This window comes from Roseibium sp. FZY0029, assembly GCF_036350355.1.
In the GTDB taxonomy this organism is placed as follows: domain Bacteria; phylum Pseudomonadota; class Alphaproteobacteria; order Rhizobiales; family Stappiaceae; genus Roseibium.
The window spans coordinates 229,389-287,059 of sequence record NZ_JAZDVZ010000008.1 but is presented as its reverse complement, the minus strand read 5'-3'; the positions used below and the strand labels follow the sequence as shown (position 1 = coordinate 287,059).

52 protein-coding genes and 1 pseudogene (2 of these 53 cut by a window edge) are annotated in these 57,671 nt (G+C 58.0%); 27 read left to right on the top strand and 26 right to left on the bottom strand.

Annotated features, from left to right (window positions below):
• Positions 1–1,181, bottom strand: the 5' portion of a protein-coding gene (locus V1T76_RS22520) for a ferredoxin:protochlorophyllide reductase (ATP-dependent) subunit N (RefSeq protein WP_330562930.1). 127 nt of this gene lie to the left of the window's left edge; only the first 1,181 of its 1,308 coding nucleotides appear in the window; the start codon lies at positions 1,179–1,181; its stop codon lies beyond the left edge, outside the window.
• On the bottom strand, positions 1,178–1,705 hold the full coding sequence (gene bchF, locus V1T76_RS22515; RefSeq protein ID WP_330562929.1) for a 2-vinyl bacteriochlorophyllide hydratase: 528 nt from the start codon (positions 1,703–1,705) through the stop codon (positions 1,178–1,180). Before bchF ends, V1T76_RS22520 begins: the two co-directional genes overlap by 4 nt.
• 218 nt (positions 1,706–1,923) lie before the next feature.
• On the opposite strand from bchF, the gene V1T76_RS22510 reads away from it, so the two are divergent.
• From V1T76_RS22510 to V1T76_RS22490, 5 genes are all read left to right on the top strand, one after another.
• Positions 1,924–2,904, top strand: coding sequence for a cobalamin-binding protein (locus tag V1T76_RS22510; protein WP_330562928.1), 981 nt, complete (start codon positions 1,924–1,926; stop codon positions 2,902–2,904).
• Complete coding sequence (ppsR, locus tag V1T76_RS22505) at positions 2,901–4,340, top strand: transcriptional regulator PpsR (RefSeq protein ID WP_330562927.1); 1,440 nt, start codon at positions 2,901–2,903, stop codon at positions 4,338–4,340. The genes V1T76_RS22510 and ppsR overlap by 4 nt, the downstream gene beginning before the upstream one ends.
• A gap of 109 nt (positions 4,341–4,449) precedes the next feature.
• Positions 4,450–5,361, top strand: a complete 912-nt coding sequence (chlG, locus tag V1T76_RS22500) for a chlorophyll synthase ChlG (RefSeq protein WP_330562926.1) — start codon at positions 4,450–4,452, stop codon at positions 5,359–5,361.
• Between the two features lie 22 nt (positions 5,362–5,383).
• Positions 5,384–6,754, top strand: coding sequence for a BCD family MFS transporter (locus V1T76_RS22495; protein ID WP_330562925.1), 1,371 nt, complete (start codon positions 5,384–5,386; stop codon positions 6,752–6,754).
• A 31-nt stretch (positions 6,755–6,785) separates the two neighbouring features.
• A complete protein-coding gene (locus V1T76_RS22490; RefSeq protein ID WP_330562924.1) occupies positions 6,786–7,991 on the top strand; it encodes a geranylgeranyl diphosphate reductase in 1,206 nt (401 codons plus the stop codon).
• Between the two features lie 14 nt (positions 7,992–8,005).
• Here the strand turns inward: V1T76_RS22490 and V1T76_RS22485 are convergent, their stop codons facing one another.
• Together V1T76_RS22485 and V1T76_RS22480 are read right to left on the bottom strand one after the other, a co-directional pair.
• Positions 8,006–8,221, bottom strand: a complete 216-nt coding sequence (locus V1T76_RS22485; RefSeq protein WP_330562923.1) for a hypothetical protein — start codon at positions 8,219–8,221, stop codon at positions 8,006–8,008.
• A gap of 29 nt (positions 8,222–8,250) precedes the next feature.
• Complete coding sequence (locus tag V1T76_RS22480) at positions 8,251–8,697, bottom strand: TspO/MBR family protein (protein ID WP_330562922.1); 447 nt, start codon at positions 8,695–8,697, stop codon at positions 8,251–8,253.
• 123 nt (positions 8,698–8,820) lie between these two features.
• On the opposite strand from V1T76_RS22480, the gene V1T76_RS22475 reads away from it, so the two are divergent.
• From V1T76_RS22475 to V1T76_RS22465, 3 genes are all read left to right on the top strand, one after another.
• Positions 8,821–9,210 (top strand): cytochrome c family protein, encoded by a 390-nt coding sequence (locus V1T76_RS22475; RefSeq protein ID WP_330562921.1) that lies wholly within the window; start codon positions 8,821–8,823, stop codon positions 9,208–9,210.
• Positions 9,211–9,432: 222 nt separating this feature from the next.
• Positions 9,433–11,322 (top strand): 1-deoxy-D-xylulose-5-phosphate synthase, encoded by a 1,890-nt coding sequence (locus tag V1T76_RS22470; RefSeq protein ID WP_330562920.1) that lies wholly within the window; start codon positions 9,433–9,435, stop codon positions 11,320–11,322.
• Positions 11,323–11,585: 263 nt separating this feature from the next.
• The gene (locus V1T76_RS22465) at positions 11,586–12,377 is read left to right on the top strand and encodes a cobalamin B12-binding domain-containing protein (protein ID WP_330562919.1); all 792 of its coding nucleotides are present in this window, start codon (positions 11,586–11,588) and stop codon (positions 12,375–12,377) included.
• A gap of 184 nt (positions 12,378–12,561) precedes the next feature.
• On the opposite strand, the gene V1T76_RS22460 is transcribed toward V1T76_RS22465, so the two are convergent.
• Entirely contained in the window at positions 12,562–13,296 is a 735-nt protein-coding gene (locus V1T76_RS22460) for a Stf0 family sulfotransferase (protein ID WP_330562918.1), read from the bottom strand.
• Between the two features lie 723 nt (positions 13,297–14,019).
• Here V1T76_RS22460 and V1T76_RS22455 point away from each other — a divergent pair.
• The gene (locus V1T76_RS22455) at positions 14,020–16,665 is read left to right on the top strand and encodes an EAL domain-containing protein (protein ID WP_330562917.1); all 2,646 of its coding nucleotides are present in this window, start codon (positions 14,020–14,022) and stop codon (positions 16,663–16,665) included.
• A 182-nt stretch (positions 16,666–16,847) separates the two neighbouring features.
• Here the strand turns inward: V1T76_RS22455 and V1T76_RS22450 are convergent, their stop codons facing one another.
• Positions 16,848–17,627 carry an IclR family transcriptional regulator gene (locus tag V1T76_RS22450; protein WP_330562916.1) on the bottom strand — a complete coding sequence of 260 codons (780 nt, stop codon included), beginning with the start codon at positions 17,625–17,627 and terminating at the stop codon, positions 16,848–16,850.
• A 148-nt stretch (positions 17,628–17,775) separates the two neighbouring features.
• Between V1T76_RS22450 and V1T76_RS22445 the strand changes: the two genes are divergently transcribed.
• From V1T76_RS22445 to V1T76_RS22400, 10 genes are all read left to right on the top strand, one after another.
• Entirely contained in the window at positions 17,776–19,287 is a 1,512-nt protein-coding gene (locus V1T76_RS22445; RefSeq protein ID WP_330562915.1) for an ABC transporter substrate-binding protein, read from the top strand.
• A 69-nt stretch (positions 19,288–19,356) separates the two neighbouring features.
• Positions 19,357–20,274 carry an ABC transporter permease gene (locus V1T76_RS22440; RefSeq protein ID WP_330562914.1) on the top strand — a complete coding sequence of 306 codons (918 nt, stop codon included), beginning with the start codon at positions 19,357–19,359 and terminating at the stop codon, positions 20,272–20,274.
• Position 20,275: 1 nt separating this feature from the next.
• Positions 20,276–21,175 carry an ABC transporter permease gene (locus V1T76_RS22435; protein WP_330562913.1) on the top strand — a complete coding sequence of 300 codons (900 nt, stop codon included), beginning with the start codon at positions 20,276–20,278 and terminating at the stop codon, positions 21,173–21,175.
• Positions 21,172–22,158, top strand: a complete 987-nt coding sequence (locus tag V1T76_RS22430; RefSeq protein ID WP_330562912.1) for an ABC transporter ATP-binding protein — start codon at positions 21,172–21,174, stop codon at positions 22,156–22,158. The genes V1T76_RS22435 and V1T76_RS22430 overlap by 4 nt, the downstream gene beginning before the upstream one ends.
• 8 nt (positions 22,159–22,166) lie before the next feature.
• Positions 22,167–23,159: an ABC transporter ATP-binding protein gene (locus V1T76_RS22425; protein WP_330562911.1), complete on the top strand. Its 993-nt coding sequence runs from the start codon at positions 22,167–22,169 to the stop codon at positions 23,157–23,159.
• 12 nt (positions 23,160–23,171) lie between these two features.
• Positions 23,172–24,743, top strand: a complete 1,572-nt coding sequence (locus tag V1T76_RS22420) for a gamma-glutamyltransferase family protein (protein WP_330562910.1) — start codon at positions 23,172–23,174, stop codon at positions 24,741–24,743.
• Between the two features lie 5 nt (positions 24,744–24,748).
• On the top strand, positions 24,749–26,152 hold the full coding sequence (locus V1T76_RS22415) for a M20 family metallopeptidase (protein ID WP_330562909.1): 1,404 nt from the start codon (positions 24,749–24,751) through the stop codon (positions 26,150–26,152).
• A 20-nt stretch (positions 26,153–26,172) separates the two neighbouring features.
• A complete protein-coding gene (locus tag V1T76_RS22410) occupies positions 26,173–27,408 on the top strand; it encodes an NAD(P)/FAD-dependent oxidoreductase (protein ID WP_330562908.1) in 1,236 nt (411 codons plus the stop codon).
• 2 nt (positions 27,409–27,410) lie between these two features.
• Positions 27,411–28,901, top strand: coding sequence for an amidase (locus V1T76_RS22405; RefSeq protein WP_442970159.1), 1,491 nt, complete (start codon positions 27,411–27,413; stop codon positions 28,899–28,901).
• Positions 28,902–29,297: 396 nt separating this feature from the next.
• Complete coding sequence (locus tag V1T76_RS22400) at positions 29,298–30,038, top strand: carbonic anhydrase (protein WP_330562906.1); 741 nt, start codon at positions 29,298–29,300, stop codon at positions 30,036–30,038.
• Positions 30,039–30,180: 142 nt separating this feature from the next.
• On the opposite strand, the gene V1T76_RS22395 is transcribed toward V1T76_RS22400, so the two are convergent.
• The 7 genes from V1T76_RS22395 to V1T76_RS22365 form a co-directional block, all read right to left on the bottom strand.
• The gene (locus V1T76_RS22395; protein WP_330562905.1) at positions 30,181–30,972 is read right to left on the bottom strand and encodes a DNA-binding transcriptional regulator; all 792 of its coding nucleotides are present in this window, start codon (positions 30,970–30,972) and stop codon (positions 30,181–30,183) included.
• A gap of 36 nt (positions 30,973–31,008) precedes the next feature.
• Positions 31,009–31,851, bottom strand: a complete 843-nt coding sequence (locus V1T76_RS22390) for a fumarylacetoacetate hydrolase family protein (RefSeq protein ID WP_330562904.1) — start codon at positions 31,849–31,851, stop codon at positions 31,009–31,011.
• A 4-nt stretch (positions 31,852–31,855) separates the two neighbouring features.
• Complete coding sequence (mhpA, locus tag V1T76_RS22385) at positions 31,856–33,349, bottom strand: bifunctional 3-(3-hydroxy-phenyl)propionate/3-hydroxycinnamic acid hydroxylase MhpA (protein ID WP_330562903.1); 1,494 nt, start codon at positions 33,347–33,349, stop codon at positions 31,856–31,858.
• Positions 33,350–33,351: 2 nt separating this feature from the next.
• Positions 33,352–34,332: a VOC family protein gene (locus tag V1T76_RS22380; RefSeq protein WP_330562902.1), complete on the bottom strand. Its 981-nt coding sequence runs from the start codon at positions 34,330–34,332 to the stop codon at positions 33,352–33,354.
• A 127-nt stretch (positions 34,333–34,459) separates the two neighbouring features.
• Complete coding sequence (locus tag V1T76_RS22375; protein WP_330562901.1) at positions 34,460–35,470, bottom strand: TRAP transporter substrate-binding protein; 1,011 nt, start codon at positions 35,468–35,470, stop codon at positions 34,460–34,462.
• Between the two features lie 18 nt (positions 35,471–35,488).
• Positions 35,489–36,790, bottom strand: a complete 1,302-nt coding sequence (locus V1T76_RS22370; protein WP_330562900.1) for a TRAP transporter large permease — start codon at positions 36,788–36,790, stop codon at positions 35,489–35,491.
• 2 nt (positions 36,791–36,792) lie between these two features.
• Complete coding sequence (locus V1T76_RS22365) at positions 36,793–37,275, bottom strand: TRAP transporter small permease (protein WP_330562899.1); 483 nt, start codon at positions 37,273–37,275, stop codon at positions 36,793–36,795.
• Between the two features lie 184 nt (positions 37,276–37,459).
• Here V1T76_RS22365 and V1T76_RS22360 point away from each other — a divergent pair.
• The 4 genes and pseudogenes from V1T76_RS22360 to V1T76_RS22345 form a co-directional block, all read left to right on the top strand.
• Positions 37,460–37,709 (top strand): annotated as a pseudogene (locus tag V1T76_RS22360) (integrase core domain-containing protein); the annotation flags it as partial.
• 791 nt (positions 37,710–38,500) lie between these two features.
• Positions 38,501–38,881 (top strand): hypothetical protein, encoded by a 381-nt coding sequence (locus V1T76_RS22355; RefSeq protein WP_330562898.1) that lies wholly within the window; start codon positions 38,501–38,503, stop codon positions 38,879–38,881.
• A gap of 26 nt (positions 38,882–38,907) precedes the next feature.
• Entirely contained in the window at positions 38,908–39,054 is a 147-nt protein-coding gene (locus tag V1T76_RS22350) for a hypothetical protein (protein WP_330562897.1), read from the top strand.
• A complete protein-coding gene (locus V1T76_RS22345) occupies positions 39,054–40,160 on the top strand; it encodes a glycosyltransferase family 4 protein (protein ID WP_330562896.1) in 1,107 nt (368 codons plus the stop codon). Before V1T76_RS22350 ends, V1T76_RS22345 begins: the two co-directional genes overlap by 1 nt.
• A 165-nt stretch (positions 40,161–40,325) precedes the next feature.
• Here the strand turns inward: V1T76_RS22345 and V1T76_RS22340 are convergent, their stop codons facing one another.
• The 3 genes from V1T76_RS22340 to V1T76_RS22330 form a co-directional block, all read right to left on the bottom strand.
• Positions 40,326–41,024, bottom strand: a complete 699-nt coding sequence (locus V1T76_RS22340) for a YfdX family protein (protein ID WP_330562895.1) — start codon at positions 41,022–41,024, stop codon at positions 40,326–40,328.
• A 675-nt stretch (positions 41,025–41,699) separates the two neighbouring features.
• Complete coding sequence (locus V1T76_RS22335) at positions 41,700–43,181, bottom strand: methyl-accepting chemotaxis protein (RefSeq protein WP_330562894.1); 1,482 nt, start codon at positions 43,179–43,181, stop codon at positions 41,700–41,702.
• A gap of 161 nt (positions 43,182–43,342) precedes the next feature.
• Positions 43,343–43,633: a hypothetical protein gene (locus V1T76_RS22330; RefSeq protein ID WP_330562893.1), complete on the bottom strand. Its 291-nt coding sequence runs from the start codon at positions 43,631–43,633 to the stop codon at positions 43,343–43,345.
• Between the two features lie 70 nt (positions 43,634–43,703).
• On the opposite strand from V1T76_RS22330, the gene V1T76_RS22325 reads away from it, so the two are divergent.
• The gene (locus V1T76_RS22325; protein WP_330562892.1) at positions 43,704–43,910 is read left to right on the top strand and encodes a hypothetical protein; all 207 of its coding nucleotides are present in this window, start codon (positions 43,704–43,706) and stop codon (positions 43,908–43,910) included.
• Between the two features lie 113 nt (positions 43,911–44,023).
• Here V1T76_RS22325 and V1T76_RS22320 read toward each other — a convergent pair whose 3' ends face one another.
• From V1T76_RS22320 to V1T76_RS22290, 7 genes are all read right to left on the bottom strand, one after another.
• Positions 44,024–44,881 (bottom strand): intradiol ring-cleavage dioxygenase, encoded by an 858-nt coding sequence (locus V1T76_RS22320; protein ID WP_330562891.1) that lies wholly within the window; start codon positions 44,879–44,881, stop codon positions 44,024–44,026.
• A gap of 19 nt (positions 44,882–44,900) precedes the next feature.
• Positions 44,901–45,956 (bottom strand): maleylacetate reductase, encoded by a 1,056-nt coding sequence (locus V1T76_RS22315; protein WP_330562890.1) that lies wholly within the window; start codon positions 45,954–45,956, stop codon positions 44,901–44,903.
• A 5-nt stretch (positions 45,957–45,961) separates the two neighbouring features.
• Entirely contained in the window at positions 45,962–46,951 is a 990-nt protein-coding gene (gene tsdA / locus V1T76_RS22310; protein WP_330562889.1) for a gamma-resorcylate decarboxylase, read from the bottom strand.
• Between the two features lie 28 nt (positions 46,952–46,979).
• Positions 46,980–48,512 (bottom strand): bifunctional 3-(3-hydroxy-phenyl)propionate/3-hydroxycinnamic acid hydroxylase MhpA, encoded by a 1,533-nt coding sequence (mhpA, locus tag V1T76_RS22305; protein ID WP_330562888.1) that lies wholly within the window; start codon positions 48,510–48,512, stop codon positions 46,980–46,982.
• 113 nt (positions 48,513–48,625) lie between these two features.
• A complete protein-coding gene (locus V1T76_RS22300) occupies positions 48,626–49,906 on the bottom strand; it encodes a TRAP transporter large permease (protein ID WP_330562887.1) in 1,281 nt (426 codons plus the stop codon).
• Between the two features lies 1 nt (position 49,907).
• Positions 49,908–50,399, bottom strand: coding sequence for a TRAP transporter small permease (locus V1T76_RS22295; RefSeq protein ID WP_330562886.1), 492 nt, complete (start codon positions 50,397–50,399; stop codon positions 49,908–49,910).
• 68 nt (positions 50,400–50,467) lie between these two features.
• The gene (locus tag V1T76_RS22290; RefSeq protein WP_330562885.1) at positions 50,468–51,490 is read right to left on the bottom strand and encodes a TRAP transporter substrate-binding protein; all 1,023 of its coding nucleotides are present in this window, start codon (positions 51,488–51,490) and stop codon (positions 50,468–50,470) included.
• A gap of 207 nt (positions 51,491–51,697) precedes the next feature.
• Here V1T76_RS22290 and V1T76_RS22285 point away from each other — a divergent pair, with 207 nt between their 5' ends.
• Positions 51,698–52,129, top strand: a complete 432-nt coding sequence (locus V1T76_RS22285; protein WP_330562884.1) for a MarR family winged helix-turn-helix transcriptional regulator — start codon at positions 51,698–51,700, stop codon at positions 52,127–52,129.
• 46 nt (positions 52,130–52,175) lie between these two features.
• On the opposite strand, the gene V1T76_RS22280 is transcribed toward V1T76_RS22285, so the two are convergent.
• Positions 52,176–52,652, bottom strand: coding sequence for an Lrp/AsnC family transcriptional regulator (locus tag V1T76_RS22280; RefSeq protein ID WP_330562883.1), 477 nt, complete (start codon positions 52,650–52,652; stop codon positions 52,176–52,178).
• Between the two features lie 140 nt (positions 52,653–52,792).
• Here V1T76_RS22280 and V1T76_RS22275 point away from each other — a divergent pair, with 140 nt between their 5' ends.
• On the top strand, positions 52,793–53,830 hold the full coding sequence (locus tag V1T76_RS22275) for a zinc-dependent alcohol dehydrogenase family protein (RefSeq protein WP_330562882.1): 1,038 nt from the start codon (positions 52,793–52,795) through the stop codon (positions 53,828–53,830).
• A gap of 98 nt (positions 53,831–53,928) precedes the next feature.
• On the top strand, positions 53,929–55,179 hold the full coding sequence (locus tag V1T76_RS22270; RefSeq protein ID WP_330562881.1) for an aromatic amino acid transaminase: 1,251 nt from the start codon (positions 53,929–53,931) through the stop codon (positions 55,177–55,179).
• A 69-nt stretch (positions 55,180–55,248) separates the two neighbouring features.
• Here V1T76_RS22270 and V1T76_RS22265 read toward each other — a convergent pair whose 3' ends face one another.
• Together V1T76_RS22265 and V1T76_RS22260 are read right to left on the bottom strand one after the other, a co-directional pair.
• Complete coding sequence (locus V1T76_RS22265) at positions 55,249–56,865, bottom strand: putative bifunctional diguanylate cyclase/phosphodiesterase (protein ID WP_330562880.1); 1,617 nt, start codon at positions 56,863–56,865, stop codon at positions 55,249–55,251.
• A gap of 639 nt (positions 56,866–57,504) precedes the next feature.
• Positions 57,505–57,671: the end of a serine hydrolase domain-containing protein gene (locus V1T76_RS22260; protein ID WP_330562879.1), read on the bottom strand. It continues 1,021 nt past the right edge of the window; the window shows 167 of its 1,188 coding nt (coding positions 1,022–1,188); its start codon lies off the right edge, out of view — the gene reads right to left on this strand; it ends in the stop codon at positions 57,505–57,507.

The window sequence follows — 57,671 nt, the reverse complement described above, 5'->3', positions numbered from 1 at the left end:
AATTCGATTGACCATTTGGTGAGACGGCCCTCCGCCTCGAACGGATTGGCAAGGCCCATGCCGCAGACAATCAGATCGGGATCCGCGGCGCGGCAGCGCTCAATTTGCAGATCGACATCCTGACCTTCGGACAGGGCAACACCGGCAGGCAGCAGGGCAAGTTCTCCAGCTGCGTGTTCCCGGTGCAGATACGGGCTGCCGACCTCGACGATCTCAGCCCCGGTCTCCCGCGACAGGAACCGCGCCAGGGACGGCTCCAACTGGGAGTCGGGGAAGAAGAAGATGCGCTGCTTTTGAAGCCAGGGCAGATAGTGCTGCAGCGCAGCCCGTGCCCGCTTGCGCGGTGCTGCCGTGACGGCGTCAAAACGCTCGGCGGAAATATCAAAGGTGTCCGCGATCGCCTGAAGCCAGGCCGTGGTGCCTTCTTCCCCAAAGGGAAACAGGGCATCAATCCTGCTGGCGCCCCTTGCTTCCAGCGCGGCTGCGGCTGCACCCAGGTAAGGCTGCGCGAGGATGAAACGGGTTCCCGGCCCAATCGTCGGCACGGCTTCGCTCGTGCGGCCCGGAAGGAAATGTGCATCCTCGACGCCCAGGTCTGCAATCAGACGTGCAAGCTGGTCCTCGACCACATCCGGCAGGCAACCGGCAACGACCAGGCGCGCCGCAGTGTCGGCAGATTCCGGTTTCGGAGCTTCGCCGACCAGGGCCGCAAGGAAATTGTCCTCGCCTTGGGTGAAGGTGGTTTCGATGCCGCTGCCCGAGTAACACAGCACCCGATGCCTAGGCGCATGGACCCGGTTCAGCCGTTCCGCAGCCTTGGAAAGATCGAACTTGATCACTTCGGAGGGGCAGGATCCGACCAGAACCAGCATCTTGATGTCTGGACGGCGGGTTAGCAGCTTTTCGACCACCTGATCGAGCTCGTCATGCATGTCCGCCATGCCGGCAAGATCGCGTTCTTCCATGATCGCGGTAGCAAAACGCGGTTCTGAAAAGATCATGACACCCGCCGCCGATTGCATCAGATGCGCGCAGGTCCGAGAGCCTACGATCAGGAAAAAGGCATCCTGGATCTTGCGGTGTAGCCAGATGATCGAGGTGAGCCCACAAAAGACCTCATGCTGGCCGCGCTGGCGGATGGTTGGGGCGGTCGTGCAACCGGCTTTGAAGGTCTGGTTCATTGAACAGCCTCCACCCCCTGCAGCTGGGCTGTCCGCATCCGCGCCGACTGATCAATCCGCGCGAGGCGCAGTTTCCAGACAAACTGTCCGGCATTGACGACATAGGTGGCGTAAGCGGCAAGCGCGAGCAGCATCAGGCCGGCCGGCGACAGGGCACCCAGATAGAGCGCCGCCAGGTAGGCCGTGTGCAAAGCCAGAACCAGCATGGAAAAGACGTCTTCCCAGAAGAACGGCCGTGCAAAGAGGTAAACGCCGAAGACCTGCTTTTCCCAAATCGATCCGGTGATCATGATCGCATAGAGCGTCAGCGTCTTGATCACGATGGAGAACTTCGCCGCCGCCAGCCCCTCGCCGGTGACTAGATAAGAGACGATCAAGGCCAGTGAGATAAGGAAAACAAGGAACTGGACCGGCGCGAGTATCCCTTGAACCAGGGTCCAGACGCTCTCGTCGCGTTTCCGCCGCTCCTCGTCGGTATAAAGAAACCCTGATTTTGTCGATTTCCTGGTTGCACCTGCAGACATTCGATCCTCCCCCCGAACCCGACACAGGGTCCAGCAGATGAGGAAGGGTAACGCCGCGAATGCAAAAGTGTCAACTTTTCTTGACGTATATTTTTGTTTACATACTGTAACGGCCACGTCATGCTAAGCGGGCTCACAAGTGCGATAAAACCAAAAGCTGCGCACGCCGGAGCTTGACCCCTTTCCGCAAGGCCAGGGAGGCCGACCGCAAAGTGAGGATGAACAGCACAACAGAATTACCCGTTGAGACCGCGAACACTCGCCGGACAGACCATGTCGACGAGAATTTTTTTGTTTCACGTCAGGGACATGTGGTAAAAAAAGCCAAGCTCAACAGAGGTGAACAGGCAGCGCTTCGCAGCCTCATTCAGGGACCTGTGGCTGCAATGACCGCCGAGCAACTATCTGGCCTGCTGGATACGGGCCTGGAAAGCGACGTTCGTTACAGGAACGTAATAGCCGGCATGCGCGAACGTGTACTTGCTCCAGAAGCCCGGCTGCAGGATTTGCTCACATATCTCCAGCAGGAAGTGCGGACAAAGTCAGGGGCGGAACAAGGCATCTCGGTGCCAGCGCCGACAGCCGTAATGGTTCTGGTTCTCGAGGCGGTCGCCCGCCAACTCGGCAAGGACTGGATGTGTGATGCCGCCAGTTTTATCGATGTTACCATCGCATCAGCCCGACTTCAGTCTCTCGCGCAATCCCTGAGCGAAGAAGCTGAGCGTGATGCGGTAAATCCGCGCGCGCCCTTCGCTGCGATCATTCTGCCGCGCGACGAACAACATAGCCTGATGTCCTATCTGACCGGTGCCCTTTACCAGACATTGGGCTGGCAGCAGCAGGTCATTTTGCAAGAATCTATCTCCCGGCCGGAAATTGCCAGAAAGATCGCCCAGGCCAACGTCGTTTGCATTGGCTGGAGCAACATGCGACTGAAGCCGAATGTCGCTCGGCTTGTTGCCGACATCAGATTGATTTCCGCAAATGAAACGCCACCACTGATTGCCGGCGGCGTCGCTGCGCTTGATTTTGTTGAATTCCTTGTGGAAATGGGCGTCGATTGTATTTGCGATAGTGCGATTTCAGCGGTTAAAGTCTCCGAGAGTTTTTACAATTTGGAAAAGATCAAAGGTTTTGCTGCGCTGAAGGATGGAAATGCCGAAAGACAAACAAGCAGGTTCGATCGGCAATTCCAATGACCCTTCCCTCTAAACAAGGCGCACCACAAGACATCGGGGTCGAGAGTGATTTGCTTGAGATGCTTGGCGCTGACGCACTGACAACCTTGATCGGGCTTGGAGCGGATATCGTCTGTCTCGTCGATGAAGACGGGATTGTGAACCAGTTCCATTACCGGAATCGAGACCTCGACGCTTACGGTTTGGCCAAGATTGTCGGCAAACCGCTGCGGGATTGCGTCACGGTGGAATCGGCCCCCAAGATCGACGCCCTGCTCGGCCCGGCCACCAAAAAACGTCCGGCGCGAGGATATCAGGTCAACCATAGCGCTACAGGCCAGCCGGATTTGCCTGTGGCCTACAGTGCCGGCACAGCGGCGGGCTTCCCTTATACGATTGTGGTCGGACACGAAATGCGCCAGCAGATGCAGGACCAGCAGCGGCTGGTCGAGGCGCAGATTGCGATGGAGGCGGACTACAGGGAGCTGCGGCAGGCCGAGGCGCGCTACCGGACAGTATTCAAAATGTCCGAAACACCCCATCTGGTGCTCGACGGCGAGAAGCGAACCATTCTGGAGGCCAATGCAGCCGCCGTTTCAGTCCTGACCGGCGGCACGGGAAATCTGACCGGAAAGCCGGTTCGCGACCTGTTCAAGAAAGAGGACAGGGAGCGGTTGTCCGACGCGATCGGAGAAGCCCGGCACAGTGGTGAGCCGATCCAGCTTGACGCTCTGCACGGTGCCAAGGGCGCAAGGGTTGACGCCCGGCTGCGTGCCTATCGCGAACATGGCGCCACCAATCTGATCGTCACGCTGCGCGATTGCAAGGAGGCCGGGGACGAGGTCGTACATCACACCACCCGCAACGCGAATGGCGCTGATATTGACCTCGACCTTCTGCCGGAAGCAGCCCTGAAAACCGACAGCGATGGGATGGTTCTGGCGGCCAATACGCTCTTTCTGGACCGGGTTCACGCACCGACGCACAATCAGGTGCTTGGTCGCAATGTGTCCAATTGGCTGGGCAAATCCGCAGTCGAGCTGAATGTGCTGTTCACCCGCATCAAGGACGAAAGAACGTTGAGCGGGTTTTCCTCGGTGTTGACCGATACGCTCGGCGAGGACCAGGATGTAGTCCTTTCCGCGCGATATGACAGAAACAGCGAAACAATTCAGTTGCTTGTCATCCCGCAGCCGGCAAGCGTCGGCAAAGTCGCCTTGCAGCCACCGGCCACCCAAGACCAGACTGAAGGCTTTGCCAGCCTTGTCGGCAAGGTTCCTCTGAAGGAGCTGATCCGCGAGTCTCTCGACGTTGTTGAAAAGATCTGTATCGAGGCCGCCCTGGAAAAGACCCAGAACAATCGCGCCAGTGCGGCGGAGATGCTAGGTCTGTCGCGGCAAAGCCTCTACATCAAGCTGCGCCGTCATGGGCTGGAGAATTATCGCCCGGGCTCGTGAGCCTTTCTTTTCAAAATCTGTAAACCTACCGAGACAGTAACACGTCAACCATATCCATGAGTGTCAATTTTAATTGACACTTTTCTGAGCCAGGCATAGCATGCCTGGCATGGAACTTACCCGTCACCCTTCGCAGGCAAACTGGCCCATGCCGGGCGCGGTCGTTGCGTTGCTCAAGCCTATTACCTGGTTTCCACCGATGTGGGCCTATGCCTGTGGCGCCATTTCCGCCGGACACGGCTTCGGCGGGCGGCTGGGTTTTGTTCTGCTTGGCGTCCTGCTGGCTGGCCCCCTTCTGTGCGGCACCAGTCAGGCGGTCAATGACTGGTACGACCGGCACGTGGATGCGATCAACGAACCGCACCGGGTGATCCCCTCGGGCCGCATGCCCGGCTTCTGGGGGCTTTACATCGCCATCGCCATGTCGCTGCTGTCCCTGCTGGTTGCCTTCTTGATGGGCACCTTCATCTTCGCGGCCGCCCTGCTTGGTCTCGCATTTGCCTGGGGCTACAGCGCCCCTCCACTCCGGTTCAAGCAAAACGGCTGGATCGGCAACGGCGCAGTCGGCTTCAGCTACGAAACCCTGCCCTGGCTGACGGCGGCGACCGCCTTGACCGGCGTCGTTCCCGAGGCTCCGGTCTGGATCGTGGCCCTCTTCTACGGGCTTGGCGCACACGGCATCCTTACCCTCAATGATTTCAAGGCGATCACGGGCGACAGTAAGATGGGGATCCGGACCCTGCCGGTGCTGCATGGTGCACGAGCTGCAGCGATCATTGCGTGCGCGATCATGGCGGCTGCCCAAGTCGGAGTAGTCGTTACTCTCTGGGTTTTGGGCCTCCCGATCTATGCCCTGGCAATCCTGATGGCCACGCTGCTGCAGGCCGCCTGCATGGTGCGTTTCGTCCGTGATCCTGTCCGGTTTGCGGTCTGGTATTCGGCGATCGGCGTCGGCCTCTACGTGACGGGAATGATGATCACCGCATTCGGGCTGCGCACGCTCGTGCCGCCAATCCTGTAAACCTTCTCGAAGGGAGACCCCCATGTTCGTCCGGGGAGACACCAAGCAAAACGCGGCTTCGGTCACAGCGGGATTGAGCTGGCTTTCCATTTTCCGGCTAGGCCTTGTTCAGGCTTCGCTCGGCGCCATCGTTGTTCTGACAAACTCCACGCTCAACAGGGTCATGATCGTCGAACTTGCCCTTGCCGCCGTCATTCCCGGTCTACTGGTCGGCCTGCATTACGGTGTTCAGATATCGCGGCCGCTCTGGGGACACCGATCCGATATCGGCAATTCCCGAACCAGCTGGATCCTGGGAGGCCTTGCTCTTCTGGCAGTGAGTGGAACCGCTGCCGCCGCGAGTACTTTTCTCTTCGAACACAGCTTCGCAGGCGGCCTCCTGGCTGCTCTTGTGGCCTACGCGCTCATCGGTGTCGGCATCGGCGCCAGCGGCACGTCACTCCTGGCCCTGATGGCCACCAAGACGGCACCGGAGCGCCGGGCGTCGGCGGCCACTATCACGTGGATGCTCATGATCGCTGGCATTGTCGTGACTTCCATTGTCACCGGCCTCAATCTGGAACCCTATTCCCATCTGCGCCTTGTCACCGTCACCGCGTTGACGGGAGCGGCCGTTCTGCTGCTCTCTGCGATCGCCGTTGCCGGCATCGAGCGCAAGCCGACGACAGACAACCGGCCTGGCCGGGAGAAACCGGGTAATTTCCGCGAAAGTGTGCGCGAAGTCTGGCGCGATCCGGAAGCACGATTGCTGACGGTATTCATCTTTCTTTCCATGCTGGCTTATTCGACCCAGGACCTGATCCTTGAGCCCTTCGCCGGACTGCTGTTTGCCATGTCTCCAGGCGAAACCACCCAGCTCTCGGGCGTCCAGCATGGCGGCGTCTTTGTCGGTATGGCGCTCGTCGGCATCGCCGGCGGGCTGTTTTCGAAACGCAGGCCGGGTCTGATGAAGATGTTTATCGTCACTGGGTGCGTCGGATCGGGCCTTGCCCTCGGCTTCCTCGCCATTTCCGCTTCTTTCGCCCCCTTCTGGCCACTTGAGGCGAATATCTTCCTGCTCGGCCTGATGAACGGCGCTTTTGCAGTCGCTGCGATCGGCACCATGATGATCCTTGCAGGCGGCGGCAGGAAGGCGAATGAAGGCATGCGCATGGGCGTCTGGGGCGCTGCCCAGGCGATTTCCTTCGGCCTCGGCGGACTGGCCGGCACCGTTGCCCTGACGCTCGGCCGGTGGGCAACCGCCCAAGACGGAACGGCTTTCGCGATTGTCTTTGCCCTTGAGGCGGTCCTGTTTCTGATGTCTGCCGGCATTGCCATGCGGATCGGATCGGGCCGACCGGAGCGTAGCCGTAGCCCCGCCTACGCGGGTCCGCCAGCAGTTCCCGCGGAATAAGTTCAACCAATCGCACCGGAAGGACCGTGTTATGCGTTCGATCTACGATGTTGCCGTCGTCGGGGGAGGCCCTTGCGGCGCGATTGCCGCGGAACGCCTCGCACGCTCAGGCCTGTCGGTCGTGCTGGTTGATCCCGGCAACCGCATCAAGCCTTGCGGTGGTGCCATACCGTCTCGCGCGCTCAAGGACTTCGACATTCCCGATGAGCTTCTGGTCGCCAGGGCCCACTCCGCCCGTATCATCGCCCCGTCCGGCAACACGGTCGAAATGCAGATCGGCGACATTGGATTTGTTGGCATGGTCGACCGGGAAACCTTTGACCCCTATCTGCGCGACCACGCCGCAAAAGCAGGCGCCAGCCTCATCACCGGCAAGCTGACCGAAATGGAGGATATGCCGGACGGTGTGTTGACGCTGAAAATAGAGCTGACTGACCGCGACGCTGACGAGAACGCGCACCAGGTCAGGACCAGACAAGTCATTGGCGCGGACGGTGCGAATTCCACGGTCCGACGCCTGATGTTTCCGGCGTGCAAGAAACCGCCCTATGTCTTTGCCTATCACGAGATTGTCGAAAGCCCGCGATCACCCGACCCGAACCGGTTCCAAACGGATCGCTGCGACGTGATCTATGACGGCCAGGTTTCACCCGATTTTTACGGCTGGGTGTTCCCGCATGGCGGCCAGACCTCCGTCGGTTGCGGCTCCGCGGTCAAGGGCCACAACCTGCGCCAGGCAACCTCTGTCTTGCGCAGCCGCGCCGGCCTCGAAGGGCAGCGCACGCTTCGGCGTGAAGGGGCACCCTTGCCGCTCAGGCCAATGCGGCGGTGGGACAATGGCCGCAACATTCTCCTTTTGGGCGATGCCGCCGGCACGGTTGCCCCGTCCTCCGGAGAAGGCATCTACTATGCCATGCTGTGCGGCACGCTCGGCGCCGATGCCGTCGCAGCCAGCCTTGCCACCGGGCAGGCGCGTGCATTGCGCCAGGCCCGGCGCCGCTTCATGGCCGAGCATGGCCGTGTCTTTTTCATTCTCGGTATCATGCAGGCTGTCTGGTACCGCAGCGATCGCTTCAGGGAACGGTTCGTTTCGCTCTGCGCCGACCCGGACATTCAGCGTCTCACCTGGGAATCCTATCTCAACAAGCGCCTGGTCCACCGGGATCCGCTCGGCCACGTCCGGGTGTTCTTCAAGGATCTCGCCCAACTGGCGCGCATTCCGGCGGGCCAGAAATGAGCGCCCTGCTCTCCTCAGTCCAGACCGGCTGGCCCGCATTTGTGGCCATCCTGTTTCTTTGGGCGGAAATCGCGCTGCTTTGCATACTTTCCAGCACGCCGGGCGCGCGTTTCAAACTGCTGCTTGCCAATGTGCTCGCCGGCAGTTGCCTGTTGGCAGCGCTCGGCTTCGCCCTGCGCGGCGCTGTGCCTTTCGTTTTGCTCTATCTGAGCCTGGCGCTGGTCGCGCATGTCTGGGATCTCGTTACGCGTCTGCGTAATCAAGCTGCCACGTTGAGACGCCGAACGGAAAAATTGAGGGCACCGGCAGTGGTGACCCAAAGGAGGTAAGGCACGAACAGCAGCGAGGCGAGCGCGGAAACAGTCCAGGCCGACACGATGAATGCGGCAATGGCAAACCAGAGAAGGCTTATATCCGCAAGCGCCAGATCCATCCGCCGCAACCCGAAGAACAGCCACGACCACATACCATTGAGCACGATCTGAACAGACCAGAACAGCAGCGGCAGGGACCAGCCGGCCGCGGTCCAGACACTCCAGCCCGCATAGGCAATCATGATGTACAGCAAGGTCCAGACGGTTGGGAAGGCCCAGTTCGGCGGTGTCCAGGACGGTTTACGCAGTGTCTGGTACCAGGGCCCTGGCTTGAAGACCGCTCCACTTGCGGCTGCCACGAAAACCAGTCCAACAAAAATCGCCGCAGCCATTTGCGAGCTCCTATCCGCGAAGTTCAGCACCTCACTGTTAGATAGGGTGATAGGCGCTGGAAAGAAGACCGCCTGGCTTGCCGATGGCGGTCGGCCAACTGATTGCAACAAAGGAGGAATGTCATGCGGAAGTTTACCATCCTGCTTGCAGCCGTAACGGTTTTGGCAAGCTCACCGATTGCAAATGCCCAAGACGGCGACCCGGAAGCGGGTGCGAAGGTTTTCCGCAAATGCGCGGCCTGTCACAACATTGAAACCGACAAGCAAAAGGTCGGTCCCTCCCTGCAGGGTGTAATCGGCCGCCAACCGGGAACGGTGGAGGATTTCAAATACTCCAAGGCCATGGTCGAGTTCGGAGAGGGCAAGGTCTGGAATGCGGAACTCCTCACCGTGTATCTCGCCAAACCGCGTGACGTCGTAAAAGGCACGCGAATGGCTTTCGCCGGGCTGAAGAAGGACGAAGACATTGCCAACGTCATTGCCTATGTCAGTCAGTTCAGTCCATCTGAATGAGCGAGGGCGCGACCCTTGCCGTTGACAACGGCCAATGTGGTCGCAGCTTTTTCAAGCCAAAAGTGTAAAAAGAAGTTTACACTTTCCTCAAGATCCCGGACAATGATTTCAAGACACAACTGTCCACTGGTGATGCGCAAAGCCGCGCAAGCACCAGTAACAGCCTGCGGTCCATAGTCGGCCGCCAGCGAGTGGACGGGCGCATGCGCGGGAGGAAACGCAATGGGCTCCAGAAAAAAGTTGCTGACCCCGTTGCTTGACCAGGTCAACACACCAGGTGATCTCAAGAACCTGAGCGATGACGATCTTGCCAGGCTCGCAACCGAGCTGCGTGCCGAGATCATCGATACCGTTTCCGATACAGGCGGCCATCTGGGCTCCGGGCTCGGTGTCGTGGAGATCACGGTCGCGCTCCATGCCGTTTTCGACACGCCCGAAGACACGCTGATCTGGGATGTCAGCCACCAGTGTTATCCGCATAAGGTACTGACCGGCCGGCGCGACCGGATACGCACCTTGCGCAAGAGGGACGGCCTGTCCGGCTTCACCAAACGCAGCGAAAGTCCCTACGACCCCTTCGGAGCGGCCCACTCCTCAACGTCCATTTCCGCCGGCCTCGGCTTTGCCGTTGCACGCGATCTGGCCGGCAAGGACGGCAACGTCGTCTGCGTGATCGGCGACGGCGCGCTTACCGCAGGCATGGCCTATGAAGGACTGAACAATGCCGGCGACCTCAATCGCAGGCTTATCGTGGTCCTCAACGACAACAACATGTCGATCTCGCCGCCGACCGGCGCCGTGTCCGGCCATCTCAACGCCATTGCCCGTACCGGCGCGGTCACGCGCGAGCGAAACCTTTTTGAAAACATCGGCTTCACTTATCACGGACCCGTGGACGGTCACGATATTGCCGGTCTCCTGGCCACTTTGCGAAAGCTCAAAACCGACGCCGACGGTCCGGTCCTCCTTCATGCACTCACGCGCAAGGGGGCAGGTTACGGTCCTGCCGAGGCGGCAGAAGACAAATATCACGGCGTGTCCAAATTCGACATTTCGTCCGGCAAACAGTCCAAGTCGCCGCCGAAAGCTCCCAGCTACACCAAGGTGTTTGCCAAAGCGCTGATCGAGGAGGCCAGGCGGGACGAGCGCATCATCGCCATCACCGCGGCCATGGCCGCCGGCACCGGCGTCGACCAGTTCGCCCGGCACTTTCCCGAGCGCAGCTTCGATGTCGGTATCGCCGAACAACATGCCGTGACCTTTGCCGGTGGCCTTGCAGCCAGCGGCATGCGGCCATTCTGCGCCATTTATTCAACGTTTCTTCAGCGCGCATACGACCAGGTGGTCCATGACATTGCCCTGCAGAATCTTCCCGTCCGTTTTGCCATCGACCGGGCCGGTCTCGTCGGTGCCGACGGTGCAACTCACGCGGGCGCCTTTGACATCGGCTATCTTGCCAACTTGCCAAATTTCACCGTGATGGCGGCAGCCGACGAGGCCGAACTGGTGAACATGGTTCGAACAGCCGCAGAACATGACCTTGGACCGATTGCGTTCCGCTATCCGCGCGGAGAAGGCACGGGCGCGCTTATATCCGATACGCCTGTAGCCTTGCCGATTGGCAAGGGCAGGATTGTCGATATCGGCCACACGGCTGCGCTTCTGTCCTTCGGCGCCAGGCTGGACCAGTGTCTCGAGGCCAGAGCTTTGCTGGCGGCGCTCGGCATTTCCGTGACCGTGGCCGATGCACGTTTCGCCAAGCCGCTCGATACGGACCTCCTTGAAGATCTCTTTGACACCCATGAACTGCTGGTCACGATCGAGGAAGGCGCTACCGGAGGGTTTGGCGCACTCGTTCTGCATCATCTGGCCGGGCGCGGCCTTTTGGACGGGCGCTGCGGCATCCGCACGATGACCTTGCCGGACAGCTTCATCCCGCAAGCCTCGCCCCACGAAATGTATGACGAAGCGGGCCTGAACGCCCGGCAGATTGCGGGTCTGGTGCGCCAGACCCTATCACGCCTGGATCACGGCATGGCTGCCACACTCGGCGGCGGTACGGTCCGTGTGCAGGATCGGGCGCATTGGGCGCACCGCGCCGAGGACCGGTAAGAAACAACAGCGTGAGATTTTACCTACATGAAGAGTTGATCTCGTTTGGCGGATGCAAGCTGATGTAGTACCATTGGCTGAGTGGAGGAGCCTGACCGCCTAGGCCGAGTCATCGGGAGGGGGAATTGGCCTATAAAGAAAACAGCGATACAGCGGCGGATAAAAACAATACACCGTCATCGATTGCTGAGACTGGCCAGACATTAACGGCAGACAAAAGTACCCATCTGTCCTCGCAGGATCTGACGATCCTGGAACGGACGGTGCGTGGTCAAGTGTCAAGTCTGGTCGGAGCGCTTCATCCCCGCAGGGGAAAGCCCAACAGCAACGGATTTGTCGTTTCGGACCTGGACCTTCGGCTGCGTCCGGAACTTGACGAACGCGCGCGTCAAATGCCGGCCATGGACAAGGCGGTTTCCTATCGAGTGCCATTCCTGAAATCGCTCATCGATCCGGATCCGCGTCACCACCGGGACCTGATCGAGGAATTGGTGCAGGCCGATATCCCGCTTCAGACACTGGCCATTCATCTTCTGTGTCCGATTGCAACGGAACTCGGCAATTACTGGTGCGACGATGAAACCGATTTCTTGCAGGTGGCCGTGGCCTCTACGCGGCTAAGCAACGTCGTCAATCATCTGACCCATGCCGGACCTCAATCCTCGCCCCATGCCTCTGCGAAACGTATCCTTCTTGCACGGTCTCACGGGACCAAGCACACGCTGGGCATTAACTTGGTGCGCATGTGCTTCCGTGACCTCGGCTGGATCGTCGATGGTGGCGCCGACATGGAAATCGGCGAAACCATGTATATGCGCCTGTCGAGCAAACCCTATCATCTCCTCGGCCTGTCGATCGGCCAGTTGGAAGAAGCAAGGGACTGCTCGGAAGCGATCGCTCGCTGCCGGTCGGAAAGGTCGACACGAGGCACCAGCATCGTGATCGGCGGCGCCGCCGTACTCACGCGCCCGGACGATTTTCAACATATCGGTGCAGACATCGTCGCCCGATCCGCGCTTGAGGTCATCAAGCTGGCGGAACGTGCCGTGGGATGAAGACGCTGGAAGGCTGAATATTTGGGGCACGTTGAAGAGCAATGCTCACTTCGGCCGAAGTTGCCAATGAACGGTCCACCAGTCTGCTTTTCTTCCGTCTACTGCGAAAGATGTTGGTGTGTGATTTAGCGGCCAAGGTCAGCTCTGACTGGTTCAGACGGCATGTGGCCGGACTCAATTTCGATCAGGTATTTTGCGATAATCTGCGGGTGCCGCATTCGGCGAGATATCGATGATAGAACTCTCCATTCAGTTGTGTTGCTTGCCGTTGCAACGGTGTGGTCCCGATCCTCTGGTCCGGCAGCCCCAGCCAGTCGAGCAGGAGCTGTGTTGCCGCTCGGGGATTCTGGGCGAAGCGCTCATAAGCGGCATAAAACGGCACGATGCTGTTTTCTCTGAAATAGGTCAGCCAGTTTTCGCAGTCCTGCGAAATCCAGTTCACAAGCCCGTCAATTTTTTCAAAGTCGTAGCGGGGTTCGGCCCTCCTTTCCTGAGATGAAACCCATTGCTGGGTCTGTATTGCGATGTGAAGCGACACCGCCTGATAGTAGACGTCGCCCCGGTAGTTGTAGACGTAGAGGCAATTCCCGAAGAGTTCCTCCAGCCTTGTCAAACCGAGATCCCGCAAAAAGTCAAACTGATACATGTGCAACATCAGGGAAACCGGGAGACCTGAGGCGGCGTCGGTGTCGCGGATCGCCTGCACATAACGCTGCAGGTCCGTCTTCGTTTCGGGGAGTTCGTGAAACTCCGGCATGAAATGCCGGATCACCTTGTCAAAAGTCCCATGACCGAACCATTCGTAAGTCTGCCGGGTCACGTTCGATGCACTGAGCGTGGTAGCTAATGCCGTACTGCCTGTTCTCTGAGTGGAAGCGAAAACAATCGTATCGCACGGTAGGCGTACTGGTGTTGTCATTTCGATAACTCGCATGGCAACAAGATGTTGTAAATAACGAGCTTGGGCTGCCAGAACTTGTCGGTCAACAATCTTTACGGCAACCCGTCCTAAAGCGGTAAACCGGTAAGACGTTCCGGATTGGAGCGTTTATCGTTATACACTGGTCGTGCGCGCCGTCGGCCTTGAAACAGTTTGCGAAGTTTGAAACTGATGCTTGTCACGGAACACCTACCTGCCCGGAAGATCTTTCCGACACGCTCATGTTACTGACATTTTTCACGATTTCTGACCGGGAGCAGTTGTTACTTTCACCAATTATTGAGTGAAAAATAATGGCGCTACAAAAACGGGTGTTTTTCTTTTTGAGTACGTTCGGTCAGTTAGAACGACGTCTGTAACATCGACCCCGTCGATATTCTGCATTTGCAGAGCACATCATCGCCTTTACAGCCCGGCGACGATGCTACGTCAAGAAATGTCGTCGCGATGATGGAGCACTCGGTTGCCCAGACAGGTGTCTATGACGAGCAAGAACGCTTGCGACTTACCTTCGAGCCCTTTCGCAAAGCCTACTTCATACTCCCAGGTGAGAACCTGTGTCGGTCAACCACGCATGATGGCAAACAGCGCGTCTACATTGTCATGAACTTAGAGGAAGTTTGATTTCTGAAACTTATTATCAATAAAAATCTGGTTAGTATTTGATGAGACAGGTGCGTTATCTTGCAAAGGTATAAATATATGCAAGATAGCAATATCAATGCAGTATATGCGATTTCATCGCAGGCGATGATCGAGAATTATCCATACAAACAGGCAAAAGAGAAGAATGGAACACAGGTTGCAGTATCCGCTTCTCGCGCACTTTGGATTTCAAGTGTTCTAGGTCACTGGTCAGATAAAATGTTTGATATCGCGGGAATACTGCAGAAAATTTTTGCGTCGTCTCCCTCCAAAATTGGAGTCTTCGATTGCAATGGCCAGATACTATTGGCCAATAATTCGTTGCAGGCAGACTTAAATGTGACTGCAGAGCAAATCCACGGCAAGAATATAGATGATTTTCCTCAATGCCGATACTTTTTGGGACTCAAGGAAGCTATTCAGAAAACTGCGGTTAAAGGCCGACCAACAGACTTAGAATTTCCATTCGAAGATTCAAAGGGTGAAGTCGGCGTACACACCATCAGGCTGATGCCAATTCTTGGCGACGACAATAAAGCGCTCTATGTTATTTTATATAGCCAGCGATCAACCTACAGCGAAACGTTGAATCCCAGTTTTGCAGGGGCTGAGGATCAGCTACACGCTGCCGTCCGGGTTTTGCCTGACATTTTTTGGATCAAGGATACTAAAGGGCGTTACTTGCTCTGCAACGAAGAGTTTGATCGCTTTAACAACATTGCACGTAACAGCGCGCTCGGAAAAAAGGCTTCTGATCTTTCGACAGGGACCATCTACGAAATTCATCGAATGACAGATGAGCAAGCCCTTTCATCGACTGAACCTGTCCGCTTTGAGTTGGAAATACCGGCGAACGAGATCAACGATAATAGGTTCTACGAAATTCAGAAAATTGCTATCCGCGATAGTGAAGGCAAGATTTCCGGTCTACTCGGATTGGCACGCGATGTAACCAGTCAGCGCAAACTGGAGAATGATCTGCGAACGCGTGAGCGGGAATATCGCCACCTGGTAGAACATTTACCGGACAACATCATACGCTACGATCCGAACTTAAATCCGGTATATATGAATACTGCCCTCATCAATAATTTGAGAGATGCGTTAGGGGAAGATCTCGGAATCTTAATCAACGAACGGAAGGCGACTCCGGCAAATGAACCTGCCATTAGCGAGTTCCGTGAAATTGTCTCCCACGTTTTAAAACATGGTCGGCCACAAATAACCGAAACGGTCCTAAAAAGACCCGACGGAGAAGAAATAGTCTTCGAGGTCCGGCTCATTCCCGAGTTCGATGACAATGGCGAAACGACTTCGGTCCTCGGAATTGGCCGAGATATTACCGCAAAAAAGATAGCCGAACGGCAACTTGCATCGAACCAACAGGAATTGCGCAGGCTTGCGTTTACGGATGATCTTACTGGATTAGCTAACCGAGCCTCTTTCACCACGACGTTAACCGAGCATTTGAAACGCGCTACGAACAAAGAGAAAAAGATTGCGCTTTTGATCATAGATATCGATCGACTAAAGACGATCAATGACACGCTTGGACATGCTGCGGGCGACGTCGTCTTGCAGAGAATGGCCCGGCAGTTACAAAACGTAGCAGACACTGCAGCGTGGATAGGCCGGCTCGGGGGTGACGAATTTGCTCTCATTCTCTCAGACCTGGATTCCGCCGAATCTGCCGAACAGCTTGCTGGGCAATTAATCCAGGAGGCCTGTTTGTCTATGGCGCTAGAAGGCAACACCATCAATGTTGACCTGAGCATCGGTATTGCCATCGCGCCCGACGACAGTTCTCACCCTGATGCTTTATTTCGACAAGCAGACATAGCTCTATACTCGGCCAAAGGAGCGAATGGCGGTTGTTTCTGCAGGTACGATGAGGGGATGAGCCGAGCGATCAATCGACGCTTCGAAATGGAAGCAATGATCAACGAAGGCCTTCGACTGGATCAGTTTGTCGCTCATTTTCAGCCGAAGATTACTTTGGCGACCTTGGAAGTACGTGGCGCAGAAGCGCTTTGCCGTTGGAGACACCAGGAAAGGGGCATGATTCCCCCAGGCGAATTTATTTCTGTTGCCGAAGAAACCGGGCAAATCATCGAGATAGGGAAACGAATCCTGCAACAGGCGTGCGAAGTTGCAGTCGAGTGCAACCGTCATAGCGCTGTTCCTATCGTCATAGCCGTCAATGTGTCCGCCCGACAATTGATTTTTGGCGGCTTTCTCGGTGCGCTGGTTCACTGTTTAGAGGCTACGGGCTGTAAAGCGTCCTGGATTGAACTGGAAATTACGGAGAGCCTACTTCTAATTGAAGATGAAACCATCGTTGAAACACTGGAAAGCATTTCACGCCTCGGCATAATCATCTCATTGGACGACTTCGGCACCGGATACTCGTCACTGAGTTATCTTCAGAAGTTTCCCATTTCCGGGCTCAAGATCGATCAATCCTTTATTCGCGAAGTTGAAAAAAGCAGTAAGCAGGAAGCTCTTGTGCGCACAATTCTGACGATGGCCCAGAGTCTGGGATTGAAAACCGTGGCCGAGGGAATCGAGACTTCGAAAACTGCAGCCTGGCTCACTGACCTCGGCTGCACCGAAGGCCAAGGATATTTATGGCATCATCCGATGCCAGCTTCTAACCTAATCGACCTGATTGAGAGTTGCCCCCTACAGATGAACAAACGCTAAGCCGACCCGTGACGACTTCATCGAAGCCTTCAGCAGCAAGTCCCGGCCAAAAAGTCTGAACGTCCATCAGTTCCTGACGCTTGCGGATGCCCGCTATTGGCATCGTCTCTACAATGCGGAACGGTCTCGTTCAGCGATCCAGACGTCAGGCTCGATGCCCTGTGACGCGCGAAGCCCTCACTTCACCGCAACAAGTTTATCGAATTGGCGACTTCCATCAGCCGCGGCGCAATTTCGTTGTGAACGCGTTCGAGTGGCCACTTCAGGGAAGACACAGAGCATTGGACGGTGCCAGCGACATTGCCGATCCTGTCGAATACTGGCGCCGCAACGCCGATTTCGTTGATGATATTCTGGTTGACCGCTATTCCGTAGCCTTGCTGCGCGGCTTCCTCGACTTCCCTTGCAATCTGCGACCGATCCGTCACCGTGCGGGGTGTAATCTTGTCGATAGGCCAGGTCTCGAGCGCTTCCCGTCGTTCGGCCTCACCCATGTGGGCCAGTATGATGCGGCCAGACGACGAACTCAGCGCCTGCACCTTGTTGCCGATGAGCATGGCGGCGAAACTGGTGAGCTGGGTCGGGATGCGAATGACGTAGATGATATCGGTGCCGGCAGGTCTGGCAGCGTTGACCCGCTCGCCGAGGTCACGGCTGAGGTCAATCAGTTTCGGCATGGCAAGCTGGACGAACGGATCGGACCACATATAGGCGGCCGCGAGCTCCAGGAACTTCAGGGACGGCCGGAACCGCCTGCTTTCCGGATCCTTTTCGAGATAGCCGGTCTTGTGAAGCGTGTTGGTGAACCGCTGCGCCGCGCTCTTGTCCATTCCCACGATCTCGGCAAGCTCCGTCAGGCCAAGCTCGGTGCGATGCGCATTGAAGGCGGACATGATCCGCAGCCCCTTTTCGAGTGACCCGACGAACAGCGTGTCCTGCTTTTTCTGAATTGGTTTCGCCACTTAATTAGCCTCGCCTAACTTTAGGGCACTCCCACGCTTGACAAAAAGCGAGAATAAAATGCACTCTATGATTATAAAATAAGAAGTATTAAATAATAATACAACAAAAAACCAACCAGAGGGTCGGCTAAGGGCCGGTTTTGAACAGATGAAACCAATCATAGCGACAGGTGTGATCGCTCTTGCCGCCGCGCTTTCCAGCGGTCAGGCGTTTGCGAACAAGGCGGATGACACACTTCACACCGCCTTTTCAAAAGAACTGGAAACCACCGACTTCTACTTCCAGTCGGCGCGTGAAGGCACGATCCTGGCTCGTCAGGTCTGGGACGGTCTCGTTTACCGTGATCAAAAGACCGGAGAATACACCGGCAACCTGGCTTCTTCCTGGGAGTGGATCGACGACACCACACTGGAATTCAAGCTGCGCGAAGGCATCAAGTTCCACAATGGCGAGGAGTTCGACGCCGACGATGTCGTCTACACAGTCAATTACGTCGTCAATCCGGACAATCACGTGGTCGTTCCCGGCAACGTCAACTGGATGAAAAGCGCGGAAAAGATCGACAAATACACGGTCCGGATCCACACCAACGGGCCGTTCCCGGCAGCGCTTGAATACCTTGCCGGGCTGGTGTCCATTTATCCGAATGAATACTACGCCGAGGTAGGGCCGACCGGAATGGGTCAGAAGCCCGTCGGAACGGGCCCCTACATGGTCGAAAGCGTCGATCCCGGCAAACACTACGTTCTCAAGAAATACGACGACTATCACGATAGCCCGAAAGGCAAAGCCTCCATTGGAACCATCGATATCCGGACCATTCCGGATGTGAACACGCAGATGGCCGAGCTGTTCTCCGGGGGCATCGACATGATCTGGAACGTTCCGTCCGATCAGGCCGCTCAGCTCAAGACGATGGACCAATTCACCGTCTCCAACGAGAGCACCATGCGGATCGGCTACATCACGATGGATGCCGCCGGCCGCGGCGGTGAAAACCCCTTCCAGAAGAAGGAAGTTCGTGAGGCCGTTGGATATGCCATCGACCGGCAGGCCATTGTCGACAACCTTCTCCAGGGCAGCTCGAAAGTTGTTCCGTCCGCCTGCTACCCGAGCCAGTTCGGCTGTGAGCAGGACGTAAAAGCCTATCCGTATGATCCTGAGAAGGCCAAGGCGCTGCTGGCTGAGGCCGGTTATCCGGATGGTTTCACGATCGACTTCTATGCCTACCGCGACCGCCCTTATGCGGAAGCCATGATGGCCTATCTGGCCGAGGTCGGCATCAAGACCGATCTCAACTTCCTGCAATATTCAGCTCTGCGTGAAATGCAGCAAAAAGGCAATGCCGGGTTTGGTTTCCTGACCTGGGGCTCCAACTCGATTGCCGACGTCTCGGCAATCACCAGCCTCTTCTTCAAGTTCGGCAACCAGGATTTCGCCCGGGATGAAGAGGTCAAGAACTGGCTGGATGCCGGAGACAAGACGGTCGACGGCGAAGTTCGGAAGGAAAGCTACTCCAAAGCGCTGAAGAAGATTGCGGAAGAGGCTTACTGGATCCCGCTGTTTTCCTACAACACCAACTACGTCTTCACGAAGGAGGTAGACTTCACGCCGACGCCGGATGAAATCGTCCGCTTCTTCGAGATGAGCTGGAAGTAAGACGGCCCTGCCGTCCTGGTCCCGCTCTCTCATCGAGAGCGGGACACCCCTCGTGTTGGAGTGCACTTCATGCTTGCCTTTGCTCTCAAGCGGCTTGGCCTGGCCGTTCTGGTGACAATTACCGTTTCGGTCATAAGCTTCTCCCTTTTGCATCTTTCAGGAGATCCGGCCACTGCAATCGCCGGAGAAAACGCGACAGAAGCCGATATTGCTGCAATCAACGAACAGTATGGTTTCGACCGACCTCTTGCAGAACAATATGCAGACTGGCTCTGGAACGCCGTGCAAGGAGACTTCGGCCAAAGCTACTACTTCAAGCTTCCGGTCGCCCAGCTTATCTCCGACCGTCTCTCCGTCACGATGACGCTCGGCGTTTGCGCGATTTCCTTTGCGCTGCTGACTGCCGTACCGCTCGGGGTCCTTGCCGCCATACGTCCAAACTCGCTGATCGACCGCGTCGCTCTCTTCATATCCGTTGCCGGCCAGGCCATGCCGAGTTTCTGGTTCGGGCTCATCATGATCGTTGTCTTCTCGATCAAGTTCCGTCTTTTGCCGCCGTCAGGGTCAGAGACATGGCAGCACTTCATCATGCCGACAATCGTGCTTGGCTATTACGCCATGCCCGCAATCATGCGGCTCACCCGTGCCGGTATGCTGGAAGTGCTGAATGCCGATTACATCCGCACGGCGCGCGCCAAAGGAGCAGGTGCAGCACGGGTCCTGTTCAAACACGCGCTCAGAAACGCAATCGTTCCGGTGGTCTCGCTGGCAGCGGTGCAGATGGGTTTCATGCTCGGCGGGTCTATTGTCGTGGAATCCATATTCGCCCTACACGGCGCAGGGTATCTCGCGTGGGAATCGATCGGCCGTCACGACCTGCCCACCGTTCAGGCGCTGATCCTGATTTTTTCCTGCTTCTACATCCTCTTCACTCTGCTGTCTGACCTGGCAAACGCCTGGCTCGACCCGCGCATCAGGGTAGGTTGACATGACGAGTACCCCCGCACAAACCGCAGAAAGCATCGTTGCCCTCAGCCCCGGTGCAATGCTTCGCCGCCGCGCCTTCGGGCATTACGGCCTGCTCTTCGGCCTTGCTGTCCTCGGCCTTGTCTTCGCTGCGGCACTCTTCGCCCCGCTGCTGGCAGAGCACAGCCCGTACACGCAAAATCTCGCTGCCAGAATGAAACCGCCGTTCTGGATGGCAGGAGCCGATCCCTCTCACCTGCTGGGCACCGACCAGCTCGGGCGTGACTATCTGGCGCGCCTGCTCTACGGCGCTCGCATATCGCTGCTGATCGGCATTGTCACAGCCGTTATCTCCGGCCTGATCGGCACGACGCTCGGTGTTGCCGCCGGTTATTTCGGCGGGAAAGTCGACCTGGCAGTGACGTTCCTCATCAACGTACGCCTGGCGATGCCGGTGGTGCTGGTGGCGCTTGCCATTGTTGCCCTGTTTGGCGGCTCGCTTCAGATCGTCATCCTGGTGCTGGGCTTCCTGCTCTGGGACCGGTTCGCGGTGGTCATGCGCTCTTCCGTCATGCAGATACGTGGACTGGAATATGTCAATGCGGCCCGTGCCATCGGCTGCACCACGCCGCGCATCCTGCTTTCGGAAATCATGCCGAATGTGGTCAACAACCTCATCGTTGTGATGACCCTTGAGATGGCGCACGCCATTCTGCTGGAAGCCGCGCTTTCCTTCCTGGGGCTCGGCGTTCAGCCACCCACGCCTTCGTGGGGCCTGATGATTTCGGAAGGCAAGGAAATGATGCTGTTCCAGCCCTGGTTGATCACCATTCCAGGCATTGCCCTCTTCCTTCTGGTTCTTGCAATCAATCTCCTTGGAGACGGACTGCGCGATGTCACTGCACCGGAGGCCAAGGGATGACCGACCCTATTCTCAACGTCAGGAATCTGACCGTCGACATTCCCATCGGGGCCGGCACACTGCATGCGGTGCGCGGTATCGATTTCGAGCTCAACCGTGGCGAAACTCTCTGCATCGTCGGTGAATCGGGATCCGGTAAATCGCTGACGTCACTCGCCATCATGGGCCTTCTCGGAAAACGGCTGCAGGTTCGCGCAGATGTGCTGGAATTCGAAGGCCGTGACCTCAGATCAATGCCGCCAAGGGAAATGCGGGCGCTCAGGGGCGACCGCATGGCGATGATTTTCCAGGAACCGATGACTTCGCTCAACCCGGCTTACACGATCGGTGACCAGCTCTGCGAGGCGCTGCGTCTGCATCGCAAGGTGTCAAAGGCAGAGGCGATGACACGGGCTGCCGACCTTCTCGGCAAGGTTGGCATCACGGCCGCGGAAAGCCGTCTCAGACAATTTCCGCACCAGCTTTCCGGCGGCCTGCGACAGCGGGTGATGATTGCCATGGCACTGATGTGCGAACCGGACCTGATCATCGCCGATGAACCGACGACAGCGCTCGATGTGACCATCCAGGCTCAGATCCTGCGCCTGCTCGCGGATCTCAAACGTGAGATGAACATGGCCTTGATCCTGGTCACGCACGACCTCGGGGTCGTCGCGCGCATCGCCGACAAGGTGGCGGTGATGTACGCCGGCGAAATCGTGGAAAGCGGCTCCGCAAAGGCAATTTTCGACGCCCCTGCCCATCCTTATACCCGCGGGCTGCTCAACTGCATTCCCGTGCCCGGAAAGACGAAACCGGGGGAACCGCTCGGGTCGATCCCCGGGATCGTTCCCTCTCTAATCGGCACCGTCTCGGGATGTGCGTTCCGCAGCCGCTGCGAACTGGCGGTGGAGGCCTGTGCCACGACTGTTCCGGAACGCTCTGCCAGTGGCGAGCACATGTACCGCTGCTTTCATGAACCGCTGAAAAGTGAGGTGGCGTGATGTCGGGCATGAAAAACCGTGAACCGGTGCTGGAACTGACCAACATCACCAAGACCTATCAGGTCAAGCAGGGCATGTTCTCCAAGCCGAAACCGCTGCAGGCGATAGGGGGCGTCTCCTTGCGCCTGCACAAGAAGGACGTCCTGGGCCTGGTGGGGGAATCGGGTTGCGGCAAGTCGACTTTGGCCAAGATCCTGCTCGGACTGGAACAACCGACCTCCGGTGAAGTTCTCGTCGATGGCAAGGAGATCGGCCCGGCGGACCGGCAACTGCTCGCCCGGCGCATCCAGCCGATCTTTCAGGACCCCTATTCTTCGCTCAATCCGCGAAAGTCCATCGAGGAAATCGTTTCGCTGCCGCTTGTGGTCCACAAGATCGGCGACAGCGCCTCTCGCAGTAGGGCGGTTGCGAAGATGCTTGATCTCGTCGGGCTGCCGGAACGCGTTCGGCGCGGCTACCCCGGCCAGTTATCGGGCGGCCAGCGTCAGCGGGTCGCCATCGCCCGCGCTCTGGTGATCAACCCGGAGATCGTCATCTGCGACGAACCGACCTCTGCTCTCGACGTGTCGATCCAGTCGCAGATCCTGAATCTGCTTGCGGATCTTCGCGAGGAACTCGGGCTCACCTATCTGTTTATCAGCCACAATCTGGCGGTTATCGAGCATCTTGCGACCCGTGTTGCGGTCATGTATCTCGGAAGGATTGTCGAGGAAACCTCGGCAGCCGATCTCTTTGCCGGTCCGAAGCATCCCTACACCCGGGCACTGCTGGACTCGGTGCTGACACCAGACCCCTCGCTCGCAGTTCCAGACATTCACCTGGGCGCCACCTTTCCAAATCCGATATCCCCTCCACCGGGATGTCACTTTCATCCCCGTTGCCCGTTGGCAACAGACCTTTGCGCCACGAAAGTGCCTCCGCACGTTCAGGCAGGTTCTTCCCACGTTGACTGCCATTTCTATGAAAAGAGTGCCGACGGACTTTCCATCCAACCAATTTGACGCGAACATCAAATGAATAATTTTTCCAAGACACAGAGCGTTAGAAAACGCGTCACCGCGACCCGCGGAGGCATCGTTGCCGCACAGCACCGCAAGGCGGCAGAGGTCGGCGCCACCATTCTGGAAGCCGGGGGCGACGCCATCGACGCCGCGGTTGCGACATCCTTCGCGATCGGCGTTGTCGAGCCCTGGATGAGTGGGCCGGCGGGCGGTGGCTGCATGATGATCTGGCGCGAGGCCGAACAGAAGGCCTACACGCTGTTCTTCGGCATGCGGTCTCCCAAAGCCCTTGATCCGGCGGACTATCCGCTGGACAGCTCCGGCCGCTCCTCTGATCTCTTCCCCTGGCGCTCGGTGAAGGACGACCGGAATGTCCAGGGCGCCAGCGCAATTGCTGTTCCCGGCACCGTCGCCGGCATGGAACTCGCACACAAGAATTTCGGCCGGATCGGCTGGAAGGACTTGCTGTCACCAGCCGTGAGCCTTGCAAAAGACGGCCTGTTGGTCGACTGGTACGCATCCCTGATCATTGCCTCCACCACGCGTGAACTGGCCAAGGATCCAGATGCGGCGAAGCTCTTCCTTGAGGACGGGCAATGGCCGACCATTGCCGGCTGGACCGCACTTTCCCAGAAAAGGCTCGATATGGGCCAATTGGCCCAAACGCTGCAACGGCTTGCCGACGCAGGCGCGCGCGATTTTTACGAAGGCGACATTGCCAGGGCCATGGTCGCGGACGTCAGCGCCAAAGGCGGGTCGCTCAGCCTCGCCGACCTGAAGGCCTATCGGGCAGACCTGCGGGACGCAATCAGTGTTCCCTATCGCGGCGGCATGGTGCATGCTTCCAAAGGCCTGACGGCGGGGCCAAACCTCGCGGAGTGCCTTTCCACGATGCAACAGGCCTTTGAGCCGGGCGCTTCGCCCGATGGCTCAAGTTATGGCGCAATGGTCGACGCGCTCGGGACCACCTACAGAAACCGGTTGAAGACCATGGGCGATCAGGATGCCCCGCACGCGCCGTCCTGCACGACCCATTTCTCCGTGGTCGACCGGCAGGGCAACATGGTTGCCGTCACGCAGACGCTGCTTTCCATCTTCGGGTCGCGTGTGGTTTCCCCATCAACCGGTCTTCTTATGAACAACGGCATCATGTGGTTCGATCCGGAGCCTGGCAAACCGAATTCACTCGCCCCCGACAAGGGCTGCCTGATGAATGTCTGCCCTACGCTCGGCGAGATAGGCGGCAGGCGCTTTGCAATCGGCGCTTCGGGTGGGCGAAAGATTCTGCCCGCAGTTCTCAACCTGACGTCCTTCATGATGGATTTCGGACAGGATCTGGAGGGCGCATTCCATCAGCCCCGCGTCGACAACTCCGGCGTGGAGATCACCATCGCGGATGAGGATCTGCCTGCTGAAATCATCGCTTCACTGGAGACAATACAGCCGACGGTCACGGCGAAGCGAACAGTCTACCCCTATGCTTTCGCCTGCCCCGCCGGGGTAATGCGCGAAAATGGAATGAATACCGGCTGCACGGAAATCATGTCCCCCTGGGGCGATGCCGTGGCCGAAAAGGAATTGTAATCAGCATGACATCCCGCGCATCCGCACTGCATGACATCGAAGCCTACGCCGATCAGGGTGGTTTTGTCGAAGAACTATCCAGGCTCGTTTCCTTTCCGACCGAAAGCCAGGAAGAGTCCCGGCGGGACGACCTTTTCCGTTACCTGAACGAAGCCGCTATCGTCATGCTGACTGACATCGGCTTCACTTGCCGTATCCTGGAAAATCCTGCAGCTCCCCAGCTTCCGTTTCTGTACGCCGAGCGGATCGAAAATCCCGAATTCGAGACCATCCTGATCTACGGGCACGGCGACGTGATCCGCGCTCAGGCGGACCAGTGGCGCGAGGGCCTCGAACCGTTCAAGGTGGTTGTCGAGGGAGACAAGATCTATGGCCGTGGAACGGCAGACAACAAGGGCCAGCATCTGATCAACATTGCCGCTCTCCGGGCAGTCGTGAAAACGCGCGGGGCTCTCGGGTTCAATGCGAAGATCATTCTGGAAATGGCTGAAGAATGCGGTTCGCCCGGACTGAACGAGCTTTGTTCAGCCCACAAGGAGCTTCTGTCGTCTGATGTCCTGATCGCATCCGACGGGCCGCGTCTGCATCCTGACAAGCCGACATTGTTCATGGGCTCGCGCGGAGCGGTCAATTTCGACCTTCGCGTCGACTATCGCGAGGGGGCGCATCATTCGGGCAATTGGGGCGGGTTGCTGAAAGATCCTGCAATTGTCCTGGCACACGCCCTTGCTTCGATCGTCGACCGTCGCGGCCAGATCAAGGTTCCGGAATGGCGCCCGACAAGCCTGACGCCCGAGATCCGCAAGGCTCTTGAGGACTGCCCGGTCGGCGGGTTCGAGGGCCCTTCCATCGACACGGACTGGGGCGAAGAAAGCCTGACGCCGTCCGAACGGGTGTTCGGCTGGAATTCCTTTGCGGTGCTGGCCCAGAAAAGCGGCGTGCCGGAAGCCCCGGTGAATGCAATTTCCGGCTGGGCCACCGCCCACTGCCAGCTTCGATACGTTGTTGGAACCGATCCGGAGGACATCTTGCCGGCCCTGCGCCGCCACTTCGATCGCGAAGGCTTCAACGACGTGCAGATCGTACCGATGGAACTTGGCAAGTTTCATGCGACTCGTCTCGATCCCGCCGATCCCTGGGTGGTGCGGGTCGCCGCTTCCGTCCAGGAGACGACGGGCAAGAAACCGGTGCTGCTACCCAATCTCGCCGGGTCCATTCCCAACGAGAGTTTTTCCGAAACGCTCGGCCTGCCGACAGTCTGGCTGCCGCATTCCTATCCGGGCTGTTCACAACATGCCCCGAACGAACATCTTCTACTGTCTTCATGCCGCGAAGCCTTGCGCATGATGACAGGCCTTTTCTGGGATATCGGTGACACCAGGGCTGCCTTGTCCGGGTCAAGCACATAGCGATTTGAGGAGAGGCGGCCATGGCCGACGTATTGGTTCTGGGTGGCGGCATGGTCGGGGTTGCCACCGCCCTGGCGTTGCAGGACGCAGGGCGCGATGTCGTTCTTGTCGACAGAAGGCAGGTCGGCGAGGAAACCAGCTACGGCAATGCCGGTGCCATTCAGACCGAGGCCGTGGAGCCCTATCCCCTGCCCCTTGCCCTGAGCACGCTGCTCAAGATCGCCTTCAAGCGCAGCAACGACGTCAGTTATCACCTGAACGCGCTGCCGTCCTATCTTCGCCCTCTCTGGCATTACTTTCGTGCATCGCTTCCTGCCCGGCACAGAGCGATTTCCCGGACCTATGCCGGGCTTGTTCGGCGTGCGACCACCGACCATGCCCCGCTGATCGCCGCAGCAGGTGCCGACAATCTGATCCGCAGAACCGGCATCCGCTTCGTCTACCGGTCGCAACTGGCTCTCGATGCTGCCGCCGCGGAGGCAAGACGCCTTTCCAGCGACTACGGCGTTGAAGTCGTCCTTCAGTCTGCCGCCGCGCTCGCAGTTGACGAACCTCATCTGAAACCGGGTCTGGCCGGAGCCGTTCACTGGCCCGAAACCTGGAGCTGTGCAGACCCAGGAGGGTTGACGCAAGCCTATGCCAGGCTGTTTGTTTCCCGTGGCGGCAGCATCGTCAAGGGTGATGCGGCTACTCTTCATGAAGCTGAGAATGGCTGGTCCGTCACAGCCTCTGACGGGCCGGTTTCTGCGCCGGAAGCCGTCATTGCCCTTGGTCCCTGGTCGGCTGAGCTGCTCAAGCGTTTCGGCTACGACATCCCGCTTTTGCGCAAGCGCGGTTATCATCGTCATTTTACCGGCGGCGGCAGCTTGAACGCACCCATGCTCCTGGCCGAAAGCGCAACCGTGCTTTCGTCCATGCAAAAGGGGCTAAGGGTGCTGACAGGAGCGGAACTTGCCAGCCTGGATGCCCCGCCCACGCCGGTTCAACTGAGGCGAAGCACGATCGCCGCGGCAAGCGTGATCAATCTGGGCACACCTGTAGAGACGGAAGCCTGGTTCGGCAGCCGGCCGTGCATGCCCGACATGCTGCCCCTTGCCGGCAAGGCTCCGCGTCACAAGGGCCTGTGGTTCCATTTCGGTCACGGCCACCAGGGTTTTACCCTTGGTCCGACGACCGCGCGCCTGCTCGTTGAAGAAATGTATACCGGCAAGGCTCCCGTGCCGGACCTCTCCCCTGCCCGCCTTAGGTACCTTTAAAAATGTCCAATCCCGCAGACTTGACAGCAATCGAAGCCCGTCAACTCATCGGCAGACGGAAGCTATCCCCCGTGGAACTGGCAGACGCCTGCATCGCGCGAACCGAGGCGATCAATCCCGCAATCAACGCGGTCGTCGCGGCGGACTTCGATCGTCTGCGCAAAGAAGCTTTGACGGCGGAAACGGCCGTCCAGAAGGGTGCGCCCCTTGGGCCGGTGCACGGCCTGCCTTTCGGGGTCAAGGACATGATCGACGTCACCGGCCTGCCGACCACCTTCGGATCGAAGCTCTTCAAGGACAACATTGCCGAAAGGGACGATGCCATTGTCGCCGCCATGCGGCATGCCGGGGCCGTGGTGCTCGGCAAAACCAACAATCCGGAATTTTCAGCAGGTGGCAACACCGTCAATACGGTGTACGGACCGACAGGAAACCCTCACGATCCCACAAAGAGCGCGGCCGGATCATCAGGCGGATCAGCGGCTGCGCTTGCAACCGGCATGGCACCGCTTTGCACCGGATCCGATACCGGTGGCAGCTTGCGCAATCCGGCTGCATTCTGCGGTGTCGTCGGTTTCCGCCCGTCGCCTGGCGTCGTTCCCGGCGACAAACGGGGTACCGCCCTGTTGCCTTTGCCAACGTCCGGTCCGATGGCCCGCACCGTTGCCGATACGGCGCTGATGCTGTCCGTCATGGCACGTCCCGACCCCCTTGATCCGTTCACGGTGGTGATCGATGGCAAGACCCTTTGGAACCCGGAGGAATTCGTTACGCTTCCCCGCCGGGATCTTGCGTCCCTGAAGGTCGCTTTTACCGAAGACTTCGGGTTTGCGATGACCGAACGCGTGATCCGCCGGGCCTTCCGCGAACGCATCGAGACGCTCGGCCCGCTCTTTTCCCTGACGGAAGAAAATACACCCGACAGCACCGGCGCGGACAGGATTTTCGCGGTTCTGCGCGCGGTCACTATGCTTGCGTCCCACCACGACAATACGGTGAAATATCCCGGCCGCTTCGGGCCGAATATCATGGCAAATGTCGAGGAAGGACTTGGTTATACGGCGCTCGACGTTGCCGATGCGATGACCCGCCAGGGTCTCTATTACAGGAACTGGCAGCGCTTCTTCGATGATTACGACTATATCCTGTCGCCGGCTGTCACGATCAGTCCCCGAGACTGGAACGAGCTTTATCCGGCTGAAATCGATGGCGTTGCAACAGAAAGCTATTATCAGTGGCTCGCGCTTGCCTATGCCTCAACCCTTGCCGGTCATCCCTCCCTCACCATACCGATGGGACGGGACGATTTCGGTATGCCCTTCGGTCTGCAAATCGTCGGCAGAAAAAACGATGACCTCGGCGTTCTCGCCGTGGCGGCGGAAATCGAAGCGATCTTTGCAGGTGATGAGACGTTTGGAGCGCCAAAGCCGGACTTGACCGCTCTCAAGACAGCGCAACCGATCCTCGAGCGCTCTTTCAACAGCCAGTCTTAAGGGCACGTCTGATCCGTGACATCTTGCGCCAGGTCCCTCTGGCTCTGTCGCCTGCAGCAGTACGGCCTCGCGCACCAAGGTAAGCAAGTCCAGTCATTGCCTTTCTGGACAAGATGAAGTGCACAAGCAGGTGCCCTGAAGCAGACAGTCGTAGACCCATCATCCGAAACAGACCAATAGGCCAGGCAAACGGGTGGGTCGCCTACAGGTCTTAGACCTTGAAGGTAAGCGAATACCCTTGAGGGGAAATACGCGCAGCATTCACAACCGTTTCGAGTCTACGCGTATAGTTTCATTACGTTTATTTAATTACCGCTCAAAGGAAAAAGTACCTAGGTCTTTAGTCGCCCAGAAGGCGCGACGGTGAATGCCGCGCTGGGTGACATGGAGCAACTCATGAACATTCGCATTCTCTTGACGGCTGCGGCCGCAATCGCTTTCACATCCTCGGCTATGGCAGCAACGCCGCAGCACTGGTCATATGAAGGAGCGGGCGGACCAACGCACTGGGGCGCGCTTTCAGCGAAATTCGCAGCCTGTGAATCCGGGATGGAACAATCCCCGGTGGACCTTACCCATGCAGTCAAGGCAGATCCGGCTGATATCGAATTTCACTGGAACAAGGATGCCGATTGGACCGTCGTCAACAACGGCCACAGCATCCAGGCAAACTCGGACGATGCAGGCTACATCGTGCTCGATGGCAAAGACTATAAACTCGCACAATTCCATTTCCACACGCCTTCGGAGCATGCAATCGACGGCAAGCGGTTTCCGATGGAAGTCCATTTCGTGAATGTTGCGGACGACGGTGAATTCGCCGTTATCGGCGCGATGATCGAAGGCGGTGGGGACAACACCCTGTTCGATGCGGTCATGGATGCCGCGCCCGCAAAGGAAGGCGGTTCCGCTGAAATCGGCAAGGAAGACCCGGCGTCTCTGCTGGGCCAAAAAGACAGCTTCTTCCGCTACGAGGGCTCGCTCACGACGCCTCCCTGCTCTCAGACGGTCGTCTGGACGATCATGAAAGAGCCGCTGAAGGTTTCTGATGCCGAAATCAAGAAATTTCAGGGCATTTACCAGATGAACGCCCGGCCGCTGCAGGAAATCGGCCGCCGGTTTATCCTTGAACAATAAGCTTGCAGGCATTTCCTGACCAATCCGACCGGACCGGCTTGAGCTGCCGGTCCGGTCGACGTTGTTAGTGTCCTGTTTTGTGGAGGGTCTTCGCGGGCTTGATCGCCTCTATCCTGTCCAGCGTCTTGTCACAGCGCATGGATTAGTCGCGCAGCGCTTCCGCGATCCGCTCGGCAATTTCGAGAGCGAGCGGCCCGAACTTTTCAAGCGCCTCCGGCGTGCTCATTGCGCTGCGGATCCAGATGAGCGAGACGCAGCCCAGAACAGCACCGGCCGAGCGGATCGGTACGGCAATGGAAGCGGTTTCCGGGCGAAATTCGCCGCTGTCTCTGATGGCGATTCCGCGATTGCGGGTCTCTTCAAGCAGCCTTGAAAGCCAGCGATCTTCCAGAAACGGGGCATCCTTCTCATCGCCAAGACGGCGCAGGTGATCCAGGATAAGCGCGCGCTCCTCATCGGGACAGAAGGAGATATACGCCCGTCCGCTGGAGGTTCGCAGCACCGGCAGTCGATAGCCCGTCATGCCGCGGTCGATCGACAGCGGCGACCGGCCGTGGGTCGTCTCCTGGATAACCATTGCTGCATTGTTGTAGACCGTGAGGTCGAGCGGCCAGACAACCTGTCTGGAATATTCGCTGAAGATGGGGCCGGCCGCTTGTGTGATTTCCGTGGTGAGCGCGTAGCCGTCACCGAGCGCTGCGGCAAAACGTGTCACCCGGACGTAATTGGACGTTGCGGAAAACGCGACATAGCCAAGTTCTTCCAGCGTCTCCAAAAGCCTGTAGACCGTTGGGCGCGGCAGGCCAAGTGCCTTCGCCACCTCGCCCGGGCGCGCTTCGCCCACCTTGTTCACGTACCGCAGGATGGCAAGCCCGCGCGCGAGCGCGCGCACGGACCCGGTTGTGTTTTGAGAGGTTGCCGGTTCACTGAGCATGGCAGGACCATTGCACAGGCCGGGTCCGGGAAAAAGTCAGACTTCCGCTTTCACCGGGTTCGACAGAACGCCGATGCGCGACACTTCGACCTCGCAGACGTCACCGTCCTTCATGAAAAGGGGTGGCGACCGCCTGGCACCAACGCCACCCGGCGTACCTGACACAATGACGTCGCCGGGCAGAAGCGGCAGGATTGTCGAGCAATAGGCGATGAGGCGAGGAATGGATGTGACCAGCAGCGAGACGTCCGTATCCTGGACCACTTCGCCATTGAGACGCGTCTGCAGATGCAGCTTTGACGGATCGGGAACTTCGTCGGATGTCACCATCCACGGTCCGAAGCCCCCGGTGCCGGCAAAGGTTTTGCCGGGCATGAACTGGTGAGTGTGTTTCTGCCAGTCGCGCACCGAACCGTCGTTGTAGCAGGAATAGCCAGCGACGTAGCTGAGAGCGTCTTCTTCTGGAATGCGCCGGCCTTCCTTGCCGATGATCACCGCAACCTCGCCCTCATAATCGAACATGTCGGATTCCAGCGGTTTGATCAGCGGTGCGCCGTGTCCGATCTGGGAGCCGGAGTAGCGTGCGAACAGTACCGGGTTCGGTGTCTCTTCGCGGCCCGTTTCCGTGATGTGCGCATGATAGTTCAACCCGACGCAAATGATCTTGTCCGGGTTCGGAATGACTGGATCGAGCGACACGTCCTTTAGGTCGAAGTCCGCGTTTGCCGAAGCCAAATTGGCAGCTTCCGCCATGTCACCTGTGGCAAGGAATGCGCGCAGGCTCTTTTCGGCAAAGCGCCGGCCGAGATCGACGAGCCCCTTGTCGGTAATCAGGCCGTAGGAGGACGTGCCGTCCTTGGTGAAAGAGCAGAGTTTCATGGTGTCAGGCCATTTCCGGTTGCTGTGTTTCGATCGGGTTGGGAAGCACGAGCGCCAATAGCGCCTCGAGGTCTTCTTTTGTATCGGCGCCGCCAAGTGTGTGGCGGTCGGGCCGCAAGACGGTCGCCCGCGCACCAAGGCGGGCGAGATGTTCGGCTGCGTTCGAGGTTTCGGTCGTCACCAGTGCGACGCCGTCCGGCAGGGTGAGGCCGTCGGCAAGCTCCGCGTCTGCGACCACGACGAACTGATGCGGAAAAACAGCGTCCATCAACGTTCCGTCGTTGAGGCGTGGCTGGCCGAAGAGACGGCCCGCCTTCTCCCCGCGTCCAAGACCTTGCCCAAGCGGGGGCGCAATGCTTTCCATGCGAGCGGACCCGTCAGGCGTCGGCAGGGCGGCGCGGAGCGCTTCCTCCGTTCCGGCGGTGTTGATCAAGCCGCCCAGGCGCACGGCCGTCTGGATATATTCGCGGGCATTCGGTTTTCGTTCGCTCTCGTAGCTGTCCAATAGCCGTTCGGCGTCGCTGCCCATGACCTTGCCCTTGCAGACAAGCGCAAGCTTCCAGAAGAGATTGGCGACATCGCGCGTGCCTGCGCACATTCCCTGGCCCATGAAGGGTGGCGTCTGGTGGCAGGCGTCACCAGCCAGCAGAAGTCGTCCCTTGCGCCAGTCTTTTGCAACCAGCGAGTGGAAGACATAGACTGCGGTGCGCTCGAGATCCGCTTCGTCCGGTGTGATCCAGTCGGACAACAGCGCCCAAACGTTTTCCGGCTTCGTGATCTGCGCGCTGTCTTCTTCGGGCCGAACGGTGATTTCCCAGCGGCGGCGCTTTCCCGGGGTGCGCACGTAAGTTGCCGGTCTCTCGGGGCGGCAGTACTGGATCGAATGATCACCAAGTTCCGGTTTTTCGGTTTTCAGGATCACGTCGACGACGAGCCAGCGTTCATGAAAGCCATAGTCTTCCATGCCGCTTTCGATATAGCGGCGTATGAGCGAGCGAGCTCCGTCGCAGCCGACGACATATTGTGCCGAGATACGTTCGATGCTGCCGCAACTCATGTCCTCGTAGCGCAGTTCGACCCGCTCGCCCTTGTCCTCTACGTGGAACACATCGCAGCGGCTGCGTACCACAACGCTCTGACGCCGGGCCATATGGTCGCGCAGCAGTTCTTCAAGGTCAGGCTGGTGGAAGCGGTAGTTCGCCCGCCAGCCCTGCGGGCCTTCGCCCTGCGGCCGCGGCCAGTCGAGAAGCAGTTTGCCCTGCGGATCGACGAAGCGCATGCCCGGATGGTGATGAGTCTTTTTTTCCATCTCTTCGGCGATGCCGATCCACTGGAAGACGCGCATCACCTCGGCATCGAAATGCACTGCTCGAGGCAGGTGATAATGCGCGCTTTCCCGCTCCAGAACGAGTGTTTTCAGCCCGCATTGGCCCAGAAGGTGAGCGAGCGTTGCGCCGGCCGGCCCATAGCCGACAATGGTGACATCGAAATGCTCCATGGTTATTTCCCCTGTTTTGCAAGTTCGCCGTAAAGCCACGGACACTCCACGACGGGCGGCGAACGCCGGCCGGCCCGAGCGGCTTCAAGGCGCATGTCACGCAGGCGTTTGCGCCCGCCTTCCTCGGTCAGATAGAGGCGCTCATGGCCCCAGAAGCTTGGCCCGTCATGGGTCTCGTGCGGTTCCCAGGTGGCGGGGTCGATAACCCGCCCGCCCCAGCCGTTCTCCACGAAGAACCCCGAAGGCGAGTTGACGTAAAAGGATGTCATGTAGTCGTTGGTGTGCCGGCCGAGCGTATAGGCGACACGACCCTCGTCTAGCTGGGCAAGGTCGTACCCCTGCCCGACATCATCGAGGTTCTGGAATTCGACCATGAAGTGATGGAAGCCGGCCTGTCCCGATCCGACCATTGCGAAAGAATGATGGCGCCCGTTCACATGGAAGAAGTAGAGCCCATACGGCTGGAGGCCGTAATCCGAGACGTGGAAGTCCAGAAGGTCCCGGTAGAAGGGCAGCATGACGTCAATGTTCTTCACATGCAGCACGGCGTGCCCCATTCCCATGGGGCCGGTCAGAAAACCGTCTATCGGCCGGCCCGGACGGAAGGGCTCTGAAGCGATCATCGGGTTGTGAAACAGTTCGATGCGGTTGCCCATCGGGTCCTCGAAGGCGACCAGGCTTTCGACGAAGCGCCGGTCACACAGGGCCTTCGAGCCAAGTGTCACTTTGACGCCCGACCTTTCGAGCCGCTCCGAATAGGTTTGAAGGTCATTCGCATGCTCGACCTCCCAGCCCATGAAGGCGAGAGTGTCGCCCTCTTCATCCGACACGAGCAGGCGCTGCATCCGGTCGTCCATTCGAAAGGCGAGCGCCGTTTTACCGCGGTCGATTGTCTGCATTCCGAGCAGCTTGCCGGCAAAGTCGCTCCAGTCATCCAGCCTGTCGGAGCGCACGCCGAGATAGCCCAGTGCATTGATTGCCATGGTCGTTTTCCTGTTTGAATTTGCGATGTCACAGTCTAGGCGCCGCAGACGGCCTGCTCCCAGGCGAGATTGTGCATAGTCCGTTGGACGGACAGGCTGTGGGCCACCTGTCCGTCCGCTGGCCGGCTCAATCTCCGGCGATTTCCTTCGCACGCTCCAGAGCCGTCGCAGCAGCGTCCGCATCCGGCTGACCTTTGACCCAGGCTTGCGCGGCCCCCGCGAATGCCTCGTCCCAGGCGGCCTGGCCTGCATCGTCCAGATCGACGAAGTTGACCTTGCCGTTCTCCCGGAAACTCTTTTCGATCTCGGCATCTGTCGTATCGACAACTGAGGCGATCCAGTCCGCCGCTGCCCTGCCGGACATCTCGTCGATGACGGCCCTGTCGGCGTCGGACAGGCTCTCGTAGGTTGTCTTGTTCATCAGGATTGCCATGGGCGAGGCGATGAAGCCGGTGGTGGTGATGTTCGGAGCAACCTCGTTGAGGCGGAAGGTGCGGTAGGCATCCATGACCCAGACGGCGCCTGAGACCACACCGCGTTCGAGACCTTCATAGACCTGAGGCGCGGGCAGTCCGACGCCGGAAGCGCCGACCATGTCGAAGAGCTCGGAACCGAACTTCGACGGCGAGCGCAGCTTCAGGCCGGAAAGCTGCGAAGGTTCCGTCACCGGATCGCTTGCCATGAAAAACCGGTAGGAAGGTGTTGTGAACAGCGCGATGACTTTATAGTCGGCATATTCCCCGGCAAGGCTGCCGTCCTCGAACAACGTATTGAGAATGTCAGCCCCCACGGCGCTATTGCTGACAATACCGGGCACCTCGACCACGCCTGTGAGGGGAAAGACACCGGGTGTATAGGTTGGCACCACCAGTGCCACATCGGCGACACCGGCTTTCAACAAATCCGCCTGTGCAGGCGGGGCACCCAGGATCGAGCCGGGATACAGCTTGAATTCAGTCCCGTCGGAAAGCTTGGCGTTGACCTTGTCGATCCACGGCTGAAGGATCTTGGCGGAATAGAAGCCCTGCGCCGGTTCGAACGACGAGACACGCATCTGGCGGGCTTGCGCAAGTGAGGCGGTCAGCGATGATGCGCAGAAGAGCGCGATGGCCGTGGTTTTCAGCAGTTTGTTGAACATGAATTCCTCCCTTTGAAGTCACATGGCATTGAGCGGCAGCCAGAGCACGATCGCCGGAACGGCAATGATGATGGCGACGCGGATGAAATCGGCAGTGACGAACGGCGCCGCGCCTTTCCAGAGCTCTGTCAACCGGATGTCGGGGGACACAGTCTTGAGAACGAACAGGTTCATGCCGACCGGCGGTGTGATGAGGCCCATTTCAACCACCATCACCGCGAATATGCCGAACCAGACGAGGTCGATCCCGGCAGCCTGTGCGACAGGAACGAAGAGCGGCACGGTCAGAAGCAGCATGGCGAGGCTGTCCATGAGCGTTCCGAGCACAAGGTAGATCGCCAGCATCAGAAGAATGACGAGGAGCGGCTGATCGATGATGCCTGAGAACATGCCAGTCAATGCGAACGGCAGACCAGAGAGCGCGAGAAAGAAGTTGAACAGATTAGCGCCGATCATGACGAGATACAGCGCGCCGCAGGTCAGCGCCGTATCCCTGACGGCCTCGAGAAATCCACTCGGCGACAATCTGCGCGACAGAAACCCGTAAGCCAGAACCAGGGCTGCGCCGATGGCCGCCGTCTCGTTGGCTGTGAAGACGCCGCTGTAAAGGCCGCCCATGATCAGGCCAAAGATCGCCAACGGCGGCAGCAGCTCCTTCAGCGCCGCGCGGCGTTCTTCGCGGTGGGCGCGTGCATGCTGCGGCGCAGTTGACCACCCTGCCCAGATTGGGACCCAGATCGCCAGACAATAAAGAAGGATTGCCAGAAAGATGGGGCCGGTCGTGGCAAGCAGGAGTTCGCGGATCGACTGTTCGGCGATGAATGCATATATCACCAGAACCGTCGATGGAGGGATCAGGATGCCGAGCGTGCCACCGGCGGCGACAGACCCGGCCGAAAGCGATTTAGAATAGCCCGCTTGCCGCATCTGAGGCATGGCGATCCGGCCCATGGTGGCGGTGGTGGCAAGGGACGAGCCGGAGATCATGCCGAAACCGGCAGAAGCACCGATGGTCGCAAGCGCCAATCCGCCCCGACGATGACCGAACAGTACGGACATCGACTGGTACAGCTTGGCGGACAAGCCGCTGTGCGCTGCCAGATTTCCCATCAGCACGAACAGCGGCAGCATGGTCAGTGTGTAGTTGGTGACGCTTTCCCAGACCGTGGTCGCACCAATCGTCATTGCACCGGCAAAGCCGATGATCATCGCCGCGCCCAGAAGACCGACGAGACCAAGGGCGACGGCGACCGGAATTTCGAGAAAAATCATGATGATGGCGGCGCCGAAACCCAGCCCGCCGAGCAGAAGTCCGTCCATTATCAAGCCTTTTCGTTCCGAACGACAAACCAGACGCCTGCCATCGCGGCGAGGAAGGCAGCGAGAAGAGCGAGCGTGACGACGGTCAGGGCAATCGGTATCGGAAAGCCGAGATCAGGTGTCGTTTCCGGGGAACCTGCCTTGCCAAGGGCGTTCTGGCCCACAGCCCAAAGGATCAGTCCGGCAAAGCCGAGAGACACGACACTCCCCAAGAGGCCAAAAGGCCGGGCGAAGCGGGCTGGTGCCAACTCGGAAAGCAGTTTTGCGCTGACATGTCCCTGTTTGGCGTAACAGACCGGCATGGACAGAAGCGCACCAAGGCCAATGGAAAGCGACGTCAACTCGATGGCGCCTGGAACATTCGTCCCGGCTATCGCGCGCAGGACGACATCGCAGACCGTGACGGCAGTGCCAAACAGAAAGCAGATGCCGGCAGCGGCCAGGAAACTGTTCGGGACGATCTTTTTCAAAGGGGGGCTGTCCATGACATCCGTTTCTCGTTCTAGATAAAGACGGAGGTCAAAGTGCCCGTAAAAACAAAGGCTTTCACGGCTGCAACGCTGCGGTCCTCCCAAACGCAACGGTCGGACTATAGGGATGACAGCTCGGAGCGAGGTACCCGAAACACGAAGGTGTCCACCAGGCGGACACGCTGCAATGCCGCAATGCAGGTCTGGGAACCGGACGGGCAACGCGCACATCGAGGCCTTTTGCGACCAGTTCAGGGCCGAGTGTCTGAACGCCCATTGGTTCCTGAGCCTTGCGGATGCAACGAAAAAGTTGGGGGCGTCGTAAGGACTAAAATGAAAACAGACCTCATGGAGCCATCGGCAACAAGGTGCCTGCGAACCTCATACAATCGGAATACGCGGCCAGCCTGTGTTTCTCATTTGGTCCGGAAATCTCTAACCCGCATTGAGCGCATATTGGGTAGAGGACCCCAATCAACTAAAAGACTCCGCGCTCAACAGGAAGAAACTCGGGCCTCCAGTCACCTGTGCATCGCAAAATTGGACGCATATTCTTTATTGAACAAAATATTTCATTATAGTTATACTTATACAAATAATAATAATATTACATTTAAGCTTAACGCCACTAAAGTATATTAAAAAAATATTCAATAATGTATCTATGACAAAAATATGTCGCATCTTTTAGCAAATCTTTCGACATTCGAAGCTTTCCCTGCGTAGCGTTAATGGTGTATTATTTGTTGCCGTCGGAGCTGATGGTTGATTAAAGTTTATTTCTTCGCTCCTCAGCGACAAATTCAACATTTAGTCTGAGGGAACGAACTGCAGGAGGTAGGGGCGACATAGTTCGACCTGCGAGCACGAAAAGTGCGCGCAACAATCTCCGAAAGACCGCGCTTGTAACGAAAACTCTTTCACACTGATTATGGAAAGAGCTCTGAAGGAAAACAGTACGAACACGAAAGGTTTTATTTCAGTATTGAAAAGCGCCAAGCTAAGGCGACAAAAAAATACTTAAATCAAGTCGCCTTCTGATTGTTAATCAACGCCACCATACGGTTTGTGGCAACACTATATTTTCCGCTGTGTATTCTCTGGGGTAATTTATATTTTTTACAGCTCACCAAGGGCACATGAAATACATCTCCAGTGTAATACACCCTGTAAAAATATAGTGGCAGATATTTTGTTCTAGAATCAATTTCGATTCTACTCGAAGTGGGGGTGGGTCAAAATGGGCGAAGTACATAATAAATTCATCAATAAACTAGTGATTAACGAATTCTCCTCAAGCAGTCGAACCACATTTGTGCATAAGAACCGTGGCGAGCACACCAATTCAATTTTGCCGTCAATCGATCTTCCTTTTAATTGTCGGAAGAAGACGGACGCTACATTGGGCGATATGCCATCGGTAGCCGGCTCGTTCATCCTGGCACAGGTCGTGAAGCGCGAGCGGCAACCCATTTCCAGAGATCTGCACGATCGCGCCGGCCAGCAGATTGTTAGCCGTTGTGAGCGAATTCAGGAAATCGGAGGAGCCTTCGAGATCCGAGGTTCCCTGAACAAACACGGGACCAGCATACCGGCCTTCCTTCCTTTATTTCACCACTGAAAGCCTATCCGAGAGGAAGCGTTACAATGACGCCAAAGCCTACCCGTGTGGCCATCGTCGACGACCATCCAGTGGTAATTGCCGGAGCCCTGAACCTTATCGAACAGTCGGAGATCAATAGGCATCCGGCACCAAACGGCTTCACCAGTCCTGCCGCAAGAAAGGATCCGTAATGCGTGTAGTGTTCGTTCTTGCGGGTCTCGGAACCGGCGGTGCGGAAAAAGTCGTCAACCTGCTGGCTCACCACCGCCTTGCCGCTGGCGATCAAGTCCATGTCATCGCCGTCAATGCGACCGACTCCACGTCGTATTTTTCTTATGATCCCGACATTCAGGTCGAAGGCCTGAGCCGCAGCGGCCGCTATTCCCGGCATTTTGTCACTATGCAACGGGCAAGGGATCTGCGCAGGCGCCTGGCAAGGATCAAGCCTGATCTGGTCGTCTCCTTCCTGACCAAGATCAACGTCATCACGGTCCTTGCAACCGCGGGTACCGGCACTCCGACGATCATATCCGAACGCAACAATTTCGATCTTCAGCAAATGAGCCGTTTCTGGCGCTGGACGCGGCCCATGGCGGCCTTCGCTGCGACTAGGATTGTCGTGATGACGGATAAAGCGCGCGAAAGACAACCCGCCCGCGTCCGGAAAAAAACCATCGTCATTCCAAATCCGGTCACGCCACTGCCGCGCGCCAAGCCGAAGCCGGATGCCGGCAGCAGGGTGGTCGCGGTAGGACGGCTCGACCGGCAGAAAGGGTTTGATATCCTCATCGCAGGTTTCGCCCAGGTCGTGGAGCGCGTCCCTGATGCGGAGCTGACAATCTACGGTGAAGGTCCGGAACGGTCCGCGCTCGAAAAGCAGATTTCAGACCTTAGGCTGCAGGACGTCGTCCGCCTTTCGGGTGTCACACGAGTGCCGGGCGAATGGGTATCACCCGGCGACGTCTTTGCCCTGAGTTCGCGCTTCGAAGGTTTCGCGAATGTCGTCCTCGAGGCGATGTCGAGCGGAATGGCGGTCGTTTCCGTCGACTGCCCCTGGGGTCCAGGCGAGATCGTACAGGATGGAATCACGGGCCTGCTCGTGCCGATGGGCAGCAAGGAGGCGCTTGCTTCGGCGATCATTCGGGTTCTTACCGACCCGGAGCTGCGCAGGTCTTTCTGCGAGGCCGGCCCGCCCTCGCTGGACCGGTTTTCCACGGCAAACGTTCTCGCCAAATGGGACGAGACAATTCTTCAAGCCTCGGGCCGTCCAGCTTTTACGGTTTTTGCTGACGCTTGACTTTAAGGTCACCGTTGCCTTTTCGGCTCCCGCGCAATCAATACCTTCGCCGTTGTGTGCCCCGACACCCCGAACGCCCGATGACGGAAAGATCCGTCACGGGCGCATTTCGTCTTGAGGAAGGGTGGCGCCGGAACGCCATCCGCTCCATTCGGGTTCCGGAGGTTATCCCTGTGCGGGAACTGCATCGACCGAATAGTTCTCCACGACGATGGAGTCTTCCACGGCCTTCAAGGCAAGGTTGGCCTCGTAATATTTCTTCTCGCCGATCAGTTTGGCCGCGTCGGAAACATGGGCAAGACCGGTCTTGGCAGGAACCAGCGCCGCGGACACCGTCACATCGACGTTGGCCAGTTTCAGGATCTCGGCAGCCTTTCTGCTTTCACCCTTGGCCAGATGCTCATTGGCCTTCAACAGGGTTTCCTGCTTGTCCTGCGTGGGAACGAAACCCTCGGCAAGGGACAAGGATGAATCGAACGGCAGATAGGAATCGCCTTCCTTCGGTGTCTTCTTGTCCTTGATGGCGTAAGTGTCCATGGCTGCTTGCGCCGCCTCGAAATCCTTTTGCGCGCTGGTTACGAAACTGGTCGCCTGATCGGGTTGGCCGTTGAAGATGGCGATACGGGCTGCACGCACTTCACGAACGGCCTTGTAGGCGTCATCGACCGTCTTGAGGATTGCGTTGTCTTCCGACGACTGGGTCGCGGTGGCGACGGCATCCTTGGCCGGTGTTGCAGCCGATTGCTCGACGGCGGCAGGAGCCTTGCTGTCTGCAAGTGCAGGGGCAACCTGGAGCGCGCCCGCGCCAACAGTCGCCAGCAGGGCAAAAGCGGTTGCGGATTTGGCTATACTGAATTTACGCATTCATTCCTCCTATGAACGAGGACAGACCAGTTCTTGACTGGAACGCATGAAGGATGCGCTCTCTCCTTTGTCCGCTCCTGTCGCGAAGTTTAAATTTTGTTGAGACAGGCAGGTTTGAACGGAAAGCCAGAGCCCAGTGCCCCACAGCGGATGGCAGACACTGGAGCAATCACGGATTTCACTGCGTTCGTGGAAAAATACCGCACGCTCCGCAAGCTTTGTGTGGCGAACGGATGTCGCCCGATTTGTCTCGGAGACACCCTGCTGCAGCATACCTCGCCTCAGCTAGGGTGTGGGCCATAATGAAGATGAAATGGTTTGAGGCGGATTGGTCATCAGCAAGGCGCGAAAGCGCAGGAAATGTGGCTCATTTTCAAGCTTTCGCAACGCGGAGGAGGACCAATCCGGTCAAATCCGAAGGACATGAAAATGGCTTCACCGCGTGTGGTCAGCCTGCTTGACCGGGCAGAAAGCCCACTCCGCCCACACTTCCTAACGCAGTTTCGCCATTTCTCGTGCCATATCGTCTTCATTTATGGAGCCACACCCTAAAAAGAATGCCCGGCTCGTTTGCCGGGCATCAAGTTGGTTGGAGTGGCTGCGCCTTAGGAGCTTAAGGTCTTCGGCGCTTCTCTTATGGGGTCGGACCTGGAACGAGGGAGCGTTTTCCAAGGCCTATGCGGCGATCGACCGGGAGACTTCTTTCACGCTTTGGGTCGCCGCGCTGATCTGCGCCGTCGCGGCGGAGACGGACTGCATGTTGGCGGTGATCTGCTCCACACCCTGGGCCGCGAACTGCATGTTCGAGGAGATTTCGTGGGTGACGGCGGTTTGCTCCTCCACGGCCGAGGAAATACCTGTGGCAATGTCCCCGATTTCGCTGATCACCTTCATGATCGACTGGATGGCCTGAACTGCGCTCTCCGTCGTCGTCTGCACCGAATTGATCTGTGTCGAGATTTCCTCTGTCGCTTTGCTGGTCTGCGATGCGAGGCTTTTCACCTCGGAGGCAACCACCGCAAATCCCTTGCCTGCCTCTCCGGCGCGCGCTGCTTCGATGGTTGCGTTCAGTGCAAGCAGGTTGGTCTGCCCGGCGATGCCGTCGATCAGTTCAAGCACGGAACCGATGGTCTTGGCATCTTCAGAAAGGCCGAACATGATCCGGCTGGACTGCTCGGCTTCCTGAATGGCTTTTTGAGAAACCTCCATGGCGGTCTGTACCTGCCGGCTGATTTCCTGGATGGAGGCAGCCAGTTCCTCCGAGGCAGCGGCCACGGTCTGAACGCTGGCGGAGGTCTGCTCCGAAGCTGAAGCCGCCCCTGTGGCCTGCTCTGTCGTCAAAGCAATAGAACTCACAATCTCGGACAGGTCCCTGTCGATCTTCTGTTGTGCCTCTGCCTTGCGGAAGCGCTCCATGACGCGCTCCGTGACATCGGTAGCAAACTTGACGACCTTGAAGGGGCGACCGGCTGCGTCGAAGATCGGATTGTAGGTCGCCTGGATCCAGATCTCCCGACCACCTTTCGCGAGACGCTTGAACTCGGAGGACTTGAAGTTTCCGGCGGCCAGATCCTTCCAGAATTCGGCATAGTCTGCGCTGGCAGCGAAGTCGCTTTCAACGAACATGCGATGGTGTCGTCCCTTGATTTCCTCAAGGCTGTAGCCCATCGCGGACAGAAAATTGTCGTTTGCATCCAGGATCGTGCCATCCAGCTCGAAGTGGATGACCGCCTGCGCGCGGTTGATGGCATTTACCTGGCCCTGCAGGTCAGCGGTTTCCATCTTGCGTGCCGTGATATCCGACGCAATCTTGACGACCTTCGTGACCTTTCCCGAGGCGTTGAAGATCGGGTTGTAGGAGGCTTGAATCCATACTTCCCTGCCGTTCTTGCCAAAACGCTGAAATTCCCGCGACTTGAACTCTCCGCGCGCCAGTTCCTGCCAGAAAGTCTGATATTCAAGGCTCTCCCCGTAAGCGGGTTCCACAAACATCTTGTGATGGCGGCCCGAAATTTCCTGAAGCGAATAGCCCATCGCGTCGAGGAAGTTCTGGTTTGCCGTCAGGATCGTGCCGTCCGGCGCAAATTCGATCATCGCTTGGGAGGCGCTGATTGCCTGGACAACAGCCTTCCAGGAGTTTCCTGCAAAAATACCCATTGAACGTCTCCAACAACATTTTTTCTTTGAAAATTAAATGAAGTGGAAAAAGTAAATAAAATTGTACTTGGTGAAATTAAACCCGAACCCAAACAAATAAAATTTGAAACAATTATTATTAGGTGAGCAGTTACTTGAGATGATATTTAAAATTTTAAAAATTATTTTTGTTCTTTATTATTATTCCTGGTGAGCGTTGAATAAGAAGCGTTGCCACCCGATGTGGAGTAGCCCGTCAGAATTTCGGAGACAGACATCACCTGGATCAGGACACCGGGAGGCTTGCCTGTCGTGCCGCCATGATCGACTTCCAGCTTCGTCACGTTGCGAGGCGGTCGATGCGGAGCTGACAAACCACTGATGTCGTGTTGCGCGCGGAGTGCGATCGACAAGGTACCGTCAACATTGCTGGCCACTTCGATCTGCGCACCGTAATGCCCCGTCCAGGGCATGGCCGCCGTTTATGCGGCTAAAAGATAGAGCTTTCGATCAACGAGCGGTGGAAAATCCACGGCAAGATCGGTGGCAAGTTCTCCTGCCGACGTGCCCTTTCCGATGGCCCGCAAGGGAGAAGCGGGTCTGGCCCTGTCGCTTTCGCCCTTTCCTTCCCTTGTCGGCGGAACCCTCGCCATCATCCTAGGCTTCGGTCTGGGAGGGCTGTTCGAGGACAACCCGTGCTGCGCCGGCATAAAATCGCTGGCCAGACCACAAGCCGGGGTTCCAGGTTGACCGTTGAAGCGCGCAAGGACGCAGAGTAGTAGCCGGTAATCTGCGGTCGTGCCCATGCAACGACCCATGAGGCGGACCACCCAATGCGACAGCTCTGCGCTGCCGCATCGGGTTCAGAACGGGCCTTCGAACGTCTCCGGCACAAGCACAAAATCATATGTCGAGCGCCAGAGTGTCTTATCGCCTTCCAGCCGTTCGAACGGCGCGATCAGGCTCTTCTTCACACCAAACACCGCATCACTTTCCAGATAGGTGTCACCACCAACGAACGTGTGGGTGACTAATTTCTGGAAACCGGGCGCGGTCACCAGAAAATGCATGTGCGCCGGACGATAGGGATGACGTCCCAAGGCGCCGAGCATCTTGCCAACCGGGCCATCATCCGGGATCGGATAACTGACCGGTTTGATGCCGACAAAGCTGTAACTGCCGTCTGCCTCGCTCATGAACCGACCGCGATTGTTCCACTTCGGCTGAACATCCGGTTGCTGGACATCGTAGAAACCTTCGGCATTGTCGGACCAGACGTCTACACACGCGCCTGCGATCGGGTTTCCCTCCAGATCAAGCACCCTGCCTTCAAACAGGCAGCTCTCGCCCTTGCCGTCGAGGCAGATGGTATCGCCGTTGGCGCGAACCGGGGCGTCAGCCACATGGAAGGGGCCAAAAACCGTGTTTTCCGTCGCCCCCGGCGGACGCCGGTTGTTGATCGCGTCAACCAGCATCGAAACGCCAAGGACATCGGAAAGAAGGATATATTCCTGGCGTTCACCCGAGCAGATCTGACCTGTTTTGGTCAGGAACTCGATAGCGATCTCCCACTCCTCCTGCGTCAGATGCACATCCTTGACGAAGGCGTGCAGGTGCTGGACCAGGCTTTCCATAACCACCTTCAAACGCGGTCTGGCCGCCTCGCCTATCCGCCCGTTGACGGCCTCGACGGACGCTTCTTCGGTGAAATAATTGATCATATCTGTGTTTCCTCGCAGCTCACTCCGGTGCGTCGCCGACCAGGGCCCGCTGAAGCAGGTTCCGGATCGCTTCCCGCTCCAGCGGGCGCGGACACCAGTATGGATTGGCGGTTGCCTGTTCACTCATGCGGTCGAGATCCGCTTCCTTGACCCCGAGATCCGCCAGACTTTGAGGGGCGCCGAGTTTCTTCGCAAACGCATGCAAACCTGCCCCGGCCCGGCCGCCGAACAGCGACGCAACCGGTGCAAGCACGTCCGGCTTTGCTGCCTCGACGAAAGCGATGGTGTGAGGCAGCAAGATGGCATGGGTTTCCGCGTGAGGCAGATCCAGACTGCCGCCAAGCGTGTGGCACAGCTTGTGGTGTATCGACATGCCGACGCCGCCCAGCACGGTTCCGCACAGCCAAGCGCCGTAAAGGGCGAGGTCTCGTCCGTCCCGATCACTGGGTTTTGCGGCGATGGCCGGCAATGCATCCCGCAGCGCCCGCAGCCCCTCAACCGCCATTAGCGTGAAGATCGGGCTGCCGTCCTGCGCATAGACGCCTTCAGCAGCGTGGGCCATGGCATTGAGACCGCTGGTGATGCTCAGCACCTGCGGCAGCGTATCGGTCAGCTCCGGATCATAGATGACGGTTTCCGGCAGGATCTCAGGTCCCCTCCGGGTCGTTTTCAACCCGTCCTTCGTCTCCCCCAGAATGGGCGTCACTTCGGAGCCTGCATACGTGGTCGGGATGACCACTTGTGCTGCCCCGGTTCGCGCAGCCAGGGCCTTTCCGAGACCGGTTGTGGACCCGCCGCCCAACGCCACGACGCAATCTGCATTGGACTGCTCGTAGACTTCAAGCGCCTTTGCGGTGACCTCCACCGGCGTGTGCATTGCCGCACCGCTGAAGACACCCGCGCACATAGATCCGAGAGCGGAAGCCAGCGCCTCCGCTTCCTGACTTTGCTGAGGTGTCGACAGCACCAGCGCACGCTTCGCACCCAGGCGTTCGATCTCGGCGCCTGCCTGCGCCTGCGCCCCCCGCCCGAATACGATTCGGGCGGGCAGGCCTGTATGGCTGAAAGACAACATCGCGGTCACAGGTCCAGCTTGAACAGCTTGTTGGCGTTGCCGCGGCCGATCTTGAGCCGGTCTGCATCGGCGATGCTGGCGGCATCGAACCAGTCAGCCGCGTGATCGATGTTCTCGAACGGCCAGTCGGTGGAGAACAGGATCCGGTCCGAGCCCAACTCGAGAATTGCGTCAACCAGTGTCTGGGTTCTGAAATTGCCGGACGTGGTGATGTGGAAGTTCTCGTTGAAGTAATCGGCAAACTTCCGCTTTGCCGGATGTTTTGGCGGCAGCTTGACCCAGGCGTTGCGGTGGTCGATCCGCCAGAGCATGTAGGGAATGCCCTCTCCCATGTGCCCGAGAACGATTTGCAGGGCGGGATGGTCGTCGAACAGGCCCGAGCCGATCAGGCGCAGCGCGTGCACGGCGGTTTCCTGAGCAAAGGCCCAGGTCGGCCCCATCAGCCAGGGATGCCCGTCATAAATGCGCGAATCCTGCGGCAGCGGGTTGCGCGGGTGCAGGTAGAAAGGCACGTTCAGCTTTTCCACCTCGGCCCAGAACGGGCGATATTGCGGCAGATCGTAGTAGAGAAGTTCCTGTCCGCCGCCTTGTTCCGCATCCTGGGAAAAGCCGTTGACCAGCGCCCCGACGAAGCCGAGATCCTTCACGCAGCGCTGCAGTTCAGCCGCGGCGGCTTCAGGATCCTGCAACGGAAGGGCCGCAAACGCGCGGAAGCGGTCCGGACGTTTCGCACATTCCTCTGCAAGCGCGTCATTGGCGCGCCTTGCAATGTCGATGGCCCTGCCGCGGTCCGTTATCGCCTGCACCGCCGGAGCGTTCAGCGAGAGGATCATCATCTCGATCCCGTGGGCATCCATCAGCTTCAGCCTGGTATCCTGAATATCCAGCAGGCGGTGCTGCAACTCTTCCCAGTAGGAGCCCGGTACGAAACCGGCGGAATCCTGCAGCGTGTCGGGAATGGCGAAATGTTCTTCGAGTGCGATCTTGCCTTGCATGGCTGTTTTCCTTCAAGATTTTCGGGTGTCAGGATTTGGGCGATCCAAGCGTTGAGAGAAGCTGACGAGTCAGCAGGGCGAGTTCGCCGGCATCTCGGGCCACGCCATAGACGTAGCTGTCCGGGCGGACGATGGCGGCCACGCCACCGGTTTCATCGAACCAGCGCGCATAAACGCCGTTGGTGTCGGAAATCTCGGCGCCTCCGAACATGCTGGAAATCGCGAACACAGCTTCGCGGCCGCCGATGGCGGCAAAACCGTCCCTGTCGGATTGCGTCAGGTCGCAAAGCGCTTCCGGCCCCTTGGCAACAATGAGCCAGCCAGTGCCGGCAATTTCGTCGAAGAGCGCGGTTTTTTCTGCTGTTGAGACAAGGCCCTGGGGAAGAAGCTCGCCGTCATTGGCGATCAGCCCCCCGCTCAGCGCCGGATAGCGCAGTTTGTCGGGCTTCCTGTTGGCCGCGCGTGCAGCAATCAAACGCGCGTCGCGCTTCTTTGCCTCTTCCGGATCACGCATGGTCTGGACCCGGCCGAGTTCGATTGCCTTGTCGGTGATAAAGCGCACATGGGGTTCCCGCTCGGGCTGATAGGTGTCGAGCAGGTCATCCGAATAACCGTCCAGAACCATATCGAGCTTCCAGGCCAGATTGCGGGCGTCGCGAATTCCCGAAACCATTCCCTGCGCCAGGAACGGCGGCATCTGATGTGCAGCGTCACCTGCCAGAAGCACCCTGCCCTTGCGCCAGGCATCCACGATGCAGGACCGAAAGGTGTAGTTGGCGACACGGATCAGCTCCGCGTCCTTCTTCGTAAGGAATTGTTCAACACGGCGCCACACGCCTTCCGGCTTCAGCACCTCGTCCCGATCTACATCGGCTTCCAGGCGGAACGAGAAGCGGTGATGGTTCGGCCCGATGTTGACGATGGAGATCGGCTGAGCCGGGTTGCACACCTGGCGGAACGACGGCAGCCCCGGGACAGTGCGCTTCATCTCGAAATCGCAAACCAGCCAATTCTCGAAAAAGCCGAGATCCTCCAGATCGCCCTTCAGGTGCTGTCGAACAAAACCATTGCCGCCATCGCAGCCCACGACATAACGGGCACCGACGGACACTTCCTCACCCGCTTCGGTTTTCGCTGTCACCTGGACGCCATCGGGCTGCTCGGTCAAGGCGGTGACGGTAACGCCCTGGCGCACCTCCACGCCCGGTGTCGTCTTGCACAGGGTGTCGAAAACGTCTTCCAGATGTGGCTGGTACATCATGTATTGAGACGGCCAGCCGCACCGGCCGGGATTGTCGTATTCGATATCCAGAAGCACGTCGCCTTCACCGTTCATCCAGACATAACCCTGCTGAATGTTGGTGCCGGGAAGCACCTTTTCGGCGATGCCGAGCTTTTGAAAGGTCCGCATCGTCTCATCATCGAAGGCGGCGGCGCGCGGCAGGTTGTAGAGACCCGAATAGCGCTCCAGAACAACGACCTTATGCCCGAGCTGCCCCAGAAGCGCCGCCAGGGCCATTCCCGTCGGGCCATAGCCGACAATGGCGACATCGTATTGCATGGTATCCTCCATTTGATCCGGCGCGGCCTTTATGATTGCATTTACAATTCTTGCATTTGCAAGTTTTGACCGCACGAAGTTGCGTTTCTGCGCTTTATGCGAAGATTACGGTGTTAGTTTCCCATCAGGAGTGAGACGCCGAAGAGCGAGATTTCCGGCACATAGGTGACCAGCAGAAGCGCCAGCAGATAGATTGCGAAAAACGGCAGGATCCCGCCGTAAATCACGCGCAGGTCGATCCGCGACAGGGACTGCAACACGAAAATGTTGATCCCGAATGGCGGCGTGAACAGACCGATGGCTAGGTTCACCGTCAAGATGATGCCGAAATGAACCGGATCGACGCCCACGGCGGTGATCAGAGGCAGGAGCAGCGGCGTCAGCAGCAGAATTGCCGACAACGGATCGACCAGACACCCCACGATCAGAAGCAGGATATTTATGGCAAGCAGCAGCACCCAGGGCTGCAACGCCATCGCATCAATCAGCGCAACGAGCTGTCCGGAGACCTGATTGACGGTGATCAGCCAGGAAAACACTCCGGCGCAGGCAATCACGATCATGATCTGCGATGTGAACATCACTGTGGTGCGCGCGGCCTCCAGCAGGTCTTTCAGCGTCAAATGCCGCATGACGCCCCAACTGACGAGAAAGGCATAAAGACAGGCAACTCCAGCCGCCTCCGTCGGCGAGAAGATTCCGCCATAAATCCCGCCGATGATCAGCACGGGGACGCCCGCTGCCCAGATCCCGCGGCGGAACGCATTGACAAAGCGTCTTATGGAAAACGCCTCGCTCGCCGGCATGTCGTGACGCCGCCCAACCCAAAGCGCGTGCAGGCAGAGAAGACCAACGATGAGAAGCCCGGGAAAGATGCCTGCAGCGTAAAGGCGCGGGATAGACTCGTCCGCCGCAGCCGCATAGACGATCATCGGGATGGACGGAGGCAGGATCACACCCACAGCACCGGCTGAGACCAGCAGGCCGGAGGAGTAACTGTCGGGGTATTTGTCCTCCCGCAGAGATGGCAGCATGACCTTGCTCAAGGTGGCAACAGAAGCCGCCCCGACCCCGGTTATCGCCCCGAAAACGGCCCCGCTGGTGATCCCCGTCAACGGCACCTTGCCGGGAACCCGGCCCATGCTGGCACGCATCAGCTCGATCAGGCGTTGCGCTATACCGCCCCGGTCCATGAGTTCCCCGGCAAAAATGAAGAACGGCAGGGCCAGAAGCGCGTAGGCGTTGACCGAAGCAAAGAGATACTGCTGCAGCGCGACCATCGGCATGTGCATGGTGAAGGCCATGGTTGCTGCCGAAGCTGCCAGCAGCACCAGGAAGATGGGAAAGCCCATCAGCATCATGACGAGGGGCAGCACGACAAGGGTCCAGATCATGTCAGTTGCTCCCACCGGTCCGACGCGTTTGGGTCAGCAGGTCCCAGAGGCGCGCAGCCGCCACCAGCGCCATGCCGACAAGGCCAACAAGAACGGTCCCTTGGATCAGCCAGAGCGGAATCTCGGCCATGTTGCTCAAGGTGCCGCGCGCTGAAAGCCGGCTGACAGCTTTGAACGAATAGTGAGCAACGAAGAGACAGACGGCGACGGTCGCGATCTGTTCGAAAATGGCGAAGAAACGCCGAACCCTGCGCGATGCATTGTGGGTCAGGAGAGACATGCGCAGATGCTGATCGCGATGAGAAACCCCGATGGCCCCGACGAAAACCATGCCGACCATGGCAAATACCAGCGTTTCGTCAGCCCACAGCAGGGACACGCCCCAAATGTAACGAAGCGCAACGCCGAGGCACAAAAGCAGCACCATCAATATCAGCAATACCGCGAGCGCATTGCCGATCCAGTTGGACAGGATTTCCAAAACTCGTCTCATGGATGTCTCGTGAACGCCTGAGAGGGCGGCAAGGCACTCAGATGCGCAATCCGGGCCTTGCCGTGAGATTATTCGCCTGCAACGCGTGCGGCGGCGGATTTCAGGAACTCGACCTCTTCTTCAAGAGCCGGGTTCTGGCTGTAGGCGGTCGGCAGCGTGTCCGCGACTGCCTTCAGATAGGCAGCCTTGTCTGCGACGGAGAGGTTGAAGATCGTGCCGCCGTTCTCTTTCCAGGTGCCCTGTACCCCCTCGACAGCCTTCAGATTCCAGCTATTGGCATCGGAAAGCGCCTCACGGGCTGCCGTCTTCACCTTCCCGGAAAGATCCTCTCCGAGGGCATCCAGGAAATACTGGCTCGCGACCGCAGTCACGATCAGATAGCTCTCCGGCAACACCGTCAGATCCTTGGCAACGTCGTAGTAATGGAAGATGGTGAACACCGGCAGGCCAGCGATCGTCCCGTCGACGACCCCGTTCTGAATGGCCGGCAACACTTCACCGAGAGGCATCGAGATCGGCGATGCGCCGAGTTCCTTGAACGGCCCCGTGGACAATGCCGAAGGTCCGGCGACCCGGATACGCTGTCCTTCCAGGGCCGCGGCGGTGTCGACCGTCTTGACGCTGACGATACCGAGCGGACCGTGCGGAAACGCTGCCAGGGTATGCAAACCCTGATCGGCACCGTATTCTTCCAGCCGGTCCAGCACTTCCGGGTCCGACAGCACCCTTTGTGCGTGCGCCATGTCGCTGAACAGGCCTGGAACGTCGAGCGCTTCAAACCGCTTGTCGTACTGGACGAAGAAACCGGAAGCAGGTGCCGTCACCTCGATGGTACCCATCGAGACGCCTTCTACCGTCGCCGGGATCTGGCCAAGCTGGTTCGCAGGATAAAGCTGAACTTCTATCTGCCCCTGGGTGGAGGCTTCTACGCGTGTCTTGAAACCTTCCATCCACTTCAGGATAGCGTCATTGTTCGTCGGAGACGAGACTTTAAGCGTATAGTCCGCGGCAAACGCCGGTCCTTCGACTACAGTTGCATTGAAAACTGCGGACAGACCGAGCCAGGCGGCACAGGCAAGCGCCTTGTTCATTGAATCCTCCCATGAGTGGACCCTTGAGCGGATCCTGTTTCCTCCGCATCCGTAGTAGCACTTAACTTTTGCATTTGCAAATGTTGTTTGTGCATGAGTTGCGCTGGAAAGAGTTTTGGGGCATAGACGAAATTACGGGCGCATGCGTTGCGCGAATGCACTTGCCCAAGAGTCACGCAGGCCTCAGGCGACGAACGGAGATATTCCTTGGTCTATCGTTTCACAGATTCAGTGCCCTATCTGCTGAACCGCGCCGGCGTCGCCCTGGGTGAGCGTTTCACACGGCGGATCGCCAGTTACGGCGTGACCCTTCCAATGTACCGTGTGCTGGCCGTCTTGCGCCAATCAGGCACAAAGACGCTCGGCGACCTTTCAGAACTTGTGTCGGTGGAGCTTTCCACTCTGTCGCGGCTGATAAGTCTGATGGTGAAACGCGGCCTGGTCACCCGCATCCGCCCGCCGGAAAACGCCCGTATCGTGTTGATTGACGTTACCCCCAAAGGGGCTGACCTCGCGGACGAACTCATGCAGATCGCCATGCATTTCGAGGACACTCTCATCTCCAACCTGGACAAGGATCAGGTGGATATCCTGAAGACGCTCCTGTGCCAGATCAATCAGCAGGTGGAGAAGCTTTGACCAACGCGCCCCGTGGCGCAAAGCGAATGGGCCTGGTGCAATAGCACTAGGGGGTGGATGGCAGGATCGGCAGCTTGCTGGAGGCTTTCATTTCTTTCAGCGAGAGGTTGGAGCGAATGCTGGTCACCCCTGGAAGCCGGCGTAGGGTGCTATCGACAAAGGTGCTGTAATCGTCCAGGTCCCGTGCGACGACGATCAGCAGGAAATCGTCTGCGCCGGTCGTGTTGTGACAGGCAAGGATGTTCGGGGTTGTCTCGACGATCCGTTGAAATTCCGCCGTTGCCGCCTGATCATGTTTTGAACAGCGGAGCTGTACAAAAGCCATGACACCCAGCCCCAGCTTGCGGCGGTTCAAATTGGCCTGATAACCTTCGATGAAACCCTCTTCCTCCAGCCGTTTCAGGCGACGCCAGCAGGGAGTTTCACTCATGCCCAGCTTTTCGGACAGCTTTGCATTGGTCATCCGACCGTCGTTTTGCAGCAGGGACAGGATCTGAGCGTTGGCGGCATCGATTTCAGACAAGGGCAGAATCCTATCGAAAGTCAGCAAAACTGAGGTTTTCCTGTCCTTAAATAAGCTAAAATGCGCAGGATTAGCAAAGTATTTCCCAATTTTCCTTCTATGATCCCCGCCAATGAATCGCGAAACGGAAAGACCATGTCATGAAGGCCGTGCTGTTTGAAAAGTTCCAGGAAGCGCCAAAGCTGGTCACGGTGGATGACCCGAGCCCCGAGGCGCATGGTGTCGTATTGAAGGTTGCGGCAACCGGCGTCTGCCGAAGCGACTGGCATGGATGGATGGGACATGACAGCGACATCGAGCTGCCGCATGTGCCTGGCCATGAACTGGCCGGTGTTATCGAGGCAGTCGGTAAAGACGTTACCAACTGGAAGGTTGGCGACAAGGTCACCGTTCCCTTCATCTGCGGCTGCGGAAGTTGTCCGGAATGCCATGCAGGCCACCAGCAGGTATGCCTTCACCAGGAACAGCCCGGCTTCACCCATTGGGGGTCGTTCGCCGAATTTGTCGGCATTCATCAGGCCGACCTGAACCTCGTGGCACTGCCGGAGAGCATGGACTTTGCAACCGCGGCCAGTCTCGGGTGCCGGTTCGCAACGTCCTTTCGCGCCGTGATCGATCAGGGCAAGGTCAGTGCGGGCCAGTGGGTGGCGGTGCATGGCTGCGGCGGCGTGGGGCTGTCGGCTGTCATGATCGCGGCAGCGGCCGGGGCCAATGTGATCGGGGTGGATCTCGCACCCGCCAAGCTGAAGCTCGCGCAAGATCTCGGTGCCGTGGCGGTCATCAACGGCAGCGAAGCCGATGTGCCGGAGGCGATCAAAGAGATCACTCGGGGCGGCGCCCATGTCTCGCTGGATGCGCTCGGCCACCCGGTGACCATGACCAACTCCATCCTGTGCCTGCGGCCACGCGGGAAACACATTCAGGTCGGGCTGATGCTCGGCGACCATGCTGCCCCCGCCATTCCGATGCCCAAGATCGTGGGTCAGGAAATCGAGTTGCTCGGCTCGCACGGGATGCAGGCGCACCGATATGGCGCGATGCTGGACATGGTGGCCAGCGGCAAGCTCGATCCCTCGCGGCTGGTCGGCAGCCAGATCAGTCTGGCGGAGGCACCGGAGGCCCTGATGAGCATGGACAGCTTCCAGTCTGTCGGCGCAACGGTCATAACCCGGTTCTGAAGCTGGGGCAGCACGCCCAACTGCCATGCCGGGAATGCTCCAGCAAGGATCACCGCCGTTTTGCCGTTCCCCCATTGCAGGGCAATCACTTCGGGGAGATGATCGGCAAGGCAGTGGGAGCTTGCCGCATCCGTGCGATCGATTTTGAAAAGGGCTCAGACGTGTTCGAGAAGGTTGAGGATTACCCGGTCGATCCCATCATGATCGGAGCAGATTACTTTGCTCAGGATCCCCGGACGGACAAGCTCAACCTCACTGTTGGCATTTTCCAGGATGCGCATGGCCAAACCCCGGTTCTGAAGGCCGTAAAGGAAGCAGAGCGGCGGCTGGTTGAGACGCAAACAACAAAGTCTTACCTCGCCCTGACGGGCGACGCCGAATACTGCGCGGTTCTCGGCCGGGAAATTCTGGACGAAGCCTTCAGCAGTGACTGGGTTGCGGCGCAGACCTCAGGCGGAGCGGTGGCGTTGCGGGTCATGGCGGATCTGCTGGCGCAGATGCCCGATCCGCCAACCGTCTGGCTGCAGACGCCAACCTACGGCAACTACATCCCCATTCTGACGGCGGCCGGCACCAGATTTGCCCAGGTGCCTTATTACGATCCCATCGGGCGCAAGATTACGTTCAATCAAATGCTGGACGGGTTGACCAACGCCAAAGCCGGCGATGTTTTTCTCATGCAAGGGGTGTGTCACAACCCGACAGGCGCGGATATGACGGCAGAGCAGTTCAACGCCCTGCTCGAGGTTCTGGAGCAGCGTGGCATCATCCCCTGGATCGATCTCGCCTATCTCGGCTTTGCCCACGGTTTCGAGGCCGATTGCGCCATGGCCCGGCAGATTGCCGAACGCTTTCACGAATGCATCGTCTGCGTCACGCTTTCCAAATCCTTTGGCATCTACCGGGACCGAGCCGGGGCGCTTTTCGTAAAAACCCGAAAGGACGACCAGCCCCGCATCCATAGAGCAGTTTCGGCCATCGTTCGTTCAGGCGCTTCTCACGCACCCGATCATGGTCCGTCCGTGGTGCGCACTATTTTGCAGGATCAAAAGCTGAAGGCTCTCTGGCTGCAGGAACTCGACCGGATGCGCGTCCGCGTTGCCGAGGTTCGTGCCCAAATCACGCAAACGGAAAGGAATGATTTTGGAACGCAGGACCTTGCGTATCTCACGCAGCAGCGCGGGATGTTTTCATTGCTCCCGCTTACGGAGCACCAGGAAACGGCACTGACCCGTGATCACGGCATCCATGTCGTCAAGGGAGGCCGGGTCAACGTCGCACGCCTGGGTTCCCAAGATATCGGCTGGCTGATCCGAGCCGTCCGGACGGTGATGGCCTCGAGATCATAGGCCTCTTGCGAGCACGGATCGGGGGAATTTGCTGAGGGACTCAGGAGACGCAGGAGCTCATAAAAAGCCTCAAGCGAAAAACATCCTTTTCCCTTCCATCAACGCCGGACCTTGTACCGGAGGCTTCTCGTTGAAGCTGCTTGCCCAGTCGATGAAGTCTTCCGGACACATCGGCTTTGAATAATAATAGCCCTGAGCCTTGTGACACCTGATGGATTTCAGGAAGTCTTCCTGTTCTGCTGTTTCAACACCCTCAGCAACGATCTTTATTTGCAGACCACAACCAAGCCCGACAATGCTGCGGGCAATCGTTGCCGAGGGCTGATCATCCGGAAGTTTTTTAACGAAAGACTGATCGATCTTCAGATATTGCACCGGCAAGTCACTCAGATACGCCAGGCAGGAATATCCGGTTCCAAAGTCATCGACAGCGATCGAGATGCCCAGACCGTGCAAGGCCCAAATGGTATCGTACCCCGGCTCCCCGCGACGTACGAGAGCCGTTTCTGTCAATTCAAGAACCAGTTTTTCAGCCGGTAATCCTGTCGACTTGAGGATACGCTGCACATTTTCCAGCAAGTCCGGCGCCTGAAGCTGCAGCGGCGAGATATTTACGGAAAGTTTCGCATCTGCGCTTTGGAAAAAGGGCCACGTCATCGCATCAAGACATGCGCGCTCCAGGACCTGATATCCAATTTCGATGATCTGACCACTTTGCTCAGCGACCGGAATGAAATCTGCAGGAGAGACAACACCATTTTCAGGATGTATCCAGCGGGCGAGCGCTTCCGCACCGACCAGCCTGCCCGTCTCGACGTCAATCTGCGGCTGATAGTAGGTCGTAAATTGCTTGTCAGCCAATGCGTGATCAATGTCATTGATAACCTGCCTTCTCGCCGGCGGCACAAGTGGCTGCACCTGCTTGTGAGAAAGGAACGGCATCAATTTAAGAAGCACAAAGTAGATCAGACAGAGAATGGCAATCACGGCCAGGGGAACAAAATACGGATGAATGGTGTTGCGGATGCTGAGATAGGTTATGCCGATCGCCAGAAGAACGACCAAAAAGGCCTGCGCAAAAATATACTTGGCGCTCGATCCCGCAGTGACCATGCGATAGAGCGGCCCCCGGTAAATCGTTCTGGTCAAAACGCTCGAAGCCACGAGAAAGCCGCTGGCATATAAAATCAGGATGGCAACCTTCGAGCCGGGAGCGGTTTGCACAACGCTCAACAGACTGGCGCCAAACAACAGGATCGCCAGCACTGCGGTTACCTGCGCAGCCACCGGCTTTTGGATCGAGACAAGAATTGCGGCGAATGCCAGAAGGCAAACAATGGTCGAGTTGGTCAATATCCAGAGACTGCTCATCAAGCCTGCTGCGCCAAGCAGCGGTTTCATCATGGCGACAAGCAAGCTGACTGTCGCGATTGCCAGAGGCAGTCGCTTCGACCGAAAGGGCGTGCGAGACAAAAACAGCGAAAGTCCCGTCAGCATGATACTGACTGAATTGACTGGCGGTGAGGGCTGAGTTTCAAAAATTGCAGTTATGTGCAGCCAGCTTAGTCCAAACAGGATCGCTGAAGTAGTTGCAAGAGCAGTTCCCAAAATAGAGAATCTTGGATTGAATTCCAGGAGAAGGCGGATAACACTTCGTGATCGTTGTCTTTTGTTTTGTGCCGTCACTTACTTCTATCCCGAACATCAGGTTATCAAGCCTAGACACTTCTCTGAAGGGCGAGCTTCAGGTTAAACGCTCCACCCAAATAATCGTCTAGCTCCATAACTAAAGCGTTAAATAAAGTATTTTCTATGTCCGTATTTCTTGATTCTATTTTCAGACTTAAGAATAAGCTAAATTATGAGCCTCGGCGCAAGTCAGACTGACTTCAAATTACAACCCGAATTTCATAAAAGTAGCGTCTAGGTAGTATTTTTCGCGCACTCTGACGCAACTCGCTACCTCGTTCGTGTCATTCCAATGCCTCAAACACCTTTCGCGTTTGAAGCCCGCTTTCGCTGATAAAAACTATGGTAGCGACCGACTTTTGAGTGTCGCACGATATGCTTGGAGCGCACCGTTTGGTCAACTCACAATTCGAATATTTCGAGAAGATGTAACAGCTTTGCAACAAAAGGCGGTAAATAACTTTCATTCAGCTACGGAACCCTGATAAATTTACTGATGATCACAAAGGACCGCAGCCGCAGGCAGCACGTTCCGAATAACAGGGGAAAGCCGTCGAGCCGCACTGCGTGAAAGCAGAGCGGCTCGTTGGTCAGGCAGAAGAAAGCACTGCAAATTTCAGAAGTTCAAACGGTGCTTCAGTTTGCCAGACGCGCCGTGATTTGACGGAAAAGGTCCATGTTTTCCATGTCATGGCCCACGGGTTCAGCGGTATGGCTGGCCTTCGCGATCACCAGATTGTTGGCCGGGTCCACATAGATGAACTGATGATAAAGCCCGATAGCCGAATAGGCATCCGAGCCGG

Bases quoted from the DNA above. Each gene is read 5' to 3' on its own strand.
- V1T76_RS22320 (WP_330562891.1), bottom strand. From the start codon at position 44,881: ATGATCAATTATTTCACCGAAGAAGCGTCCGTCGAGGCCGTCAACGGG.
- V1T76_RS22405 (WP_442970159.1), top strand. From the start codon at position 27,411: ATGTCCAATCCCGCAGACTTGACAGCAATCGAAGCCCGTCAACTCATC.
- bchF (WP_330562929.1), bottom strand. From the start codon at position 1,705: ATGTCTGCAGGTGCAACCAGGAAATCGACAAAATCAGGGTTTCTTTAT.
- mhpA (WP_330562903.1), bottom strand. From the start codon at position 33,349: ATGGAGCATTTCGATGTCACCATTGTCGGCTATGGGCCGGCCGGCGCA.
- V1T76_RS22290 (WP_330562885.1), bottom strand. From the start codon at position 51,490: ATGAACAAGGCGCTTGCCTGTGCCGCCTGGCTCGGTCTGTCCGCAGTT.
- V1T76_RS22355 (WP_330562898.1), top strand. From the start codon at position 38,501: ATGGGCGAAGTACATAATAAATTCATCAATAAACTAGTGATTAACGAA.
- V1T76_RS22510 (WP_330562928.1), top strand. From the start codon at position 1,924: ATGAACAGCACAACAGAATTACCCGTTGAGACCGCGAACACTCGCCGG.
- V1T76_RS22365 (WP_330562899.1), bottom strand. From the start codon at position 37,275: ATGGACAGCCCCCCTTTGAAAAAGATCGTCCCGAACAGTTTCCTGGCC.
- V1T76_RS22395 (WP_330562905.1), bottom strand. From the start codon at position 30,972: ATGCTCAGTGAACCGGCAACCTCTCAAAACACAACCGGGTCCGTGCGC.
- V1T76_RS22445 (WP_330562915.1), top strand. From the start codon at position 17,776: ATGAAACCAATCATAGCGACAGGTGTGATCGCTCTTGCCGCCGCGCTT.
- V1T76_RS22420 (WP_330562910.1), top strand. From the start codon at position 23,172: ATGAATAATTTTTCCAAGACACAGAGCGTTAGAAAACGCGTCACCGCG.
- tsdA (WP_330562889.1), bottom strand. From the start codon at position 46,951: ATGCAAGGCAAGATCGCACTCGAAGAACATTTCGCCATTCCCGACACG.
- V1T76_RS22370 (WP_330562900.1), bottom strand. From the start codon at position 36,790: ATGGACGGACTTCTGCTCGGCGGGCTGGGTTTCGGCGCCGCCATCATC.
- V1T76_RS22435 (WP_330562913.1), top strand. From the start codon at position 20,276: ATGACGAGTACCCCCGCACAAACCGCAGAAAGCATCGTTGCCCTCAGC.
- V1T76_RS22410 (WP_330562908.1), top strand. From the start codon at position 26,173: ATGGCCGACGTATTGGTTCTGGGTGGCGGCATGGTCGGGGTTGCCACC.
- V1T76_RS22400 (WP_330562906.1), top strand. From the start codon at position 29,298: ATGAACATTCGCATTCTCTTGACGGCTGCGGCCGCAATCGCTTTCACA.
- chlG (WP_330562926.1), top strand. From the start codon at position 4,450: ATGGAACTTACCCGTCACCCTTCGCAGGCAAACTGGCCCATGCCGGGC.
- V1T76_RS22270 (WP_330562881.1), top strand. From the start codon at position 53,929: ATGATCGGCAAGGCAGTGGGAGCTTGCCGCATCCGTGCGATCGATTTT.
- V1T76_RS22495 (WP_330562925.1), top strand. From the start codon at position 5,384: ATGTTCGTCCGGGGAGACACCAAGCAAAACGCGGCTTCGGTCACAGCG.
- V1T76_RS22345 (WP_330562896.1), top strand. From the start codon at position 39,054: ATGCGTGTAGTGTTCGTTCTTGCGGGTCTCGGAACCGGCGGTGCGGAA.
- V1T76_RS22350 (WP_330562897.1), top strand. From the start codon at position 38,908: ATGACGCCAAAGCCTACCCGTGTGGCCATCGTCGACGACCATCCAGTG.
- ppsR (WP_330562927.1), top strand. From the start codon at position 2,901: ATGACCCTTCCCTCTAAACAAGGCGCACCACAAGACATCGGGGTCGAG.
- V1T76_RS22330 (WP_330562893.1), bottom strand. From the start codon at position 43,633: ATGCCCTGGACGGGGCATTACGGTGCGCAGATCGAAGTGGCCAGCAAT.
- V1T76_RS22480 (WP_330562922.1), bottom strand. From the start codon at position 8,697: ATGGCTGCGGCGATTTTTGTTGGACTGGTTTTCGTGGCAGCCGCAAGT.
- V1T76_RS22315 (WP_330562890.1), bottom strand. From the start codon at position 45,956: ATGTTGTCTTTCAGCCATACAGGCCTGCCCGCCCGAATCGTATTCGGG.
- V1T76_RS22475 (WP_330562921.1), top strand. From the start codon at position 8,821: ATGCGGAAGTTTACCATCCTGCTTGCAGCCGTAACGGTTTTGGCAAGC.
- V1T76_RS22485 (WP_330562923.1), bottom strand. From the start codon at position 8,221: ATGCGCGACCAGCGCCAGGCTCAGATAGAGCAAAACGAAAGGCACAGC.
- V1T76_RS22415 (WP_330562909.1), top strand. From the start codon at position 24,749: ATGACATCCCGCGCATCCGCACTGCATGACATCGAAGCCTACGCCGAT.
- V1T76_RS22460 (WP_330562918.1), bottom strand. From the start codon at position 13,296: ATGACAACACCAGTACGCCTACCGTGCGATACGATTGTTTTCGCTTCC.
- V1T76_RS22335 (WP_330562894.1), bottom strand. From the start codon at position 43,181: ATGGGTATTTTTGCAGGAAACTCCTGGAAGGCTGTTGTCCAGGCAATC.
- V1T76_RS22300 (WP_330562887.1), bottom strand. From the start codon at position 49,906: ATGATCTGGACCCTTGTCGTGCTGCCCCTCGTCATGATGCTGATGGGC.
- V1T76_RS22470 (WP_330562920.1), top strand. From the start codon at position 9,433: ATGGGCTCCAGAAAAAAGTTGCTGACCCCGTTGCTTGACCAGGTCAAC.
- V1T76_RS22440 (WP_330562914.1), top strand. From the start codon at position 19,357: ATGCTTGCCTTTGCTCTCAAGCGGCTTGGCCTGGCCGTTCTGGTGACA.
- V1T76_RS22380 (WP_330562902.1), bottom strand. From the start codon at position 34,332: ATGGCAATCAATGCACTGGGCTATCTCGGCGTGCGCTCCGACAGGCTG.
- V1T76_RS22375 (WP_330562901.1), bottom strand. From the start codon at position 35,470: ATGTTCAACAAACTGCTGAAAACCACGGCCATCGCGCTCTTCTGCGCA.
- V1T76_RS22390 (WP_330562904.1), bottom strand. From the start codon at position 31,851: ATGAAACTCTGCTCTTTCACCAAGGACGGCACGTCCTCCTACGGCCTG.
- V1T76_RS22275 (WP_330562882.1), top strand. From the start codon at position 52,793: ATGAAGGCCGTGCTGTTTGAAAAGTTCCAGGAAGCGCCAAAGCTGGTC.
- V1T76_RS22425 (WP_330562911.1), top strand. From the start codon at position 22,167: ATGAAAAACCGTGAACCGGTGCTGGAACTGACCAACATCACCAAGACC.
- V1T76_RS22490 (WP_330562924.1), top strand. From the start codon at position 6,786: ATGCGTTCGATCTACGATGTTGCCGTCGTCGGGGGAGGCCCTTGCGGC.
- mhpA (WP_330562888.1), bottom strand. From the start codon at position 48,512: ATGCAATACGATGTCGCCATTGTCGGCTATGGCCCGACGGGAATGGCC.
- V1T76_RS22295 (WP_330562886.1), bottom strand. From the start codon at position 50,399: ATGAGACGAGTTTTGGAAATCCTGTCCAACTGGATCGGCAATGCGCTC.
- V1T76_RS22430 (WP_330562912.1), top strand. From the start codon at position 21,172: ATGACCGACCCTATTCTCAACGTCAGGAATCTGACCGTCGACATTCCC.
- V1T76_RS22455 (WP_330562917.1), top strand. From the start codon at position 14,020: ATGCAAGATAGCAATATCAATGCAGTATATGCGATTTCATCGCAGGCG.
- V1T76_RS22340 (WP_330562895.1), bottom strand. From the start codon at position 41,024: ATGCGTAAATTCAGTATAGCCAAATCCGCAACCGCTTTTGCCCTGCTG.